Origin of the sequence: Aeromonas sp. HMWF016, assembly GCF_963878195.1 — a bacterium.
Classification (GTDB): domain Bacteria; phylum Pseudomonadota; class Gammaproteobacteria; order Enterobacterales; family Aeromonadaceae; genus Aeromonas; species Aeromonas lacus.
In genome coordinates this window covers 25,203-82,873 of the sequence record NZ_CAWNWX010000087.1, presented here as the reverse complement: position 1 = coordinate 82,873, position 57,671 = coordinate 25,203, and the positions used below count along the sequence as shown (strand labels likewise).

Annotated in this window: 52 protein-coding genes and 1 pseudogene (1 of these 53 only partly in view); 8 read left to right on the top strand and 45 right to left on the bottom strand. The window is 59.8% G+C overall.

Features of this window, described 5'->3' with window-relative positions:
* Together aphA and AACS24_RS14140 are read right to left on the bottom strand one after the other, a co-directional pair.
* Positions 1-102: the start of an acid phosphatase AphA gene (aphA, locus tag AACS24_RS14145; RefSeq protein ID WP_033112539.1), read on the bottom strand. The gene continues 618 nt to the left of window position 1, outside the view; 102 of the gene's 720 nt are visible here — the first part of the coding sequence; its start codon is at positions 100-102; the stop codon falls past the left edge of the window.
* Between the two features lie 106 nt (positions 103-208).
* The gene (locus tag AACS24_RS14140) at positions 209-883 is read right to left on the bottom strand and encodes an ATP-binding protein (RefSeq protein WP_108571080.1); all 675 of its coding nucleotides are present in this window, start codon (positions 881-883) and stop codon (positions 209-211) included.
* 177 nt (positions 884-1,060) lie between these two features.
* Between AACS24_RS14140 and AACS24_RS14135 the strand changes: the two genes are divergently transcribed.
* The 3 genes from AACS24_RS14135 (at position 1,061) to AACS24_RS14125 (ending at position 3,601) form a co-directional block, all read left to right on the top strand.
* On the top strand, positions 1,061-2,377 hold the full coding sequence (locus tag AACS24_RS14135; protein WP_108571079.1) for an MFS transporter: 1,317 nt from the start codon (positions 1,061-1,063) through the stop codon (positions 2,375-2,377).
* A gap of 138 nt (positions 2,378-2,515) precedes the next feature.
* Positions 2,516-3,238: a MarC family NAAT transporter gene (locus AACS24_RS14130; protein WP_033112542.1), complete on the top strand. Its 723-nt coding sequence runs from the start codon at positions 2,516-2,518 to the stop codon at positions 3,236-3,238.
* Between the two features lie 159 nt (positions 3,239-3,397).
* Positions 3,398-3,601 (top strand): hypothetical protein, encoded by a 204-nt coding sequence (locus AACS24_RS14125; RefSeq protein WP_033112613.1) that lies wholly within the window; start codon positions 3,398-3,400, stop codon positions 3,599-3,601.
* 123 nt (positions 3,602-3,724) lie between these two features.
* Here AACS24_RS14125 and tldD read toward each other — a convergent pair whose 3' ends face one another.
* The 27 genes from tldD to AACS24_RS13990 all read right to left on the bottom strand — a co-directional run bounded on the left by tldD (position 3,725) and on the right by AACS24_RS13990 (position 33,045).
* Positions 3,725-5,173: a metalloprotease TldD gene (tldD, locus tag AACS24_RS14120; protein ID WP_181364185.1), complete on the bottom strand. Its 1,449-nt coding sequence runs from the start codon at positions 5,171-5,173 to the stop codon at positions 3,725-3,727.
* Between the two features lie 70 nt (positions 5,174-5,243).
* Entirely contained in the window at positions 5,244-6,077 is an 834-nt protein-coding gene (locus tag AACS24_RS14115; RefSeq protein ID WP_108571077.1) for a carbon-nitrogen hydrolase family protein, read from the bottom strand.
* Between the two features lie 19 nt (positions 6,078-6,096).
* On the bottom strand, positions 6,097-6,684 hold the full coding sequence (locus AACS24_RS14110; RefSeq protein ID WP_108571076.1) for a nucleotidyltransferase domain-containing protein: 588 nt from the start codon (positions 6,682-6,684) through the stop codon (positions 6,097-6,099).
* Entirely contained in the window at positions 6,681-7,013 is a 333-nt protein-coding gene (locus AACS24_RS14105; RefSeq protein ID WP_108571075.1) for a Dabb family protein, read from the bottom strand. Before AACS24_RS14105 ends, AACS24_RS14110 begins: the two co-directional genes overlap by 4 nt.
* A 25-nt stretch (positions 7,014-7,038) precedes the next feature.
* A complete protein-coding gene (locus AACS24_RS14100; RefSeq protein ID WP_181364184.1) occupies positions 7,039-10,935 on the bottom strand; it encodes a YhdP family protein in 3,897 nt (1,298 codons plus the stop codon).
* On the bottom strand, positions 10,936-12,405 hold the full coding sequence (gene rng, locus AACS24_RS14095) for a ribonuclease G (RefSeq protein WP_005340056.1): 1,470 nt from the start codon (positions 12,403-12,405) through the stop codon (positions 10,936-10,938).
* 93 nt (positions 12,406-12,498) lie between these two features.
* On the bottom strand, positions 12,499-13,086 hold the full coding sequence (locus AACS24_RS14090) for a Maf family protein (RefSeq protein ID WP_108571074.1): 588 nt from the start codon (positions 13,084-13,086) through the stop codon (positions 12,499-12,501).
* Between the two features lie 2 nt (positions 13,087-13,088).
* Positions 13,089-13,574 (bottom strand): rod shape-determining protein MreD, encoded by a 486-nt coding sequence (gene mreD, locus AACS24_RS14085; protein WP_033112548.1) that lies wholly within the window; start codon positions 13,572-13,574, stop codon positions 13,089-13,091.
* Positions 13,574-14,470 carry a rod shape-determining protein MreC gene (gene mreC / locus AACS24_RS14080; protein WP_033112549.1) on the bottom strand — a complete coding sequence of 299 codons (897 nt, stop codon included), beginning with the start codon at positions 14,468-14,470 and terminating at the stop codon, positions 13,574-13,576. Before mreC ends, mreD begins: the two co-directional genes overlap by 1 nt.
* Before the next feature lie 42 nt (positions 14,471-14,512).
* Positions 14,513-15,553: a rod shape-determining protein gene (locus AACS24_RS14075; RefSeq protein ID WP_005340051.1), complete on the bottom strand. Its 1,041-nt coding sequence runs from the start codon at positions 15,551-15,553 to the stop codon at positions 14,513-14,515.
* A 204-nt stretch (positions 15,554-15,757) separates the two neighbouring features.
* Positions 15,758-19,444 (bottom strand): DUF6701 domain-containing protein, encoded by a 3,687-nt coding sequence (locus tag AACS24_RS14070; protein ID WP_108571073.1) that lies wholly within the window; start codon positions 19,442-19,444, stop codon positions 15,758-15,760.
* Entirely contained in the window at positions 19,444-19,869 is a 426-nt protein-coding gene (locus tag AACS24_RS14065) for an MSHA biogenesis protein MshP (protein WP_108571072.1), read from the bottom strand. The genes AACS24_RS14070 and AACS24_RS14065 overlap by 1 nt, the downstream gene beginning before the upstream one ends.
* A 37-nt stretch (positions 19,870-19,906) precedes the next feature.
* The gene (locus AACS24_RS14060) at positions 19,907-20,776 is read right to left on the bottom strand and encodes a PilW family protein (RefSeq protein ID WP_108571071.1); all 870 of its coding nucleotides are present in this window, start codon (positions 20,774-20,776) and stop codon (positions 19,907-19,909) included.
* Complete coding sequence (locus tag AACS24_RS14055; protein WP_108571070.1) at positions 20,776-21,399, bottom strand: prepilin-type N-terminal cleavage/methylation domain-containing protein; 624 nt, start codon at positions 21,397-21,399, stop codon at positions 20,776-20,778. Before AACS24_RS14055 ends, AACS24_RS14060 begins: the two co-directional genes overlap by 1 nt.
* Positions 21,386-21,877 (bottom strand): prepilin-type N-terminal cleavage/methylation domain-containing protein, encoded by a 492-nt coding sequence (locus AACS24_RS14050; RefSeq protein WP_108571069.1) that lies wholly within the window; start codon positions 21,875-21,877, stop codon positions 21,386-21,388. The genes AACS24_RS14055 and AACS24_RS14050 overlap by 14 nt, the downstream gene beginning before the upstream one ends.
* A gap of 54 nt (positions 21,878-21,931) precedes the next feature.
* Positions 21,932-22,369 (bottom strand): prepilin-type N-terminal cleavage/methylation domain-containing protein, encoded by a 438-nt coding sequence (locus AACS24_RS14045; RefSeq protein WP_041209627.1) that lies wholly within the window; start codon positions 22,367-22,369, stop codon positions 21,932-21,934.
* A gap of 14 nt (positions 22,370-22,383) precedes the next feature.
* Positions 22,384-23,055, bottom strand: a complete 672-nt coding sequence (gene mshB, locus AACS24_RS14040) for an MSHA fimbrial major subunit MshB (RefSeq protein ID WP_108571068.1) — start codon at positions 23,053-23,055, stop codon at positions 22,384-22,386.
* A gap of 79 nt (positions 23,056-23,134) precedes the next feature.
* Entirely contained in the window at positions 23,135-23,596 is a 462-nt protein-coding gene (locus tag AACS24_RS14035) for a hypothetical protein (protein WP_108571067.1), read from the bottom strand.
* Positions 23,597-23,799: 203 nt separating this feature from the next.
* Positions 23,800-25,020 (bottom strand): type II secretion system F family protein, encoded by a 1,221-nt coding sequence (locus AACS24_RS14030; RefSeq protein WP_108571066.1) that lies wholly within the window; start codon positions 25,018-25,020, stop codon positions 23,800-23,802.
* 3 nt (positions 25,021-25,023) lie between these two features.
* On the bottom strand, positions 25,024-26,733 hold the full coding sequence (gene mshE / locus AACS24_RS14025) for an MSHA fimbrial ATPase MshE (protein ID WP_108571065.1): 1,710 nt from the start codon (positions 26,731-26,733) through the stop codon (positions 25,024-25,026).
* A 74-nt stretch (positions 26,734-26,807) separates the two neighbouring features.
* Entirely contained in the window at positions 26,808-27,899 is a 1,092-nt protein-coding gene (locus AACS24_RS14020; RefSeq protein ID WP_181364183.1) for a tetratricopeptide repeat protein, read from the bottom strand.
* Complete coding sequence (locus AACS24_RS14015) at positions 27,896-28,786, bottom strand: ExeA family protein (protein WP_041209622.1); 891 nt, start codon at positions 28,784-28,786, stop codon at positions 27,896-27,898. The genes AACS24_RS14020 and AACS24_RS14015 overlap by 4 nt, the downstream gene beginning before the upstream one ends.
* Positions 28,787-28,878: 92 nt before the next feature.
* Positions 28,879-30,549, bottom strand: a complete 1,671-nt coding sequence (mshL, locus tag AACS24_RS14010) for a pilus (MSHA type) biogenesis protein MshL (protein WP_108571064.1) — start codon at positions 30,547-30,549, stop codon at positions 28,879-28,881.
* Positions 30,550-30,613: 64 nt separating this feature from the next.
* Positions 30,614-30,943, bottom strand: a complete 330-nt coding sequence (locus tag AACS24_RS14005; RefSeq protein ID WP_108571063.1) for a SctD/MshK family protein — start codon at positions 30,941-30,943, stop codon at positions 30,614-30,616.
* Complete coding sequence (locus AACS24_RS14000) at positions 30,936-31,589, bottom strand: MSHA biogenesis protein MshJ (RefSeq protein ID WP_108571062.1); 654 nt, start codon at positions 31,587-31,589, stop codon at positions 30,936-30,938. The genes AACS24_RS14005 and AACS24_RS14000 overlap by 8 nt, the downstream gene beginning before the upstream one ends.
* Positions 31,589-32,182, bottom strand: coding sequence for a PilN domain-containing protein (locus tag AACS24_RS13995; protein ID WP_108571061.1), 594 nt, complete (start codon positions 32,180-32,182; stop codon positions 31,589-31,591). Before AACS24_RS13995 ends, AACS24_RS14000 begins: the two co-directional genes overlap by 1 nt.
* On the bottom strand, positions 32,182-33,045 hold the full coding sequence (locus tag AACS24_RS13990) for a hypothetical protein (protein WP_033112565.1): 864 nt from the start codon (positions 33,043-33,045) through the stop codon (positions 32,182-32,184). Before AACS24_RS13990 ends, AACS24_RS13995 begins: the two co-directional genes overlap by 1 nt.
* An 86-nt stretch (positions 33,046-33,131) precedes the next feature.
* Here AACS24_RS13990 and AACS24_RS13985 point away from each other — a divergent pair, with 86 nt between their 5' ends.
* Positions 33,132-34,058, top strand: coding sequence for a 1-aminocyclopropane-1-carboxylate deaminase/D-cysteine desulfhydrase (locus AACS24_RS13985; RefSeq protein WP_108571060.1), 927 nt, complete (start codon positions 33,132-33,134; stop codon positions 34,056-34,058).
* A 4-nt stretch (positions 34,059-34,062) separates the two neighbouring features.
* Here AACS24_RS13985 and AACS24_RS13980 read toward each other — a convergent pair whose 3' ends face one another.
* Positions 34,063-35,991: an EAL domain-containing protein gene (locus AACS24_RS13980; RefSeq protein ID WP_181364182.1), complete on the bottom strand. Its 1,929-nt coding sequence runs from the start codon at positions 35,989-35,991 to the stop codon at positions 34,063-34,065.
* Positions 35,992-36,494: 503 nt separating this feature from the next.
* On the opposite strand from AACS24_RS13980, the gene AACS24_RS13975 reads away from it, so the two are divergent.
* On the top strand, positions 36,495-38,021 hold the full coding sequence (locus AACS24_RS13975) for an EAL domain-containing protein (protein WP_108571057.1): 1,527 nt from the start codon (positions 36,495-36,497) through the stop codon (positions 38,019-38,021).
* Between the two features lie 43 nt (positions 38,022-38,064).
* Here AACS24_RS13975 and AACS24_RS13970 read toward each other — a convergent pair whose 3' ends face one another.
* On the bottom strand, positions 38,065-38,766 hold the full coding sequence (locus tag AACS24_RS13970) for a M15 family metallopeptidase (RefSeq protein ID WP_108571056.1): 702 nt from the start codon (positions 38,764-38,766) through the stop codon (positions 38,065-38,067).
* A 248-nt stretch (positions 38,767-39,014) separates the two neighbouring features.
* On the opposite strand from AACS24_RS13970, the gene AACS24_RS13965 reads away from it, so the two are divergent.
* Positions 39,015-40,112 (top strand): calcium:proton antiporter, encoded by a 1,098-nt coding sequence (locus tag AACS24_RS13965; protein WP_033112570.1) that lies wholly within the window; start codon positions 39,015-39,017, stop codon positions 40,110-40,112.
* A 127-nt stretch (positions 40,113-40,239) separates the two neighbouring features.
* Here the strand turns inward: AACS24_RS13965 and hutH are convergent, their stop codons facing one another.
* The 10 genes from hutH to ftsY all read right to left on the bottom strand — a co-directional run bounded on the left by hutH (position 40,240) and on the right by ftsY (position 52,120).
* Positions 40,240-41,772 carry a histidine ammonia-lyase gene (gene hutH, locus AACS24_RS13960; protein ID WP_108571055.1) on the bottom strand — a complete coding sequence of 511 codons (1,533 nt, stop codon included), beginning with the start codon at positions 41,770-41,772 and terminating at the stop codon, positions 40,240-40,242.
* Between the two features lie 4 nt (positions 41,773-41,776).
* Positions 41,777-43,486, bottom strand: a complete 1,710-nt coding sequence (hutU, locus tag AACS24_RS13955) for a urocanate hydratase (protein WP_108571054.1) — start codon at positions 43,484-43,486, stop codon at positions 41,777-41,779.
* Between the two features lie 53 nt (positions 43,487-43,539).
* Positions 43,540-44,484, bottom strand: a complete 945-nt coding sequence (hutG, locus tag AACS24_RS13950) for a formimidoylglutamase (RefSeq protein ID WP_108571053.1) — start codon at positions 44,482-44,484, stop codon at positions 43,540-43,542.
* Positions 44,477-45,712, bottom strand: a complete 1,236-nt coding sequence (gene hutI / locus AACS24_RS13945) for an imidazolonepropionase (RefSeq protein WP_108571052.1) — start codon at positions 45,710-45,712, stop codon at positions 44,477-44,479. The genes hutG and hutI overlap by 8 nt, the downstream gene beginning before the upstream one ends.
* Positions 45,713-45,866: 154 nt before the next feature.
* Complete coding sequence (hutC, locus tag AACS24_RS13940; RefSeq protein ID WP_108571051.1) at positions 45,867-46,571, bottom strand: histidine utilization repressor; 705 nt, start codon at positions 46,569-46,571, stop codon at positions 45,867-45,869.
* 11 nt (positions 46,572-46,582) lie between these two features.
* Positions 46,583-47,242 (bottom strand): carbonate dehydratase, encoded by a 660-nt coding sequence (gene can, locus AACS24_RS13935; protein WP_033112576.1) that lies wholly within the window; start codon positions 47,240-47,242, stop codon positions 46,583-46,585.
* A 125-nt stretch (positions 47,243-47,367) separates the two neighbouring features.
* A complete protein-coding gene (rpoH, locus tag AACS24_RS13930; protein ID WP_041209606.1) occupies positions 47,368-48,222 on the bottom strand; it encodes an RNA polymerase sigma factor RpoH in 855 nt (284 codons plus the stop codon).
* Between the two features lie 452 nt (positions 48,223-48,674).
* Complete coding sequence (gene ftsX, locus AACS24_RS13925; RefSeq protein WP_108571050.1) at positions 48,675-49,628, bottom strand: permease-like cell division protein FtsX; 954 nt, start codon at positions 49,626-49,628, stop codon at positions 48,675-48,677.
* Positions 49,628-50,296 carry a cell division ATP-binding protein FtsE gene (ftsE, locus tag AACS24_RS13920; protein WP_033112579.1) on the bottom strand — a complete coding sequence of 223 codons (669 nt, stop codon included), beginning with the start codon at positions 50,294-50,296 and terminating at the stop codon, positions 49,628-49,630. Before ftsE ends, ftsX begins: the two co-directional genes overlap by 1 nt.
* Before the next feature lie 51 nt (positions 50,297-50,347).
* The gene (gene ftsY / locus AACS24_RS13915) at positions 50,348-52,120 is read right to left on the bottom strand and encodes a signal recognition particle-docking protein FtsY (RefSeq protein WP_108571049.1); all 1,773 of its coding nucleotides are present in this window, start codon (positions 52,118-52,120) and stop codon (positions 50,348-50,350) included.
* A 111-nt stretch (positions 52,121-52,231) separates the two neighbouring features.
* On the opposite strand from ftsY, the gene rsmD reads away from it, so the two are divergent.
* A complete protein-coding gene (gene rsmD, locus AACS24_RS13910; protein ID WP_108571048.1) occupies positions 52,232-52,861 on the top strand; it encodes a 16S rRNA (guanine(966)-N(2))-methyltransferase RsmD in 630 nt (209 codons plus the stop codon).
* Positions 52,845-53,156 (top strand): DUF1145 domain-containing protein, encoded by a 312-nt coding sequence (locus tag AACS24_RS13905; protein WP_108571047.1) that lies wholly within the window; start codon positions 52,845-52,847, stop codon positions 53,154-53,156. The genes rsmD and AACS24_RS13905 overlap by 17 nt, the downstream gene beginning before the upstream one ends.
* Before the next feature lie 865 nt (positions 53,157-54,021).
* Here the strand turns inward: AACS24_RS13905 and AACS24_RS13900 are convergent.
* The 4 genes and pseudogenes from AACS24_RS13900 to AACS24_RS21955 form a co-directional block, all read right to left on the bottom strand.
* Complete coding sequence (locus tag AACS24_RS13900; protein WP_181364181.1) at positions 54,022-55,008, bottom strand: helix-turn-helix transcriptional regulator; 987 nt, start codon at positions 55,006-55,008, stop codon at positions 54,022-54,024.
* Between the two features lie 294 nt (positions 55,009-55,302).
* Complete coding sequence (locus AACS24_RS13895) at positions 55,303-55,689, bottom strand: SirB2 family protein (RefSeq protein WP_108571045.1); 387 nt, start codon at positions 55,687-55,689, stop codon at positions 55,303-55,305.
* Complete coding sequence (locus AACS24_RS13890; protein ID WP_108571044.1) at positions 55,686-57,542, bottom strand: monovalent cation:proton antiporter-2 (CPA2) family protein; 1,857 nt, start codon at positions 57,540-57,542, stop codon at positions 55,686-55,688. Before AACS24_RS13890 ends, AACS24_RS13895 begins: the two co-directional genes overlap by 4 nt.
* Before the next feature lie 64 nt (positions 57,543-57,606).
* Positions 57,607-57,671: pseudogene (locus AACS24_RS21955) on the bottom strand (NAD(P)H-dependent oxidoreductase); the annotation flags it as partial.

Below are 57,671 nucleotides of genomic sequence, written 5' to 3'. Positions count from 1 at the left end.
GGGGATTGGCTGAACGGTAGCGGCTTGACCCGCGACTGCAGGCAGAGAGAGGGCGGCAGCCAGCAAGGAGGCAAGCAGCGCCGGACGAGAGACGTGTTTCATAAGGCAGGTTGTCATCTTGAATCAAAAGAGGGGGCCAATAGTGCCCCCATCCCGCCTCTCAAATCTGTGAATGCTCCTGCAAAAGGGAGCATTTGGCGCCCGATAATTAATCTGCGATTGGCAGCAGATCGGTAAAGACAAAGCCATCGCGCACCACTGTCTCGCCAACCCGGATCCCGAGCGGGCGCGAAAACATGGGGCCGTCGTAGGCCAGGGTGTGAAACTCGCCGTTCTCGCCACAAGGGTCAACACCCTCGGGCAGAGCGGCCAGCAGTGCCTCGTCAAACTCATGGCCTCCCAGCGCACCATCCAGCTTTTTCGGATCCAGGGTGCTGATCCTCGCCTTCAACCCCGCCGCCATCATCTGTTGCGCCAGCTCCCGGGTGTTGCTGCCCCAGAGCGGGAAGAGCGGCTCGATGCCGGTACCGGCCAGCTGTTTCTCCCGGTAGGCTCGCACATCCTCAAGGAAGAGATCGCCAAACGCCATATGGCGGATCCCCTGCGCGACCACATCGGCGATGAAGCCGGTCATGATGCGGGCATAATCTTCGTTGCTGCAGGGCCAGGGCAGATCGATAGTGATGAGGGGCAGACCGACACAGGCGGCCTGCTCGGTCAACAGCTGCTTGCGCACCCCGTGCATCGCCACCCGTTCGAACTCCTGATTGAGGGTGGTGAACAGCCCTACTACCTCGATGGCTGGATCTTGCCGCAGCTGATGCAGTGCCCACGCACAATCCTTGCCGCTGCTCCATGAGAGCAGTACCCGTTTCTTTTCCATCAATCCTCCGTCGCGGGGCGCTCCGGGTTTCCCAAAGGCTGCCCCAAAAAGATGCAAGACAGTGTTGCGAATTGCGCGATTTACATGCAAGAGGCGAGCAGCATACTCTCAATCACCTGTATATGCCCCTTGCCCGGGCTGAACAATAACTAAAAAAACGATGTGAAACATAAGGATATGACGACAGTGACACAACAGTACGATCACGCCCGCCCCCTCAACCGGCAGGACTACAAAACTCTGGGACTGGCGGCCCTCGGCGGTGCGCTGGAGTTTTACGACTTCATCATCTTCGTCTTCTTCGCCGTGGTCATCGGTGAACTCTTCTTCCCGGCCGACATTCCGGAGTGGCTGCGCCAGTTCCAGACCTTCGGCATCTTCGCCGCCGGCTATCTGGCTCGTCCGCTCGGCGGCATCATCATGGCCCACTTTGGCGACCTCATCGGTCGCAAGCGGATGTTCACCCTCAGCATCATCATGATGGCGCTGCCCACCCTGCTGATCGGTCTGCTGCCAACCTATGCGGTGCTCGGTATCGCCGCACCGCTGCTGTTGCTGCTGTTGCGGATCCTGCAGGGCGCCGCCATCGGTGGTGAAGTGCCGGGTGCCTGGGTCTTCGTGGCGGAACACGTGCCCGCCCGCCGGGTCGGTGTCGCCTGCGGCACGCTCACGGCGGGATTGACGGCCGGCATCCTGCTCGGCTCTCTGGTAGCCACAGCCATCAACCGCGGCATGAGCCCGAGCGATGTGACCGACTGGGGCTGGCGACTGGCCTTCATCCTCGGTGGTGTGTTCGGCATCGTCGCCATGTATCTGCGCCGCTGGCTGCACGAAACCCCGGTCTTTGCCGAAATGCAGGCCAATAAAGCACTGGCCGACGAGCTTCCCCTCAAGACGGTACTGCGCAGCCACAAGAGCAGCGTAGTGGTCTCCATGCTGCTCACCTGGCTGCTCTCCGCCGGGATCGTGGTGGTGATCCTGATGACCCCCACCTACCTGCAGAAGGTCTATGGCATCACTCCGGCCGAGGCGCTGACTGCCAACTCGCTGGCCATCGTCGCCCTCACCCTTGGCTGCATTCTCTATGGCCGGGTGATCGACCTGCTGGGCAGCGGCCCCACCTTCATGCTGGGCTCCCTGCTGCTGGCAGGCTCCAGCTACGCCTTCTATCACGGGATCGCCTCCGGCATGGCCCAGCTGGTGCCGCTCTATATGCTGGCAGGCTTCGCGGTCGGGATTGTCGGCGCGGTTCCCTACGTGATGGTCAATGCCTTCCCGCCAGTGGTGCGCTTCTCCGGTCTGTCGTTCTCCTACAACGTGGCCTACGCCATCTTTGGCGGGCTGACCCCCATGCTGGTTACCCTCTGGATGGCCAGCGATGTGCTGGCCCCCTCCCACTACGTGGTAAGCCTGTCGGCATTGGGTTTTGTCATCGGCTGCTGGCTCTGGCAGCAGCAACGCAACCGGCCACAGCAAGCGCCGCAAGCGGCCTGACCCGAACAACAAGCCCCGGCAGATGCCGGGGCTTTTTTGTACTGCTTATGTTCAGTTTGGCCAACATAAGATAGCCTCCCCTTGGGGCCAGCGACCCGCTCGCCCCCATGACTTTCAACTCTCTATCCGAGGCTCAAGATGTTCTTTCAGGTCGTATTTCTCGCCTTGCTGGCGCTGCTGCCCATGGTCAACCCGCCCACCACGGCCACCCTGCTGCTGGGGTTGAGCAAGGGGATGTCGCGCGAGCATGTGCGCCGTCAGGTCAACCTGGCCGCTATCTATCTGTTCTGCACCCTCTGCATCACCTTCTTTATCGGATCCTCGATCCTGGATCTGTTCGGGATCTCCATCCCGGGCTTGCGCCTGGCCGGTGGCCTCATCATCGGCTTTATCGGCTTTCGCATGCTATTCCCCGCCCCCAGCCAGCAAAGCGGGGTCGATATCAACCAGAGCATCGCCTTCGTACCGCTCACCATGCCCAGCATGTGCGGACCGGGCACCATGGCGCTGGTGATAAGCGGAGCTGCCCAGATTGCCGAGCTGCCTGACGAGTACAACCGCCTCACTATCTACGGCGCCATGGTCACTGCGTTTGCCCTGATGAGCCTGATCAGCTGGGGGGTATTGAAGCTGGCGGACCCGGTTTGCAAGATCCTTGGCGCCACCGGCATCGACGCCATGACCCGCATCATGGGTTTCCTGCTGGTCTGCATGGGTATGCAGTTCTGCATCAACGGCATCAAGGAAGTTGCGCAGGATCCGGTATTCCACGGCGGCCAGGCCGTGCAAACCGCACCGGCGCTACCGCAGGCTTCCGGCACGTTTGATCAGTTGCCGCAAAAGCCCACCAGCTCTGATTGAAAACGGTATCAAAAAGTCCCTGACGATCTGCACTGATCTTGTTCCTGATCATGTTATTGACACATGAATGAGTTAGTTTGTTTTTCATACAGACTATGTTCAGACGGATGCTGATAGGTTTGTTGATGAATACCCACTCAACTTCAGGAGAGTATGCAGATGGACAAGATGCTGACCGAAATAGGGAGCCATAGCCTGTTTCATGAGTACCTGAACGTGGTTGGGGTCACAAGCCCATCCCTCGCCAAGATCGAGCAACGTTGGGAATACAAGGAGCAGGAGCAGCTGGTGGCCAAGATCCAGATCGACAAGCAGGGCAACGCCCGCTACTTCATCGACGCCCGCGCCATATCCGTCAACTGATACCGAATAGCCCACCAGCCCCGGTCCACTGACCGGGGCTTTTTGTTGCCTGTGCTCCCCTGAATAGCAAAACCCCGGCAAGAGCCGGGGTTTGATTTCACTGTGACCAGTTTGCCGCAAGACTTACTGGGTGCCACCCACGGTGAGCTGGTCCAGTTTGAGGGTAGGCTGGCCGACACCGACCGGCACGCTCTGCCCCTCCTTGCCGCAGATACCGACCCCGCGATCCAGCGCAAGATCGCTCCCCACCATGGAGACCTGGCTCATCGCCTCCGGGCCGTTACCGATCAGGGTCGCGCCCTTGATGGGGGCGGTGATCTTGCCATCCTCGATGAGGTAGGCCTCGGAGGCGGAGAAGACGAACTTGCCGGAGGTGATATCCACCTGACCACCGCCGAAGTTGGGGGCGTAAATGCCCTTCTTCACCGAGGCGATGATCTCGGCCGGATCATACTGACCCGCCAGCATGTAGGTGTTGGTCATGCGCGGCATCGGCATGGCGGCGTAGGATTCGCGGCGACCGTTGCCGGTGAGCGGCACGCCCATCAGACGGGCATTCTGCTTGTCCTGCAGATACCCCTTGAGGATGCCGTTCTCGATCAACACGTTGTAGCCACCCGGCGTCCCCTCATCATCGATGGAGACGGAGCCGCGCCGACCCGGCAGGGTGCCATCGTCGACGATGGTGCAGTGTTTGGAGGCCACCTGCTCGCCGATGCGGCCGGCAAAGGCGGATGAGCCCTTGCGGTTGAAGTCCCCCTCCAGACCGTGACCCACCGCCTCGTGTAGCAGCACGCCGGGCCAGCCGGCGCCGAGCACCACCGGCATGGTCCCGGCCGGTGCATCGACGGCGTCGAGGTTGACCAGCGCCTGACGCACCGCTTCGCGCACATAGCCAAAGGCCCGGCTCTCCAGCCCGTCCAGTTCGAGGAACCAGTCGTAACCAAAGCGGCCACCGCCACCGGCACTGCCACGCTCGCGACGATCGCCCTTCTCGGCAATGACGGTCACCGACAAGCGCACCAGCGGGCGAATATCGGCAGCCAGGGTGCCATCGGTAGCGGCCACCAGCACCTCTTCATAGACGCCGCTGATGGAGGCCATCACCTGATTGATGGCGGGATCCAGACTTCTGGCAAACTTGTCCATCTGCTCCAGCAGAGCGATTTTCTGATGCTTGTCGAGGGTCTGCAGCGGATCCATGGCCGGATAGAGCAGGTTTGCTTCGGTGCGAGCCCATGCTTTTACCTTGCCGTGAGCACCGGCAGCGGCGATGCCGCGAGCGGCAGTCACCGACTGTTGCAGCGCCAGCAGGCTCAGCTCGTCCGAGTAGGCGAAACCGGTCTTCTCGCCGCTGACGGCGCGCACCCCGACCCCCTGATCGATGTTGTAGCTGCCATCCTTGACGATGCCATCTTCCAGCATCCAGGACTCGTGCCAGCTGCGCTGGAAGTAGAGATCGCCGAACTCCACCTGATGGCTCATCAGGCTGCCGAGCAGCTGCTGCAGGCGCCCTTCATCGAGGTCGTTCGGGGCCAACAGGGAGGCACTAACCTGGCTCAATAGACTCAATCTTCTTCTCCACTCTCGTAACGAGATGTTTTAAATCGTCTTGCCGACGGGTTGGCAACAAGCCACACCATCACAACAAACGGGCATGGGTCAGCACTGGCATGGTGCGTTTCAATTCATCGATAAGCCCAGGCTCCATCTTCGCCAGCACGGTGCCGCACCCGGACTCTTTGCTCGCCAGCACCCGACCCCAGGGGTCGATCACCATGCTGTGGCCCCAGGTCTGGCGCCCTGTCTCGTGAGTACCACCCTGATTGGCGGCCACCACATAGCACTGGTTTTCGATGGCGCGGGCTCGCAGCAGCGGCTCCCAGTGTGCCTCGCCGGTCACGGCGGTAAAGGCGGCAGGCACCAGCAGCACGCGGGCACCAGCTCGGGCCAACTGGCGGTAGAGCTCGGGAAAGCGCAGATCATAACAGATCGAGAGGCCAAGGGGACCAAAGGGAGAGTCCACCAGCACTGGCGACTCGCCGGGGCTGAAGGTCTCCGACTCCCGGTAACGACCATGATTGTCCGCCACATCCACGTCGAACAGGTGGATCTTGTGGTAGTGGCCCTTGCGCTCGCCGCTTGGGTCAAACACCAGCGAGCTGGTGTGGATATGGTCGGAACCGGCGATGGTGGTCGGCATAGCCCCGGCCACCAGCCAGATGCCATAATCGCGGGCCCATTCAGCCAGTTGCTGCTGGATGGGCGCGGCTTCGCTCAGCTCGGGACTGGGGTCGGGGCCAATCGCCTCGGCGCCATCCAGATAGCCCTGCCGCTCGCCAAACAGGGCAAAGTTCTCAGGCAACAGCACCAGCAGTGGCCGCTCTTTGGGCAAGGCCGCCAGCTCGACGGCGATCTGCTCCCGGTTATCCTGCCAGTTGCGGCCCGATACCAGCTGTATTGCGGCTAACCACATGACTCTCTCCTTGTCCGCGTTAATCGCGATCCACAATATTCGGGTCTTTATCCATCTCGGCCAACAGCTTGCGAAGATGATGTCTGACCAGACCACGCTGGCCCCGTTCCGCCCATTTGAGGCAATCGAACAACTCCCACACCAGCCCATCCCCTTCGGCCATATAGGCAGGAAAGTCCCAATGGCTTGGGGCAGGGCCAGAAACCTCAAGCGCACCAAGGGTGGAAGTTTTATCGAACAATGGCAAATAAGGTTTGGCAAGAGGGAACTCAGCCCCCCGATCAAGGATATGGATCTCTATGCTGGACATGTCGAGGAAGATGAACCGCCAGTATGAACAGACCTCTTCATGTCTTCCTTGCCAGCAGTGAAAGACTGCCCGTTCAGCCACAATGGAACGTACAAGCGCCTCCCCCTGTTTATGAAATCCCGGCTCGGCCAGCAACAAGACATCGACATCGGACACCCGGTCTGCTTTGCCCTTTGCAAGCGACCCGACCACTACCCCGGCATCAATCGCAGGATGGGCTTTGCCATGTTCCACGACGGCCTGCAACAACGCGAATTGAAGCGGTGGAATCTTGCCCCAGCGCTCATCCTCCATCATGACGGAACCCCGACAGCAACCGCATCCCCGGGTTGCAGGGTGTAATCCAGCACTATGATGCGCTCCAGCACCGGGCGGAAGATGGCCTTGAGGGAATCATGATCAGGGTGGGGCAGATAGCGCTGGCGGGCCGCTTCGTCGGCGAAGGTCATCAGCACACTATGAGTAAACCCCTCGGCCCGCCCCTCCGGGCTGTCATCACGGCCCCACTCGACGGCGGTCACGCCGCTGACCTGATGGGGAATGGCCAGAAAGGCGGCTCGCACAGCCTCGATCTGGTCAGGCAAAGTGCCTTGTTTGAAGGCGATCAGCAGGATATGTCGGATCATGGCTCACTCCTTGTGATGGTGCAGGTCAGGGCGGGTTCGGGCTACCCGGTTGCGGATTCAGAAGAAATGGAGTGCTCTCGGCCGCCGGCAGCTTGGGCGCCACGGCATCGACCGCCTCTTTCTGCTGCTGGTTGAGCTTGATACGAGCGCGATCCCGGCCAGCTTCGATCAGCTTGGGATCATCGAGCGGGCCCGAGATGCGAAAATCGATGCGGGTCACCACGTCCACCACCGGCTCCAGCAGCTTGGAGAGGGCCAGCACATAAAGGCCGGTCACCGGCGTGATGGAGAAAGCGGCCACGACCGGCAGGGTGCCCCCCAGATTGGGGGAGAAGCTCAGCTCGTAATCGAGCCGCCAGCGCACCAGATCGGCAATCCCCTCGCCGCGCAGATTGCCGGCGGCCCCTTTCATGAAGAAGTCCTGGTTATCTACTACCCCCTGCTTGATCTTGGCAGAGGCAGACATGGATTCGAAGTAGAAGCCCTTGTCGAACACATCGCGAAAATCGAGGCGCAACTTGCGCAGCAGGGAGTCGAGGCTGAGCAGGGAGAGCAGCCGTGCCCCCTTGTCGTTAACCTCGCGCAGGGTGCCGCCTTCCAACTGATAGTTGGCACTGCCCCCCAGCGTTGGCAGGTTCGGGCGGTAGGGCACATCCAGCCAGTTAAGGTCAAAGGCGAGGGAGCCGGGCGCATCACCGATGGGCGAGGTGTAGCCGAGCCGCTTGAGCAGCAGCTCGCTGTTCTTGCTGGTCAGCTTGCCACGGGCCCGGGTCTCCATCCGGTTGCCATCAGCCAGCCAGTCGACGCTGCCGGTGAGCTGGCTGCCCGCCAGCCGGATATCCAGATCCTTGAGGGTCACCTTGTTGGCGCCCGGCAGCAGCTCGCCTTTCACTTCGCCAAGCGGCAACTCGCCAAAACGGCAATCGACGCAGCTCACCTTCAACCAGGGGATGGACGCCATGATGGCGTTATCCTGTTTGGCATCGGGATCCGGGCTCAACTCTTCGCTCTTGCCGGACCAGTAGATACGGGCAAACTTGGCGTCGACCGGGCGGTTGGCCACCACAGGAATGCGGATCACCCCCATCACATCGGGACTGTCGAGCATCACCTCGGTCGCCTGATTGACCGGCCCCACCGTGAAGTGGGTCGCCTTGATGGTGGCGCTGCCGATATTCGCCCGCGCCAGCCGGCCATCCACCCACCACTCCTGCGGCAGGAAAGAGGGGCCAACCACGGCAGTACCGGTCGGCACATTGCCGGAGGGCAGCCACTGCTTGAGTCGGGCCAGCCAGCCGCCGACATCGGCCTCCTGCTGGTTGATGGCGAGCAGCATGGGAACATCGCGCAGTACCCGCGCGCCCGGCTGACCCACATCGACCCGCACCCGGCTCAGATAGGGCACACCTTCGCCGTAAACCAATCTGGTTTGCATATCGACATCCGCCCCCAGCACGGCGCGAATATCGGCACTGCCATCCCGGCCACGAGCGATCACGGTGAGCGGCAGGCGACTGCCACTGCTCTTGGCCAGTGGCGAAGGGAGATCGAGCGCTATCCCCTGCAGAGTGGAGTCGAGACCCAGCTGGAAGCTGAACGGCTTGTCATCGGGCAACGTCAGACCCAGCTTGCCGCCCCAGTTGCTGCGGCCGTTGAGGATGCCATATGAGGAGATGGCAGCGGGCTGGCGGCGGCTATCCCACTGGCCTTTGAAATCGAGGTCGACCTGATAGCGGTCAGGGTGCTGGCGCCCCTGATAGTTGAGGGTGAGCGGCTGATTCCACAGAGTCGCCTTGAGGTTGCTGAAGCGGGTCTGCTCGTTGTCATATTCGAGCCGCCCCTGCACCTTCTCCAGCGGCAGGTCCAGACTGGCGACCCGCACCCTGTTGTTGTTGAAGGTGGCATCGCCGCTCGCCTTCACCTCGCTCTCGCCGTCGAGGGGGATATCGAGCTTGAGCGCCCCCTTGAGCGGGCCACGCACCTCGATCTCCTCCAGCGCCTGCCCCACCGAACTGCCCAACGGGGAGTCCTGCAGATAGTCGCTGATGGCCTTGCCCTCCCCCTGCACCTGCGCATCCACATAGAGATGGCCGCCAGGAGCAAGATCCGGGATCCAGGCATGCACCGAATCGGAGCTCGCCTTGCCCAGTTTGGTCGAGCGGCTGCGCATATCGAGGCTGGCATTCTGGAATAGCAGATCGATCTGCAGGTCGGTAAGTGGTTGCCAACCGGGGAAGAATTCGTAGGTCGCCTGCTCCAGCGGCACCGCCACCTGGAAGATGCCCTCACCCTTCTCGTAGGGGAAATCCCTGAACTCGCCATACCAGAGCAGGTCGGCCCCTTTGGCTTTGCCCCCCTTGATGGCACCACTGAGGTAATCAACCAGCTCCTTGTCCATCACCTGCAGCGGGAAGTAGCGATAGGCATGACCCGCATTCTTTACATCGATGCGGCCGGTCAGCGCGAGGAAAGGGTGCTCGAACAGATCGAGGCGAAAGCGGCTGGCCAGGGTCAGATCCGGGTTATCCAGCGCGATATCCTGCCCGTAGATCACCCAGCCCTGTGTTTCACGCCACCAGTCGAGACGGGCCGAGAAGCTGTCGACCGGGATCGGCTCCTTGAAGTGGCGGGCCGGATCCAGCGTGTCCTTGGCCAGCGCCAGTCTGGCACTGCCTCCCGTTGGGGTCAGCCAGAACTCGCCGTTGAGATCCTGCATCCCGGGTACATCCTGCCACGCCTTGAGACGCACCTTGCTGAAGCGACCGCTGAGGGAGAGATCCTGCCAGTCTGCCTTGGCCAGCAGCGTCAGATCCTGCACCGAGCCCTGCGGATTGGTCTGGCGCAGGGTCTCGCAGAGCGTCGGGTAGAGGGCCGAGACCAGCTGACTCATCTGGGTGATCTTGTCGAACTCAATGCTGGGCAGATAGCCCTGCACCCGATCCCCGATCCGCTCCAGCTGCAGGCGGCTCTGCAACCAGGGTTTGCCATCCAGCTTGAAGGTGACGTTATGGCTCGCCAGTTGCCAGTCGGTGCCGTCGCGGCGCAGCTGGATCTTGCCGCCATCGAGGCCGAAACGGTGCATATCCCCTTTCTTGGGATCCTTCCAAATCAGGTAGTTGGATCCGAATGCCAGCAGGGTATTGCCCAGCTGACCGTTGGCGAAATCGCTCCAGAGCTGAAAGTCGAGCAGACCGGTGATGGCCGGCTCGCCAGCGTGGATCCGCGCAAGCATGGGGCTGATATCGAGGCGGTTGGCGCCAAGATAGAGCTGCCCCTTGAGGCGATCAAGACGCGCTTCAGGCGCTTCAACATCGAGGATCAGGTCGAGGGTACTCTCACCCACCCCGTTGATGAGATAGGCCTTGCCTACCCCCTGATGGCGTTTGCCGCGGTTCTGCCAGCGCAGATGGGCAATGTCGAGTGCCCGCATGTCGCCCAGCGCCGTGGTGACGCTGAGGCGGGTATCGTGCACATCGAAGGTGGAGAGCTGGGTCAGCAGAAAGCGCAGCAGGGCACCCTGCTGGGGGTCACCAGCGGGGCTGTCGTCAGCCGGCTGACTGAAATCGAGGGTGATGTCACCATCGCTCAGGATCAGCTCGCCAAAGACCGGTTTGAGCTGGTTGAGCGTGCGCCAGAAGTCGAGATGAACCCAGGCCTTGCCGAGCTTGATGGTATAGCGCTTGGAGTCGGGGGCGACGGCGAGCTGTTGCAGCTCGAGGGCCGGGCCGGACTGTGTCCAGCTCAGTCCAATCTGATCGACGCTGACCTTGATTTGCGAATCGCCGAGCAGAGAGTTGATAAGGCTCTCCCGGTACTGATTCAGCAAAGGGCCTCCGACCCGTACCAGCGTGACCAACATGGCCAGCAGTACGAACAGAACCCCCAGGGCCAACCAGCCCCGACTCAGCCAGCGATAGACCAATTACATCATCACCACGTCGAACTGCTCCTGACCGCAGAGGGGTTCGCTCACCACCCGCACCTGCTTGCCGATGAATACTTCCAGCTCCGCCAGACTGTGGGACTCCTCGCCATGGAGGTAATCGGCCACCGCAGGCGCGGCGTAGACGGTGAACTGATCCGCATCGTAGGCGCGATTGACCCGGATGATCTCCCGCAGGATCTCGAAGCAGACCGACTCCACCGTCTTGACCCGGCCGCGCCCCTTGCATTCGGGGCACTCGGAGCAGAGCACATGCTCCAGACTCTCGCGGGTACGCTTGCGGGTCATCTCCACCAGACCGAGCTGGGAGAAGCCGTTGACGTTGGTCTTGGCACGATCCTTTGACAGCGCCTGCTCCAGACTGTGCAGTACCCGGCGGCGGTGATCCTCGGACTGCATATCGATGAAGTCGATGATGATGATGCCGCCAAGATTGCGCAGGCGCAGGTGACGGGCGATGGCCGCCGTCGCCTCGACGTTGGTGTTGAAGATGGTCTCTTCCAGATTGCGATGGCCGACAAAGGCGCCGGTGTTGATATCCACCGTGGTCATGGCTTCGGTCTGGTCGATGATGAGGTAGCCGCCGGATTTCAGCTCCACCTTGCGCTCCAGCGCCCGCTGGATCTCGTTCTCCACGTCGTAAAGATCGAAGATGGGCGACTCGCCGGGGTAGTACTCCAGCTTGCTGGCCAGCTCCGGCACGTACTCTTCGGTGAAGCGCTTGAGCTGATCGAAGCTCTGACGGGAGTCAACGCGGATCTTGTCGAGCTCGGCACCAACAAAGTCGCGCACCACCCGAAATGCCAGACTGGGATCCTCGTAGAGGATCTTGCAGGGAGGATACTTCTGCTTGCGCTCGAGGATCTTGCGCCACAGCCGTTTCAGGAAGGCGGCATCCTGCTCCAGCTCCTGCTCCCCCACCCCTTCGGCAGCGGTGCGGATGATGTAGCCGCCCAGTTCATCCACATAACCGGCCACGGTGCGCTTGAGACGCTCGCGCTCTGCTTCGGACTCGATACGCTGGGAGACGCCGACATGGGCACTGCCCGGCATAAAGACCAGATAGCGGGATGGCAGGGTGATGTCGGTGGTGAGACGGGCCCCCTTGGTACCCAGCGGATCTTTCACCACCTGCACCATGATGTCCTGCCCCTGACGCACCAGCTCGGCGATGTTGCCGACCTGGAACTGCTCCTTCTCCTTCACCGCCACACACTCGGTGTGGGGGACGATATCGGAGGCATGCAAAAAGGCCGCCTTGTCCATGCCGATATCGACGAAGGCCGCCTGCATGCCCGGGAGTACCCGGCTGATCTTGCCTTTGTAGATGTTGCCGACAATGCCGCGCTTGGCCTGACGCTCTACGTGCACTTCCTGCAGCAGACCATTTTCGACCAGGGCGACCCGGGTTTCGGAGGGGGTAACGTTAACCAGCAGTTCTACCGACATAAGTAACCTTGCCTGTTCCAGTTTTGAATTCTTATACAGCCAATCCGGTACAACGCGCGCAAGGACGAACGCAGCAGCACAGCTGACGGGAAATTACCTGGGCTGTTCCAGATGATGCTTGATCAGCAGATCCGTTTCCAGCAGGGGCAGGCCAACCACGGCGCTGTAGCTCCCCTCGATACGGCTGACGAACTTGCCAGCAATACCCTGAATGCCGTAGGCTCCGGCCTTGTCACAGGGCTCACCGGTCTGCCAGTAGGCCTCGATTTCGGCCTCGTCCAGCTTGCGAAATGCCACGTTGGTGGTGACCAGTCGCACGTCACAACGATCCTTGCTGGCCAGCGCCACCGCCGTCATCACCTGATGCACCTTGCCGGAGAGCGCCTCCAGCATGTCTTTGGCATCGAGCAGATCGGAAGGTTTCTCCAGCACTCTGTCGCCCAGCACCACTATGGTGTCGGCGCCCAGCACCGGCAATGCGTCAGGTGCGATAGCCACACCGGCCATCGCCTTGTCGCGGGCGAGGCGGCAGACGTAATCCTGCGCCTTTTCGCCCTCTTCCCGCTGCTCGGGCACATCGAGTTTCAACACCTCGAAACGGTAGCCAAGCTGGGTCAGCAGTTCGCGACGGCGGGGGGAACCCGACGCAAGATAGAGTTGCAGTTCGTTGTTTTTGCTCATATTTACCTGATATTGAAGCGGCGCCGCACTTTGCGCAACACCAGAAACACCCAGGGCCATATTAGCATCGTCGTCAACGTCGACCAAAAGTAGGCGAAGTTGAGGCTGGCACGGCTAAACAGGTGCTCGGCCCAGAAGACCGTCAGTTTGCCCACCAGCGAGAGGCAGCCGATGATCAGCGCCTGCTGCCAGAGGGAGAAGTTGCGGATCTTCTGGAACTGGAAGGCCGCCAGATAGGTGGTGATGGCCATCGCCATGGCGCGCACGCCGAGGGTGCTGCCAAGCAGCACATCCAGCAGCAGACCGGCCACCCAGGCGGTGCCAACGTTGGTCCGGTGCGGCAGCGCCAGCGCCCAGTAGATGAGCACCATGGCCAGCCAGTCCGGACGGAATGGATCAAATTCAAAGGGAAGCGGCAGGATCGACAGGCTTAAAGCCAGCAGGATCGAGATCCAGATCCAGATCCTGCCACTGGCGGGTTGCAGCATCAGCGAGTGGCTCCTGCGGCGGACGCAGCGGCAGCGGGGGCCGGGCGTTCGCCATCCTTGTCATTTACCTCGGGCTTCTTGTCGGTCCACAGCAGCAGCAGATAGCGCAACCGATCCAGCTCGACCAGCGGTTTGGCCTCGATCTGGGCGAAGGGCTTGCCCTCCACATACTCGGAGCGGGTCACAGTCGCCACCGGATAGCCTTCCGGGAAGCGGCCGCCAAGACCGGAGGTGACCAGCAGATCACCCACCTGAATATCGGTGTTGCGCGGCAGGTTGCGCAGTTCCAGCTTGTCGAGCTCGCCACTGCCGGAAGCGATGGCGCGCAAATCGTTGCGCAGCACCCGCACCGGAATGCCGTGGCTGGAATCGGTGATCAGCAGCACGCGACTGGTGGTGGAGCCCACATGGAGCACCTGACCAATCACACCCTGATCGTTGATCACTGCCTGACCGTTGTAGACGCCATCCAGCGCCCCCTTGTTGATCAGCACCTGATGGCTGAAGGGGTCGGAGTCCACCGATAGCAGCTCGGCCACCATCTTGCGGGACTCTTTGTGTACCGGCGAACCGAGCAGCTCACGCAGCCGCTGGTTCTCGTGCTCCAGCTGATCCATTTTGAGCAGGCGGGCACGCAGGGTGAACAGTTGTTGCTCCTGCTGCTTGGTCTGCTCGATGAGATCGGCGCGGGTCTGCACCTGGGTCGACATGGTGTCGAGCAAGGTGCCGGGCGCATTGGCCATGTACTGCAACGGACTGACTAACGAACTGAGGTAGACGCGGACGTGGCTGAACACACCGAAGCGAGAATCCGCGACGATGGCAGCAATGGAGATGATGACGGCGAGAAACAACCGTAACTGAAGCGAAGGGCCTCTACCAAAAATGGGTTTCATGGGTCGTCAAAAAAGAGCCGGCACGCTGGCCGGCTTTGGGTCTTATTCGTAGTGGAACAGATCGCCACCGTGCATATCGATCAGCTCCAGCGCCTTGCCGCCGCCACGGGCCACACAGGTGAGGGGATCTTCGGCAACGACGACGGGGATACCGGTCTCTTCCATCAGCAGACGGTCGATATCTTTCAGCAGCGCACCACCACCGGTCAGCACCATGCCGCGCTCGGAGATGTCGGAAGCCAGTTCCGGCGGAGACTGTTCCAGCGCCACCATCACGGCAGCCACGATACCGGACAGCGGCTCTTGCAGCGCTTCCAGGATCTCGTTGGAGTTGAGGGTAAAGCTGCGCGGCACACCTTCAGCCAGGTTGCGACCACGGACTTCGATCTCGCGCACCTCTTCGCCCGGGTAGGCGGAGCCGATCTCGTGCTTGATGCGCTCGGCAGTAGCTTCACCGATCAGGCTGCCGTAGTTGCGACGAACGTAGCTGATGATCGCTTCATCAAACTTGTCGCCACCTATACGGACAGACTGGGAGTAAACCACACCGTTCAGGGAGATGATGGCCACTTCGGTAGTACCACCACCGATATCAACCACCATGGAACCGGTCGCTTCGGATACCGGCAGACCGGCACCGATGGCAGCAGCCATAGGCTCGTCGATCAGGTAAACCTCGCGGGCACCGGCACCCAGAGCGGATTCCTTGATGGCGCGACGCTCAACCTGAGTGGAGCCACACGGTACACACACCAGCACTCGCGGGCTGGGGCGGAAATAGTTGTTGTCGTGAACCTGCTTGATGAAGTGCTGCAGCATCTTCTCGGTCACGTAAAAATCGGCAATCACGCCGTCTTTCATCGGGCGGATCGCGGAGATGTTGCCCGGGGTACGGCCCAGCATCTGCTTGGCGGCATGACCGACAGCAGCGACCGATTTGGCGTTCCCGCGCTCTTGGCGAATGGCGACAACTGAGGGTTCGTTAAGGACGATCCCTTGATCTTTTACATAGATCAGGGTGTTGGCAGTTCCCAAATCGATCGACAGATCGTTGGAAAAGACGCCTCTGAGCTTTTTGAACATGGCTACGGGAAATCCTAAGAATTTGGAGGTGCAGAAAACCGGCTAACTTTACCAATGCCCACCCCAATGGGCAAGCGCTCAAACTGTCGCCAATCAATCAAACGCGACAAAAGTGCGAGTCATTACTCACTTGCTCAGGCTTGCCAGCCCTCATAAACAGGGTGTTGGGGGGAGAAGATACGCCTCACCCCCTGTTGTGACACCTCAGCGCAATATTTCGCGCCGATAGATAATTCTGTCATTACCGCGGGTCGAACCAAAGATGGCCTCACCTTGCAGGGTCAGCGGATCGGAGAGCCAGAGCGGTGACGACGGTTGTTTCGCCAGATCGACCTTGTAGGGGATCCGCACCGAAATATCGGGTTTGGCAAACTGGAACAGGATCTCGCCATCCTTGGCCATGGCAGACATGGCGCCCGGGGCCGAACTGCCCAACCCCAGCTTGATGGTACGCCCGGTTCCCAGATTGAGATTGCTGGTTGCCGCATCAAACGAGTGGCTTGGATTGAGGAACGCAATCCCCTGACTGGCAAGGGAGAGCTGGGTGCACTGATCCAGCTTGTTTAACACCCAGTTGCCCGCTTCGTAATATTGCATCTGCAGCGGAATGGCCAACGGTGCCGAGGCAAGACCCGCTCCTGTCCCCGCCATCAGCCGGCCAAAATAGGTCTGCATTGGCACGCTGTCGATCAATCTTGCGTTGCAAGCCGCCCCGCTACAATTGCCGACCACCGCATCGTTGAAGTCAGGCGTGGCGATCAGGGTATTGCCACCGTCGTTGTCGTTCATATAGAGGCCAAACAGCAGCGACTTGTAGGGGCCATCTGGCTGGGTATCAGAGAGACGGGCAAAGGCAGTGGCGCCGTTAAACGCAGCTTTACCGTTGACCCATGATGGCACCGCGAGGCTGGTCAGTCGGGTCGCCAGAGAGTTGCCGTCCTTGTTATTGGCGACGGAAATATAGGCACTGCCCTTGGCGAAAGCGCCAGTATAGTTCTGAGTCTGTCCCCCGGACTGGTTGCGAGCCCGCACATCAAGCGTCACCCCAAAAGGTTGCCCCATATAGGAGAAAGCGTTGCAGGCCGGCACGATGTCGCCACTGACCAGATTGAAGTCGCTCGGCACAAAACGCCCCAACGGCGCGCTCTGAGCTGAAGGGATGGTATAACCGAAGTAACCATTGGCCGGCGGGGTTGCTGTCATTCTGAACACCCCCACCTCGTTTACCGTCTGGTTGACGGTATTGATACTGTTGGTTGCCGCAGCATGGTTATAGGTAGCGGTTCCTACCGTAGCATTGGTACCCGGTGTTGGAGCAACCAGGCTAGTGCCAAGGGCGATACCGTTCAGCGCAAAGTTGGGAGTGGCCAGATTCCCCGTACAGATATCGTTGTCACTGCCTGACTCCCAGGCCATGGCCTGGATCTGGATCGGGAAAGTAGCCCCAGTTTTTCGGAAAACTGGGCAGTTGGCGTAATTGCCGGAACAACTACCACTGGCACTGGTGATACAGAGCCCCACCGGCCGAGCCACAAACTGATCCGATCCTGTCATGATCAGACCTGCCTCATTGCCACTACCGTCATAGCGGGCATCCAGCTGCACCTGACCGGCATCGGGATACGCGACCGTTATGGAAGATTGCCCCTGAGCATCAAAAGCGAGAGAGAGGGGGGTTGCAGCGCCCTGACTGGCACCAATCGCACTGCTGTTGACGCTGATCTGGCTGTTATAGGGGTTACTGACAGGGGTGATATAGCTGCTCCAGAACTTGACGCTCTTGGTCTGACTGGCAAACCCCGGCACACACAGCTTGGTCACATCGCTCTTTTTGACCGCCTTGATGGTCACTATCTGCGGCTGATTGGAATAGGTGTCAGGCACATCAAAGAAGAAGCCACTATCGGCAAAACTCAGGGTACAGGCCGCAGAACTGAGTGTACCGCTACCCGCTTTACAGAGTGTGGTACTGAAAGGCTTGGTCGTTGGCGAGGAGCCGGATACCCCTATGGTCACTGAACTGGCCGTATTGTTGCGCAACTGCACCGTTGTCGTGCCGCCGGTAAAAGTAACCGTATTGCCACCAATCCAACCATTGCTGGCAGAAGTGGGAGTAAGACTCAGAGTCGCGGTCACCGGGTCTGTGATTAGCGTGGTACAAGCTGGATTGGCGCACGCCTTGATCGTCACAGTTTCAGGATTGCAGGTCAGTGCCTGACCGGAGTGATAGAGCTCAAAGTGGTCAATCTGAACACCGACGGGATTGGAACGCAAGGCACAGATCTGCACATTGTCGAGTTCATGTACGTTGGTTGAACCGCCTGTGGAACCGGTGAGAGAGAGCAAGAAATCGCTTGGAACCTGAGACTGGCCGCTCAGGCTCTGGGCATTGAACCAGTCGATCAGTGTGACGTTGCCGCTACCGGTATTCCGTTCTACTTTGACCAACGACTGCCCGGTAATGCGAGAATCGATTGTAAGCTGGTACTTGTGATTGGAACCGCCATTGCCATCGACCGTCGGGCTCAGACAGTTACTGAACGTGTTGGTTGTCCCATTGTTACAGGCGCCCCTGAGATAGTTGTAACCACTGGTTCCGGAACCAGATCCCCTAATAGCTACCGACTGTCGCCGTTGCCCGACGTTAGTCGTACCGCCTTCGCCTGAGTAATTACCGAACTCGTCGAAACCAATCCCCAGCCAACCACCGGCAAACCCGGGGATACCAGGCTTGAAACCATAGCCAAGCGGGCCACCGAATGCTCCTGGCTGCGGAGTAACGGTAGCATCAGAGAGCACCACCGCCATCCCATCTGCCCCGGTTCCACCGTAGGCATAATGGTTAAAGGAGATGGTCACCAGATTGCTCGCTGCCGGAAATAGTCGCTGATAAGTCGTCGAGGTAGCCTGATCGCCTACCGCCTGGGTCAGGCGCAAACGGCCGCTGACAATTGAGGGAGTGAAGGTGCCACTGCTGGTCTTCACCACCCAGTCGCTGCTCAGGGTACCGGACGAGAAGTTATCGCTAAAACAGGTCAATGACGGGGTAAATGCCTGATCATTAATGGCACTGCTACTGGCCATGGTCAGGGAGCGGCTGGTGGCACGTCCATTGATGACCGAGGTGTTGTTCATCACCAGAGAGGCATCTGAATAGACATAGCCATTGAGCAGAGTATCGCTGTTGAGAGTGATGTCCTGATAACCGAAAAGCAGCAAGGACCCCATGCTGGAGCGATTCAAAACGGCTCCATTGAGCTGCACAGACTGATTGACGAAGATCCGTACATCCCCCTGTATCTCGATCTCGGCCCCCTGATTGAGGATCAACTGATCGACCCAGTAATCCCCGCTTGGCAGCACCAGCTTGGCGCCGCTACCCGCTTCCAGTTTCTGGATCCGATAATCGCTACGGGCAGAGGAGAAGGTAACGGTACAACTGTTATAGAGAGATAGACTGGAAAACTGGTACTGGCTCGCACTACCCAGGTTGATACTTTGCCCGGCAGTGCAAAAAGAGATGCCACCATTGCTGCCATTACCGGTTAGAAAGGAATTGGCGCCATTTGTAGAAAGGCCTTGAATAGTATTAGTTGCAATAGTGCATATTCTTCTGCTGCCATTGGCATTATCACAGCTATCAGTGGGCATGCCGGAACCTTGATTGGAATAGCAGAAATTGAGAGCGCTACCTCCAGTTCCGGTTATTTTGGTGCTGTTATTCATGGTTAAAGTGGAATAATTATTTCCCCACCAGCCACACCAACCATTACCAGCCCCACCATGTCCTTGCACAACAGCAGGAAAATAGGTGGATGTGTTGATAGTCTGAAACGCCCCGGCCGCACTACTGAATAGCCAGAAGGCTAGAATCAACCAAACCTTGCGCATCAGGGTGTACCTCCATTAAAAGCTTCCACCATCACGGTTCTGCTCACCATAAAATCAGAGCTATCCGAGGTGAGGTCACTTGTTCCGCATGTACCAACACTCTCCAGTCTATAGCCGTTGGTCACGGTTCCGTTGTAGGTCACCGGCACACTGCCGCAACGAACCACAGCCTGACAACCTGCAAGCCCGGGATTGGCGGTAAAGTTGACTGAAGTGGTTGCCGGGCACAACGCGGGAGGAGCCGGCTGGGCGAGAGTGCGATTTGGAAACAACCGATAGAGCGCCATTTCCAGCCCGCTCTGGGCAGCCAGCAGGGCACGCACGCTACGTACCTCCACGGTATTTTTTTCGCTGCTATCGACCAGAAAACGCCCCATGGCCGCAGCCAGCAGTGCCATGACCACAATGACAAAGAGCGCAATCATCAGGGCGCTCCCCCGCATACCTCTGGGTGAGCGCGCATCAAGGGACATTGAGCACCTCGATCTTGTGATTGAACGTGACCGACTCCCCCTTGCGCTCGAATACGAAGCGCATGCCAAACTCCCCTTCCGCGTTGAAGGCTGAGGTTTCCCGATAGAAATTGCCGGAAGCAAGAGAATCGGCCATCAACACGCCGGTGGCAGGCAAAGATACACTGATGGCAGCACTTGCCCGGGTGATCGTGTTGCCCTCAACGCAATAGCGAACCTGCTGATTTGCAAAGTAAACCCGGCTCCCCGGCGAGAGGCCGGCAAGACTCTCGGCACTGGTGTAGCGGATAGATTGTGCACCGGAGACTGGAATCTGCACCGCTGTGACGTTTGCCACGCAGCGCCCGTAATCACAACCACTGCTCAGGGAACCCGCACTGGAATTGGGTAACGGAAAGACCACCATCAGATCACCGACTTTGACCGCCGTCGCATCAGTGCTCAGGGGATCCGTCGCGGCGGCAGGAGTTGCCATCACCAGCTCCAGCGTGGAGCTGCTGCCCGATACCGTCTTGTTCAGGGCAAGGTAGCGACTTGATGTGCTGATGGGCCAGAAGCGCAAGCAGACACCGGAATCAACCCAGAGGCCGCCCGCAGTCTCGATCCGCTCAGAACCGGGCACCGCATTGCGCAGCTCGCGGTTTAGCCGCTCCATGGCGAAGCGAGCGTCGCTCATCAACTGCTCACGGCTGCTGGCATCGCCATAGATCTGGGTGCCGATACCGATAAACTGGCTGGTGAAGGTTGCCATGATCCCGAGCAGCAGAATCACCATCACCAGCTCGACCAGAGTAAAACCTCTGGCTGAGCATAAAGCGGTCAGGGCCGAGCTACGGCCCCGTTGAATGATCCTGCCCATCAGTAATTCCCCCGATAGAAGGAGAAATCGAGCACGCTCTGATTGGGCAGGCGAATCTGCAGATCGATGCGCTTGCCTACCGGGCAGGGGGCCGTACAGTTCTTGAAGGTACCATCGCTGAAATCAACGGCACTGACAGCGATTTTGACCTGATAGTTGCGATACTCATCGCTGCCGATACCTGACGCAGTCTGGGTAAACCAGCTGGCATCCCGCCAGTTTCCCGCAGTATCGAAGTCATCCACATCGTTGTAGGCGTAGGGGGTAGGCTCACCATCGGGGCCATATTGACTGGGCTGCCAACCAGCAATCGTCGGAGCAGGAGGTTGCTGGGTACATGTCACGCCAACAGGGCAGCTGCAATCCCCATAAAATTGGCCATTGAAGGTCTCACCACAACGGTAACGACCACCGTTATGATCTGATTTTTCATCAAACGACTTTTGCAGGATCTCGCCAGTCAGGCGCTGGGCCAATTGGGCGGCACGCACCTGCTGCACCGGATCAACCGCCTGTGGCGCCTGATTGATGAGTAAACCGAGAATGCCGGTCAGAGCCACCGCCAGCAGCACTATGCCGACGATCAGCTCGATCAGGGTAAAACCGCGTTCAGGGGCTCTCATGGATATAGCCCTCTGACTCGATCCTGAGTGTTCCCGCCTCACGACCATCGCCTACCTGCAGAGTACATCCCCCACCGCAAACCCCGATTGGTCGTCCCATCTGATCGAAACGGAGCACAAAGCTGCTGTTGTTATTGAGGGAGATAGTCATACCGGCAGAAGGCGTGACCGGGCGGCCACGGGTGCGTTGATTGCCACTCCAGCTGGCAATAGCGCCAGGGGCAGGACAAACCCCGCCGACAACAGCCTGGGTAATATGAGCAAAACTGGATGCATCGACCACCAGCTGGGTGCAGCGGTTGGCAGGCTCATGCATATTGACGGTTTGCACCAAGCGCAGCCGGGTCAACAGCTCATCACGCAAACTTTGAGTTTCAAAGCTGCCTTTGCCCAGCCATTTGGGCACGGCAAAGGCGGCCAGAATCCCGAGCAACAGGATTACCAGTACCAGTTCAATCAGGGTAAAGCCCTTTTGCATCGACTCACTCTCGATAGAAAAAGCGGGGCTTTAGCCCCGCTCTCATGGCAATGGTTAGCAACCGGACTTGGCTGTCGATGCTGCGCCACTGGCGTTCGCTTCGGTATAGACCACAGTACAGGTTGAACCTGAGGTCTGATACACATAGGTAGAGCCACTAACACTACCAACCCAAAGAGGATCGATAGTTGCAGCTTTGCCAATACCAGCAGAAGTCGCCGTCGGATATCCATATTTGATGGTAACGGTGGTGTTGTCAGCCAAAGTCACTGTCTTGGTACCAGTAGTATCTTTTTCATTGCCGTCCAACACAGCTCGGCTATAGACCAGTTGAGCAGAGCTTGCTACCGCACCTTTTACACCATCAGCAGCTGCTTTTTTGGCATCATCCTGCAGATTCAGGAACTTGGGCGCAGCAGTCACTGCCAGAATACCCAGAATGATGATCACGATAACCAGTTCGATCAGGGTAAAACCCGCCTGTTTTTTCATTGCACTTTCCTCTGTCAATTAATGTTGGTGGTCACCTGACCGGAGGCCGGACGGTAACTGAAACTCATAAATGCATCAGTACTGCCTTGCGGATCCTGATACTTGCCATCGCTGCCCTTACTTAAACTATTGACCAAATAGTAACGGCAGACCGAATCAAGTCCATTACTACTCACGGTGGCATAGTATTTCAGGTCATTACCACTACCGCGCACTTCACTGAAGCTGGCCGTAGCCTTGGGCGGGTTTTGCAGCAACCCCTCCCAAATTTTCAGACACCGCGCGGCCGTCAGATTGGCGGGATCCACATCGGGAGTGCCGCCAGCAGCGGTATCCATCGGATAACCCGGAGATAACTCGCCATTGCTGATCTGGGTATCGGACGGTGTTGTGAGATAGAAACGGGAACCGTCATAGAGCACTGTGTTGAGGCTATCCTGTTTGGCTCGCCCCTCAGCCTCCCACTGGGCCCGCACCAGAGATACCCCGGTAGCAAAACCGCCGGAGACCCCCTCGACACTGGCCTTCTTCGCCTCGTCAGTCACATCGAGAAAACGGGGCAACGCCGTTACCGCCAGGATCCCCAAGATCACGATGACGATCACCAGCTCAATCAGAGAGAAACCTGCCGTCCGTTTCATCATCCCTCTCATTGGCACTCTCAGTGCCGTTGATTTCATTGTCATGCACCCTCCCCAATAGAGCCTGTATTATTTCATGCAGACTCAAAAAAATCATGCCGTTAGGCTCTATCATCGCCCTTGTTCAAGGTGATTTAATCACGCGCCCGTCAGAAAATTGATAAAAGAGCCAATAACCATCCCACCCGATGTCGCAACCACTGCCATCGGCGCGGGCCAGAAACTGCAGAGGAGGCAGCTCCTCCTGCTGTTCTCCCATCAGCGCCTGCCACAGCTGCCGGCAATCAGCGGAAGGGGATCGCAGTGGCGACAGACCAAGCGGCCAGCCTCGCTCATCGAAATGCCAGCCCTGCTCACCCACATAGAGCGTCTGGGGCCGCCGCTCATCGAGCCAGAGGCCGTGCAAACGTTGTGCCCGTTCGGCAAATTGCACACCCAGCAGGGTGAGAGTAAGCTGCTGTGCCTCCTCCCGGTTGTGCTGATAAGCGCGCGCCAACGTAGCCACAATAATCATCAGCAGGATCACCACCGCAATCCGCCGATAGCCGCCGAGCCAGCGGTCATCCTGCACTGCCTGTCTGCTCATCCAGCCCTCGACTCCCCCGCAGCTACGCCAGCAAATTACTTGCCTCGCACAGCGCACATCATGTTCCACCACTTCGGCGTGAAGATACCGAGCTACTTGCTTCTTACGGCTCTCATCATGTCCCACCACTCCGGCGTGAAAATACCGGGTTACTTGCCTCTTACGGCCCTCATCATGTCCCACTCTGGCGTGAAGATACTGGGTTACTTTCCTCTTACGGCTCTCATCATGTCCCACATCGGCGTGAAGATACCCAGCGCTAGGATCAGCACCATGACCGCCACAATCCCGATCAGGATCGGCTCGATCCGCGCGGTGAGGCTCTTGAGGTCATAGTCGACCTCTCGCTCGTAATATTCGGCCGCTTCATGGAGCAGGTCATCGACCTGACCGGTCTCTTCACCCACCGCAATCATCTGCATTACCAGCGGGGTAAACAGGCCGCTGCTGCTGGCGGTGCGCAGCAGGCTTTCGCCCCGCTCGATCCCGGCCCGCATGTCACGGATCCGGCCAGCCATATAAGAGTTATCCACCGCATCGGCAACCAGCGTCAGTGCCGAATTGAGCGGCACCCCGGCTTTAAGCATCATGGAAAAACTGCGGGCAAAACGGGCCAGCAGGGAGCGCTCGATGATGGTACCTACGATAGGCAACCTGAGTTGCCAGCGATGCCAGGTCAGCTTGCCCTTGGGAGTGGCCACCCAGCGCCGCCAGCTGACGACAATAGCAATCAGGGTGGCGAGCATCAGCCACCAGTAGTGCACAAAGAAGTGGGAGGTTGCGAGCAGGATCCGGGTCGCCAGCGGCAACTCCGCCCCGAATTTGGCAAACATGCCGGCAAAGACCGGTATCACCATGATATTGAGGATCACCATAGCAATACCGATGGCGATCAACACGAAGCTGGGATAACGCATCGCCGTCTTGATCCGCTTGCGGGTCTCCAGCTCCAGCTCGAAATAGGTGGCAAGCTGCAGGAAGGCCTCTTCCAGCTGACCGGTGTTCTCACCAACGTGAATAATGGCGATGAAGAGGCTGCTGAACACTCTGGGGTGAGCCTGCATCGAGCTCGACAAGGGTCGGCCGTTGCCAAGATCCTCTCCCAGCGCATGGAGCGCACGTTTGAGCGGCTTGCTGTGGGTGCTATCCTCCAGCCCGGCGATGGCGCGCAGGATCGGGATCCCGGCCCGGGTCAGGGCATACATCTGGCGGCAGAAGATCACCAGCTCATCGAGTTTGACACCACCTTCCAGCAGCAGCGACCAGTTAAGCTCGGCCCCCTTGGCCTTGCCCGGTTTGAGCTCGGTAGGCATCACGCCACGGCGCATCAATTGCTCGGCCGCCGCCATTTCGTTGGCCGCCTCAACCACACCGCTGGTAGCGTTGCCCTGGCTGTCGCGCCCCTTGTAGGCAAAGTTAGCCATCGCTTACCCCAAATCCTCGGCCAACCGGAGCACCTCATCCACCGAGGTGATCCCCTCACGGGCATAATCGAGGGCCGTGAGGGCCAGCGGCCGATAGTGCTCATGCTGACGGGCCGCCTTGGCAAAACCCTCAGCATCGTTGCGTCGCAGTGCATCCATCATCGGCTGATCCAGCTCCAGTAACTCGTACACCCCGATCCGGCCCGAATAGCCGGTGAAGTTGCAGCTCTGGCAACCCCGCCCCTTGTGATAGGTATGCTGACCGGGCGCTTCTCCCGAGAGCACGGTTAGCCAGGTCGTCTGTCCTTCGTCCGGCATCTTCTCCTCGACGCAGTGCTCACACACCCGCCGCACCAGCCGCTGGGCGACAACCGCCCGCAGGGCGCTGGCAACCAGATAGCCGGGAGCCCCCATATCGATCAGGCGCAGGGCACTGGTCACTGCATCGTTGGTGTGCAAGGTGGTCAGCACCAGGTGACCCGTGATGGCGCCGCGCAGGCCGATCTCCACCGTCTCGTTGTCGCGCATCTCGCCCACCAGCAGGATGTCCGGGTCCTGACGCAAGGTAGACCGCAGCACGTGGGAGAAGGTGAGGCCAATCTTGGGGTTGACCTGCACCTGGCTGATGCGAGGCAAACGGTACTCCACCGGGTCTTCAACCGTGATGATCTTCTGGCTCGCCTGATTGAGCTCAGAGAGGGCGCCATAGAGAGTCGTAGTCTTGCCGCTGCCGGTCGGTCCCGTTACCAGGATCATACCGTGCGGCCGTTTGAGCTGACGGCGGAAACGGGTCAGGATATCGGGCGGCATCCCGGTTTCGGTCAGCGAGAGGATCCCGGAGGATTGATCCAGCAGACGCATCACCACCGACTCGCCATACTGCACCGGCATGGTGGACATCCGCACGTCCACATCACGGCCGCGCACCTTCATATTGAAACGGCCATCCTGTGGCAAGCGCTTCTCGGAGATATCGAGCCCCGCCACCAGCTTGAGACGCAGCACCAGCGCCTGGGCGATGCGCACCTCGTTAAGGATATTCTCGTGGAGGATGCCGTCGATCCGCTGGCGAATGCGCAGCACCTTCTCGTCTGGCTCGATATGGATATCCGAGGCGCCAACCTGAACCGCGTCCTCGAACAGGGAGCGCAGCAGCTTGGCCACCGTCGCCTCCCCCTCATCGGCAGCACCCAGATTGCCGGAACCCAGCTCGAAGCCAGAGTCCTGATACTCCTCCTGCAGCTGCTCGGCAAAGCTCTCAATCTCGCGGGTGCGGCGGTAGAGACGGTCGAAATACTCCAGCAGCTGCCCTTCACGAGCCACCGCAAGCACCATGATGCGCGGGCTGAGCAGAGCGGCGATGGCATCCAGTGCGCTCAAATCGGCTGGATCCGACATGGCCACCGTCACCCGATCGTCAGTGAGATTGACCGCCAGCGCCCGGTAACGGCGCGCCTGCACCTCGGGCAACAGCGGCACGGCGGCAGCATCTATGGTGAGGTTGTTGAGATCGAAGAAGGGCACATCCAGCTGGCGGGCGAGGAATTGCAGCAGCTGCACCTCGCTGATAAAACCGAGGTCGATGAGGGTGGTGCCCAGCTTGCGGCCGGTCTGACGCTGCTGCTGCAGCGCGAGCTGCAGCTGATCATCGGAGATGATCTGCTCTTGTACCAGCAGGTCGCCGAGGCGCATTTTCAGTCTGGGTTGTGCCATTGCTACTCCGATTCCTGTTACTTCACACCCGTTACCGTGTCCGATTACGCTTCGCTAATCGAACCTACTATTTATCAATGAGTTAGTTGGCCAATCCGTTGTTCCAGCCAGTTGGTGGATGCTTCACCCAGGTTGCCGTGCAGCTGGGCATTGCGATAGGCATCGAGGGCACGCTGGCTGTGGCCCTGACCATCCTCTGCCACACCGAGCCCAAGCCACCAGCGTCCCTGATCGGGCTGCTGACGCAGCAGCTTCACATAGAGATTAGCCGCCTCGACATTCTGTCCCAGCTCCTGCGCCAGTCCGGCCCAGGTGGCGTAATAGTCCAGATTGCTGGCGAGATCGGGCTGATAACCAGCCAACCAGCCCAGCGCCTGCTGCTGCAACCCCTCGCTGATGGCAAGACGGGCCAGTAGCAGGCGAAAATCAGCCTGTTGCGGATCGAGCCGGATCCCCTCCTCCAGCAGCTGGCGAGCCTCGGTCAGCCGCCCTTCTCCGTAGAGCAAGCCGGCCAGCTGTTCACGGGCCCCCTGGTTATAGGGATCGTGGGCCAGCACGTCGTAGTAGTTGTCCTGCGCATCGCGCATATTGCCCTTGGCCATGGCGGTAGTCGCCTTGCGCTCCGAGAGCGCTGCCAGCTCTTTGGGTGACAGCTCGACCGTTTCAATCTTGAGCACGCTCGGCTTGCGCGGTGCGGCGGCAGCCTGCTGCTCTGCGGCCAGCTCGGCATACAGCTCGGGCTGCAGCTCCTCATCGGTCGGCGTCCGCTCGTCAATCTCGCTGGAGGCATCGAAGGGAGCACCTTCCCCCTGAGCCAGCGATGCCTCGTCTTCTGCTTCTTCCTCTGCTGGTTCCGCCTGACGGGGCAGAGGCAGGGTAGCGGCCACTTCGGCCGATGCGGCTGAAGCGACCGGCTCGGCAACCCGAGCAACAGCATCGGGAGTAGCCTGCTCACTGACTACATTGGCCTGCGGCGCAACCGCACGGGTTTGCTGCCAGTAGATCCAGGTTCGCCACCCCAGAATCCCGAGCGCCAGCCCGCAGAGCAGGGTGAGCAGCAGCATCCACCACCCCTGCTGGCGCGCCGGAGCGACGTAGACAGCCGCCCCTTCGACGCCTTGCTGACGCTGCTCCAGATCTTTCAGCATCTGGTTGATCACGCTCATGACCAGACTCCATAAGCCAGGGCACATCCCAGAAGCAACAACAGCGGCCACCAGCGTCGTGGCGCAAAGCGGCTGGCGTCGTCGGTATCACGAATGGCGAGCCCTACCAGCCGACCATCAACCTGACGAGCACCCTGACCATAGGCCAGCATCAGGCACTTGTGCGCCAGAATGTTGATAAGCCTTGGCACCCCGCGCGAGGCGCGCCACAGCAGGCGCAAGGCGCGGCCGGCGAACAACGGCGCGCCGCGATAACCGGAGACCTGCAATCTGTGCTCCAGATAGGCACGAGTCTCGTCAAAACTGAGTGGTCGCAGGCGATAGGAGAAGCCAATGCGCTGGCGCAGCTGACGCAGATTGGTTTTGGCCAGCCGCACATCCAGTTCGGGCTGACCAAACAGCACTATCTGCAACAGCTTGCTCGACTCGGTTTCCAGATTGCCAAACAGCCGAATGGCCTCCAGCGTCTCATCCGGCAGGGCTTGCGCCTCGTCGATCAAGACCACCACCCGACTCCCCTGCTGATGCAGGCTGATCAGATGGCGATGGATGCGATCGGTGAGATCCAGCTCGCTTTGGTCCCGCACCGATAACCCCAGCTCCAGCGCCAGCGCTGTACGCAGCTCGGCCGGACTAAGGTGGGGATTGGGCAGCCACGCGAGGCGTACCGGGCACTCTTCCGAGCCCAGCTCGCTCAGCAATTTGCGGCAGAGCAGCGTCTTGCCGGTACCCACTTCGCCGGTCACCTTGATAAAGCCTTCCCCCTGAGCCAACGCCCAGTTGAGCACCTGCAGCGCCTCTTCATGAGGCGGCAGACCGTAGTAGAAACCGGTGTTGGGGGTAAGGCTGAACGGCGCCTCCTGCAGGCCGAAATGGGTCAGGTACATCAGTCGTTACCTACTGCCGCGGGCAAGAAGCCTCTGCTGGCAAATCGCCGCAGACCATCCGGAATAAGACTGACCACTCGCTGAGTCATGAGTTAGCCCTTGGAGGGATACCACTTGTCGAGCAGGTCGGCAGATCGCTGCAGCTCGTTCTGCCAGGTATCCTTATCGACGACGGTCGGCTTGAGCATAATCACCAGTTCTACCTTCCTGTTGCTTTTACTGCGGTTGGTAAAGGCTTCGCCCACCCAGGGGATATCACCCAGCAACGGCACCTTGCTGACAGTCTCCTTCTTGTCAGTCTTCATCAGACCACCGATCACGATGATGTCACCATTATTGGCCTGCACCACGGTATCGGACTCACGAATAGAGCTCTTGGCGAGTGGTAATTCCAGGATGTCACTGTCAGTCACCTTGATGGTCTTGGTTTGCTCTTCGGTATCAATGACTGAGGGGTGAATATGCAGTAGCACTTTGCCCTCTTCATCGATCTGTGGCGTGACATCGAGAGAGATACCCGAGAAGAAAGGAGTCAGCTCAACATTGGGCGTAGTTCGGTCACCACTTGCCGTACTCACCGTTGTAGTCGAAGCATTGGTGACAAAATATTCGTCGGTACCGACTTTAATCACCGCCTTCTGGTTATTGGTAGCAGTCACACGCGGACTGGAGAGGGTATTCACATCGCCCTGCGTTTTCAGCAACTTGACGGTAACATCGAAATTGCCATCGGAGATTTTGAAACTGGCCCCGCCGCCCAGAGCGGTAAAAATCTGGTTGGTTGTACTGGGCAACTGAGTCTCGGCCAGAGATCCGCCAGTGGTCATCCCCTTGCCATCGGCAGTTGCAGAGAGCTTGTCCCAGTTCACTCCCTGCTCGTAACCCTCACCAAGAGTCACTTCAAGGATGCGAGCCTCCAGCACCACCTGACGCTTGAGGTGATCTTCCGACTGGCTAAGGAACTCGCGCACCGCCTTGAGCTCTTTCGGATAGGCCCGCACCGTCACCAGACCCGCCTGTGGGCTGGTGATCACGGCTCGTCCATCCCCATTGCCAATCAGAGTCTGCAGTGCATCGCGCAGATCGGTCCAGTAGTCGCTATTGCTGTCGGTCTCGATCCGGGTGCCATTGCCACTGCTGTTCGAGTTGCTCGAGTTGTTTGTCGTGCTATTGGTCGTGCTGTTGCTGGATGAGCTGTCGAAATTGCTGTTGCTACCGTTGTTGTTGTCATTGGCGGTCACCCCGCCAGTACTGACCGAGGTGCGGGAGAGGCCGCGACGGGAGAGCATCAGATAGTTGACCGGGATGGTCTCGGTGCGCAGGCCGGCAGGGTAGATATGGAAAACACTCCCTTTGCGCTGCACGTCGAAGCCGTACATGTCGCCGACCACCGCCAACACCTCGGGCAGGGTGACATCTTTCAGTTCGACCGAGACCAGCCCGGAGACCCCGGGATGCACCGCCACGCTATAGCGGGAGCCCTTGAACAGGGAACCGAAAAACTCCACCGCTTCCACATCATGGGCAGCAATACGCAACCGCTTCTCCGGCATGGCAACCGGCATCTGCGGCCGGTTCAGTTGCAGCAGCTCGCTCTGCACCGACTTGGGCAGTGTGGTCAGGGGGGCATTTTGCTGCTTCTGCTGCTCATTCATCGCCTGCTTGAGCGCGTCCTTGGCCTGAGTTGGCTCGGGGTGCTTGTAGGTAGTGCAGCCTGCGGCCATCATGGCCAAGGTGATCAGACAGAAACGGTGTATTTTCATGTAATTAGTGCACCCTGCAATGAAACTCGATAAATCCGGCTTACCTGCCAATGGCTAGTGCGGCTCAAACCCTGATCTTGCTGGCAAACAGTGCCACCGAGTGGCGTTTTCCCGCCTTTTCCAACACCACCGCATCGGCATTGATGGCCACCAGCTTGTAGCCGTCCACCTGCTGCCCGACCCGATAACTCTTGCCATTGAGCATCGCCAGTGCCGGGCCATTGCCCAGCATGATGCTCTGCAGCTTCGGCAAGCCGGCGCTGTTCTGGCCGGCTGCACTCGCCCCAACCGCCATGTCGGCCAAGGGCGCGGTGGGATCCTGCAACACCTCGACCTGACCGGCTTGCGCCAGCAACGCAAAGAGGCAAGCTCCCAATGCAAACCATCTAGCCACGAATAAACTCCTTGCTGGTACTCAAGGTGTAGATCTCCATCTCCACCACGGCCCCCGGATAGGCTTTCACCTGATAATCGAACTGTTTCCAGTAAAAGTGGCGGGGTAACGCCTCCAGAGCCTTGAGATATTGATACACATCGAAATAACCGCCTTCCAGCTGGAGACGGATACCGTGTTTGTAAAGATTGACCTTCTGCCCCTGCTCTCCGGCCATCAGTGGCGTCGGCTCCAGTGAACTGAGTGCCAGCATATGGAGATTGGCAGAGCGGGAGAGCAGCGCCTCCAGCACCTGCGGCATCTCGTGCGCCGGGATCAGATCGACGGTCTGGGCTTTGAGCGCCTGATCCACCCCGGCCAGATCGCTCTCAACCCTTGCCAGCTGCTCGCGAACTCCCTGATTGGGATCCCGCTGCAGACGGGCCTGCTTGCCCAGATTTTCCAACCCGAGGATCTCGAGATCGCGTTCGGCGGCGCTCAGGGCCATGCGATCCTGTTGCAACCGGGTATCGGCGCCATCCAGCCAGCCATAGACGCTGGCTGCCACCAGCAACACCAGCCCGGTCAGCAGGATCAGCACCCGTTCCCGCTGGCTCAGGGCGGCAATTCGCCGGGCCCACTCCTGCCATTGTGCTTTCAGGTTCATCAGGGCTTCTCCCGCGCAATGCCACTCAACTGGAACGCAAGACGCCCCTCCTTGTCACGACTCAGGGTCAACTCGCTAAACTCCTTGCCCATCAGGTTCGGTGCCTGCTTGAAGCGATTGACCCAGGCCGGCACATCCTGACTGCGACCAGCAAAGCCGGAGAGATTGATCCGCCCTTCGTGGATCTCGATCCGTTGCAGGGAGAGATTACTGCTGCGAATGCGGGAGAGATCGGCCAGCACTCCGGCATAGCCCTGCGATTTTTGCAGGGATAAAGAGCCCAGCTGACGCAGCAGCTCCTGTCTGGCCCCCAGATCGTCCTGCTTGTTGAGCAACTGCTGCTGCAGAGCCGGATCGGCCAGATGGCGCGCCAGATCGGCATCGAGTCGCTGCGCCTCGCTACGCTTGAGCTCCAGCTCGGCGTTGACCTGTGCCAGCGCTCTGCTGACACTGCGCTGCTGCCAGCCGTAACCGGCGCCGACCAGCAAGACGACAAGCAGGGTGATGCCCCATGCCAGCACCATCTGGTTGAGGCTGGCCCACTGCCGTTTGGGATGAAACTCTGCGCCATAGAGGTTTATCTGACGTTTCATCAGGCATCCTCCCCGATGGCGGCGGCATAGGCCGACAGATACTCGACCCCGGCCAGCACCGCCTTGTTGGCCATGGCGGAGACAGCGAGGCCGAAGGTATGCTCCATGTGGCGAACCAGCGTACCGATAAAGGGCGAGGCGACGGCAAGCTGCATCTGGCCAATCTCCGGCAGTTTGAGCTGGCCAACCAGATAATCGAACGAGCGCTGGATCTCCAGCGCCAGCGAGTCGAGCAACATGCTGTCAGGCTCCTGTTCACCGGTCAGAGAGGCAAAACCGCGCAACTGGCGGGAGAAACAGAGCCCTCCCTGATGGAACACCAGCAGTTGCAGATCCTGTCCCTTCGGCTGCCAGAGCAGCATGCGTACCGTCGCATCCGCCTCATAAAGGGAGGTCAGCGCCAGTTCGTCACTGATGATGGATTGCAGAGTGGCAATGCCGTTGATCGCCTCCGCCAGCTGTTGCACCCTGCTCTTGGGCAGGCAGATGACATTGATCCGCGGGCGACCGGCGGGTGGAGTGGGCAGATCCACATAATCCATCGCCAGTTGCAGCACCGGCTCGCTGACATAATCCTTGATGGCCCAAGGGAGCGCCCCCGCCATTTCGGCATCGGGGACGGCGGGCTTGTCGATCTGGATCTGCTGATAGAGCGGAGCTGCCAGGGCAACACGAACACGGGATTTGGCAAGGCCGTGGCGAGTGAAAAGTTCGTTGACGGCAAGCGGCCACTCTTGCGCACTGTTGATGGCACGCGTAGCAAACACAGGGGGATTGCCCACAGCTGCCAGCATGATCCTGTCATTGGCCAGCAAGAGCCCCACCTGGCGGCTTGGCATCGACCGTCTGAACAGTTGTTTCATGTAAGCCCGCCCGTCATTAGTGATTAAATGAGTGAAACATTAACATAAACAGCAGATTAGCCTCCAGACAAAAGAGGGACTCACCATTGCAAGCCAACCCTTCGCCGTCGGCGTTTGAAATCAGTGCCATTGGCCCGTCACCACTGCAAGCGATTCACCATCCCCTACTGGCCAACGATGGCGTAGAGCTCTGGTGCAAACGAGACGATCTGATCCACCCGCTCATCTCCGGCAACAAGTGGCGCAAACTCAAATACCATCTGCACCATGCCCGCGAACATGGCAAACGCCACCTGCTCTCGTTTGGTGGCGCTTACTCCAATCATATCCATGCCTTGGCCGCAGCCGGCCATCAATTTGGCCTTCGCACCACAGGTATCATACGGGGCGAAAGTGACTCAGTCAGCAACTCTACCCTGAGCGATGCCAGACGCTGGGGCATGGATCTCGTTTTTGTCGATCGGCAGAGCTACCGGCGGCGTCAGGAGCCGGAATGGCTGGCTCAATTTGAAGCCGCAGACACCCTCATCGTTCCCGAAGGCGGGAGCAGTCCTCTCGCCATCCCCGGCGTTGCCGAACTGGTGACGGAGCTCCCCTTCTCGCCGGATCTCTGGGTGCTCCCCTGCGCCAGCGGCGGCACCCTGGCAGGCCTGATTGCCGGAAAGCGGGAAAGCGAGCAGATCCTCGCCATCGCCGTGCTCAAGGGAGGCAACTTTATCGCCGACGAGGTGCGGCGCCTCTACCCCGCCGCCGCCACAACCCCTGGCTGGCAGATCGCACTGGATCATCACGACGGAGGTTACGCCAAATTCAGCCCGGCGCTCTGGCAGTGGGTACAGGCCTTCAGCGCCGAAACCGGTCTACCGCTGGAACCCATCTACAGTGGCAAGGCAATGTATGGGCTGTTTCGCGAGCTGGCAGCGGGCCGTGTTGCCCCGGGCAGCAGGATCGTCTTTATCCACACGGGTGGCATGCAGGGGCTGGCCGGGCTCAGGGAGCAGGGCCGCCTCTGAAACATCAGGCTTCGGCCGGTTCCATCACCAGTCGCTCGGGCAGTGCAAACCAGGGGCCCTGCCCCGCATGTACCCCGAGGTGGCGCAGCATCTTCCACTCGTCACCACTCTCGACCCCCACGGCCAGTACCCGGGTCGGGGTATTGGCGCAGCCACCCACCAGACTGCGCACCGCCATCTGGTTAACCTGGCGAGCATGGATCTCCCGCACCAGGCTGGGGTGGAGCTTGAGGAAGTTGATCTCGAACTCCTTGATGTACTGGGTGCTCACCACATCCTGGCCGGCATGATCGATGGCCAGCATGCACCCAAGCATCCGCAGGGAGCGCAGCGGTCGCTTGAGGGCTTCGAAATGGCGGGTAACCTGCGCCTCGGAGAGCTGCAGGATCAGCCGCTCGTTGGTACTGCGCGGCAGTTGGAACAGAGCGAAGAAGAGCCAGCGCTGGAAGTCGCGATGGAGCAGACTCTGGGCGCTGAGAGCCAGGCTGACCGGGCAGCTCTGGTCGGAACGCTGGCGTAGCAACGCCAGGGTCTGTTCCGCCACCAGCCGATCCAGCTGGAGCAGCAACCCCACCTTCTCGGCCATCGGCATGAAGATCCCGGCCGGCAGTGGCCGCCCCTGCTCATCCTCAAGATAGGTGAGCAGCTCCTGCTGCAGCACCACCTGCCCGCGATCCTGCTGGATCGGCTGGATATAGAATTCGATAGCCTGCTCTTCGAGGCGGCGGCTGAGCAGAGTACGCCAGCGCACCGTCCCCTTGCTGCTCTGCTCCTCATCCAGCTGCTTTTCGTAGAGGAACCAGCCGTTGTGCCCTTGCAGACGGGCGCTCTTGAGAGCCAGCTCCGCCTCCTCCTGCACCTTGAGCAGGGAGTCTTGCGACTGATAGCAGACGGCACCGAGATAAACCGCAGTCTCCGGATTGACCTCCTGCGGCCAGTGGAGGCGTTGCAGGCTCTTGAGCAGCTGACTGGCACTGTCCACCATTTCGCTTTCGGACATATTGGGCAGCAGCACTGCAAAAACTTGCCCGGCATAGCGGGCCTGCAGGGCGCCACTGTGCTTGCGCACGAAGGCCCCGATAGTCGCGCTTGCCTCCAGCATCAGGTCATGACCCAGCAGATCGAACTGCTCGGCCTCCAGATCCTCCAGACAGGCGAGATCGATCAGCAGCACGCCGCCGCTCATCACGCTCGCCTCCATGATGGCGCTCTCGAGCCGGTTGTCGAAAAAGAGACGGTTGCCAATGCCGGTCATCTTGTCGACGAAGGCATTGCTGCGGATGAAGTTGTCGAAACGGCTGCGCTCCTTGCGGGCATCCGCCAGCTCGGCCAGCAGATGGTCGAGCGCCTGACTGGCGGCAACCGGCCACTCTTCGGCGGGGTCGTGATTCAGTTTGGAGAGTTTGTCATCGAGGATCAGCTGGGCGCGTTCGGCCAGCAGCTCGGCACCGCGCAGTTGCTGGCGCAGCCAGCGAATGGAGTACCAGAGGCCGAACACCACGATAAAGACGCCGAAGGAGATGCCGGACATCGCCTTGATGGAGTACTCCGCCTCCTTGAAGGGGCGCTCCAGCTTCAGATTGGCCTGCATGCCAGCCTGATGGATAAGCGTCTTGCTGTATGGCAGCAACAACTGATCATCGACCGAACGCTGCACATCGCGAAACCAGTAGACACGCTGATCGTTCTGGCGCACCTCCAGTTCGACGACGTGGGAAGCGCGCAGCAGGGTGGGCAACCAGTGGCTCATCTCGTTCATGTCATGGGACACATCGAGCTGCTTGTCGATCACCTCGACCAGCGCATCGACCTTCTTCTGCTGCAGCTCCATCCCCAGCTCGCGAAAGCTGAACACGCCGCCAATCAGCACGGTCGCCATGGCGGCAATCACGCACAGGGTGATAAACGAGACAAGCTGTGTAGTCAGTTTCATGCGCCTTTCCGTATGCCCAGCATCATCCATGTGACCTCATGGTAGCAGCGGCGATCAGCGCCCTGCTATGGATGGAGATCCCGCTTCTGCAATTTCAAAGGGGCGAGGATACCGAAAGCGGGGGAATATTACCAAGCGCGGAGCAAACGAAGAGAGAAGAGCGGAAAACGGCAGAAAGAAAAATGGTCCCTGAAAAGGGACCAAAAGGAACACTCATATCAAAACTAACACTCTGTGCTACTGACAAAAAACAGATACAGGAGTATTGAACACACGGTGAGTCAAACCGCGGGGCTACTCTAATGCAGTTCGGATAAGCTGGGCAATTGTCATTTATGACAGGTTAGCGATTGAATCTAGTCAAAAAAAACAATAAAAACCTTTAAAATCATAAAATTAAAGAATTCATCAACAAGTGTGACGAGTCAGACTCATATTGATTGTACTAATGATCTATGATGTTGTTCCCCACTCGTGTCTGATAGACAGGCAGGTATCCCTTGTTGCGTATCCCCCCGTTCTGGATCTCGTTGCTGCTGCTGGTTATTCCCATTATTGCCAGCCAACCCTTAAGCAGATGGCTCGACAAGCCAATGGCTTACTATCTGCTGCAACAGAAAATGGAAGAGATCAAAGCCTCCATGGCAGAACGCGGTAAACAGCTCGATACTGCGCTCAGCACTCAGCTAGCTCAATTTGACTTTGACTGTGGCGCCAAAGATATGGTGCTGCTACGCGATCCGCGCTTCTACAGCACCCATATCCGCTTGCAGGGGCTGGAACTAGCCTCAGGGGTCAACTGCTCAAGCCTGGGAGTGGGGATCCCGCTCATCAAGGAAGCCAAAAAAATGGGTGGCCTACCCGGGAAATTTGGTCTGACCGCCACAATGGATAAGTTCAACACCGAACAGGAGCTGGTGGCCTACTACAAATCAGGCGAGAACATCGCTTATTGGGTGCTGGATAACAGCTGGAGCCACGATCTGCTGCAACACCCCTGTACTAACTGCTTCTATTTGGAGTTCAGCCAGCGGGACCCCGCTGCGATGACCACTCATTTCCCCCGTGGCAACAAGGCAATTAAAGCCGAAGAGAGCAGCCATAGCCTGAGCTTCTTCGATCAGGAAAGCATGACTAAACAGACTCTCTGGGCGGGTAAGGCACTCAATGACTACGCCCGGCAGCAAGTCAGATTCTATGGTCTCTGGATTGGGGCCGCGCTGGGACTCCTGCTGACGGTGAGCTACTGGTTGCTACGTAACTACCGGCGCTCCCTCAAAGGGCTGCTACAGGCTGGACTGATACGCCGGGAATTTATCCCCTTTTATCAACCCGTGGTGAACAGCCGTACCCGCGAGGTGGTCGGTTTCGAGGCGCTGCTGCGTTGGCGGCGCGGCGGTGAACTGGTGCCTCCCGGCGCCTTTATCGACTATGTCGAAGAGCAGGGGCTGATCCTGCCGATAACCGTACAATTGCTGGAGCGGGTACTCACAGACCTCTCCTCTCTTGCTGCAACTCAGTGGGTCAGCGTCAATCTGGTGGCGGCCCATATCGAGCAGCCTCTGCTGCGAAACCTGTTGCAACAACATCAGTGGCCCTCCCCCGCCCAGCTCACCTTTGAGCTGACCGAGCGCAAACCGTTGACCGATATCAAGAGTGCTACCAGCGAGATCACCGCCCTGCAAGAGCGGGGTTATCACGTCAAACTGGATGACTTTGGTACTGGCTATGGCGGCTTCGCCTATCTGCAGAGCCTCGGGATCCGCCAGATCAAGATCGACAAGATGTTCGTCGACACCATTGGTACCGACGACCTCAAACGCAGCGTGCTGGATGCCATCATCGCCTTTGGCCGAGAGTCGGGGATGGAGATGATTGCCGAGGGGGTCGAGACCCAGGAACAGGTCGACTACCTGTATCGGCAGGGAGTCTATCTGATCCAGGGCTATGTCTTTGGCAAGCCCATGCCGCTGCAGGAGCTGCTGCTCTGGCAACAGGCCTTCCGTCGACCCCACTCTGAAACTGCCTGACGACAGAGAGAAGTCTCTTTCCCGGAGCTTGCTCCGGGGTTACTCACTCCGCGGCAGGATAGCGGTACTCACCGCCGCGAAAACGGGCCCAGAGGCAGTCGCCAAGATCAAAATGCCACCACTCGCCGGGATAGTTGCTGAACCCTTCCCGCCGCATCAGCCAGAACAGCAGACGGCGGTTGTCACGGATCTGCAGCCGCTGCGCCTCGCTCATTCCCGCACAGGGGCGTTCGAAATAGTCGCTCTCGGCCCGCTCGCTGATATCGTCAAAACCGGTACCAAAGTCGAGCGGCTCACCACTCGCCAGATCGTGCAGCAGCAGATCGATGGCTCCGCCCGACAGATGGGGCGGCACCGGATAGTGACCGGGATCTGAGGGATGGGCACAAAAACGGCGAGTCTCCTGCTCAAGCTGCGCACCATCCCATTCGGGATTAGCCGCGGCGATCTCGCCCTTAATCCGTTCGAAGATGGCCAGAGACGTGGCGCGACTGCGAAATCCGTCGAGCAGGGTAAGACCCAGCCCAGCAGGCAGTCCCGCAGCGACCCGCGCCAGCGCTTTGGCAACCGGCTCTCGCACCCGGATCTGCGGCTCACCGCCCGCCAGACCAAGGCGGTAATAGACGGGATCGATGCGGATCCTGGCGCTGGCGGCCACGATCACCAGTGGATCACTGGCCGAGAGCGCCGCGTGCTCAGCAGCGCTGGCCGGTTCATAGTCGTGAGAGATGGGTGGCAACGGCATCAAATGGACTCCTGGTCAGAGGGAAGCCATTTCAGCAGAGCCTTGCCAGCGGGGCAAGCCCGCCATCGGCACCAGCACAGCCCGAGATCTGTTCCGATCCAAGCACCCGATTTACATCTGTTAACAAAATGGGCTGCCCCTCGAGGCCAAGAGCTTTTATCATAAGGGGCTGGTTAGGGTGCAACCGCCCGTTGCACATTCCATTCATCTCCCGGCCCACCGGTCGCCCCAGAAGAGAACCATTGCCTATGAAGACATTTATCCGGCAAGAGATTGCCCTGCCCGTCGGCCTGCTGACCCTGCTCTTTTTCAAGACGCTCGGCAGCGACCTGCTGACAGAGACAACTCCGCTCGGGATCTATCTTCCTGTGTCGGCGGGGCTGCTTGCCATCGTCACCTGGGCCATCTTCTCGGTGGTGCGCCACTCGGATGCCCTCGCCATCAAGCTGGGCGAACCCTTTGGCACCCTGATCCTCACCCTCTCGGTCATTTCGCTGGAGGTAGTGATGATCTCCTCCGTCATGTTGACCGGCGAGCCCAATCCGGTGATGGCCCGCGACACCATGTTCGCCGTGGTGATGCTGGTCACCAACGGTCTGGTCGGCTTCACCCTGCTGTTTGGCGGCTGGCGCTACCACACCCAGAGCTTCAATCTGGACGGGGTCAAATCCTATCTGGTGGCCATCATCCCGCTCGCCCTGCTCTGTCTGGTGCTACCCAACTTCACCGAGGGAGGCGCAATCGGCAGTATGTCGCGCGCCATGTCGTGGATGCTGATCATCATCTCGATCCTGCTCTACGGCGTATTTCTGCTGATCCAGACCCGCAGCCACAGCCACTTCTTTGTCGACAGCGACCATGAGGATTACGAGGAGCACCACGGCCCGCTGCAGAGCAACGTCTATCACACCCTGCTGCTGCTCGCCTATCTGGTAGTGGTGATCCTGCTCGCCAAGACCCTGGCCATCCCCATCAACTACGGGGTCAAGGTGCTGTCAGCGCCGCAGGCGCTTGGCGGCTTTATCGTGGCCTGTATCGTGCTGGCCCCCGAGGCGGTTGGCGCCATCAAGGCCGCCATCAACAACCAGCTGCAGCGGGCCATGAACCTCTACTTCGGCTCGGTGCTGGCCACCATAGCCCTCACCGTCCCGGCCGTGCTCTTTATCGGCTCCATGCTGGGTCAGGAGGTGCGCCTCGGCCTCTCCGCCGCCGACATGGTGCTGCTCATCACTACGCTCATGGTGTGCAAGGTGACTTTCAGCAGCGGCCGTACCAATGTGCTGCACGGCGCCACCCATCTGGTGTTGTTCGTGGTCTATCTGTTCCTGATGTTCGAACACCAGTGACCCGCCATCACCAAGATAATAAAAGACCGCCCGATTGGGCGGTCTTTTATTATCTGCTTCCGGATCTCACGGACGCCAGTGAAGCGGCTTCCCCCTTATCCCACCAAGGGATAAGGGGGACCAAGGCTTACAGGCTGGGCAGTACCCTGGCCGGGATCAGATCGTTATAGCTGGCACGGCCCAGCAGCGCGGCGGCCGCCTCGATGTCCGGCGCGAAGTACCTGTCCTTGTCGTAGAAGGGGACATGAGCGCGCAGCCGCCCCTTGGCCACTTCCACCCCTTCGCTGGCCCGCAGCGGGGCACGGAAATCGAGCCCCTGCGCCGCCGCCAGCAGTTCGACTGCCAGAATGCCACGGGTGTTCTCGGCCATGTCCGCAAGCCGACGGCCGGCGAAGGTCGCCATGGAGACGTGATCCTCCTGATTGGCGGAGGTGGGCAGGCTGTCTACCGAGGCCGGATGGGCCAGGGTCTTGTTCTCGGAGGCGAGCGCCGCCGAGGTGACCTGAGCGATCATGAAGCCGGAGTTGACCCCGCCATTGTTAACCAGAAACGCCGGCAGGCCGGACATCCGCGAGTCGATCAGCAGCGCCATCCGCCGTTCTGAAAGGGAACCGATCTCGGCGATGGCCAGCGCCAGATTATCAGCCGCAAAAGCCACCGGCTCGGCGTGGAAGTTGCCGCCAGAGATGATCTCCTCGTCATCGGCAAACACCAGCGGGTTGTCGGAGACCGAGTTGGCTTCGCACACCAACACCTCGGCCGCCTGACGGATCTGGGTCAGGCAGGCCCCCATCACCTGCGGCTGGCAGCGCAATGAGTAGGGATCCTGCACCTTCTCGCAATTGTGATGGGACATGCCGATCTCGCTGAGATCCCCCAGCAGATGGCGATAGCAGGTAGCCGCATCAATCTGGCCACGCTGACCACGTACCGCGTGAATGCGGGCATCGAACGGACGGCGGCTGCCAAGAGCCGCCTCCACGCTCATGGCACCGATGGTGATGGCACCCGCGAACAGATCCTCGGCGTGGAACAACCCTTCCAGCGCGAAGGCGGTGCTCGCCTGGGTGCCGTTGAGCAGCGCCAGCCCCTCTTTCGGTGCCAGCGCGATGGGCTCAAGCCCGGCGATCCGCAGCGCTTCGCTCGCATCGATCTCGCGCCCGTCGTGACGAGCCTTGCCTTCGCCGATCAGCAGGCAGCTCATATGGGCCAGCGGCGCCAGATCGCCGGAAGCGCCGACGGAGCCCTTCTTCGGCACCAGCGGATAAACCTCGGCGTTGACCAGCTTCATCAGCGCCTCCAGCACCTCCAGCCGGATGCCGGAGAAACCGCGCGCCAGCGAGTTGAGCTTGAGCACCATCATCAACCGCACGGTGGCGTCATCCATATAGGTGCCGATGCCCGCAGCGTGGGAGAGCACGATGGATCGCTGCAGCTCGTCGAGCTGATCCACCGGGATCCGGGTGTTGGCCAGCAGGCCAAAGCCGGTATTGATGCCATAGACCACGCGTCCCTGCTCGATCACCCGGAAGACAGTGGCGGCAGAGGCGTGGATCGCCGGCAACGCCGCCGGATCCAGTGCAATATGTACCGGCTCGCGGCTGACGCGGCGCAGGGTGGCAAGATCCAGCTCGCCCGGGGTAATAGTCAATTCAAACATGGTGTTACACCTTTCCTTTGACACCGTTGGCGCCGTCAATCATCGGCAGATCCAGTTTCGCCTCGCGGGCGCAGTTGATGGCAATCTCGTAGCCGGCGTCGGCGTGACGCATCACCCCGGTAGCCGGGTCGTTGCGCAGCACGCGACCGACCCGCTGGGCGGCGTCATCGGTGCCGTCACAGACGATCACCACGCCGGAGTGCTGGGAGAAGCCCATTCCGACCCCGCCGCCGTGGTGCAGGGAGACCCAGGTCGCGCCGCCGGCCGTGTTGAGCAGGGCGTTGAGCAGCGGCCAGTCGGAGACGGCATCGGAGCCATCCATCATCGACTCGGTCTCGCGGTTCGGGCTCGCCACCGAGCCGGAATCCAGATGGTCGCGGCCAATGACGATGGGGGCTTTCAGCTCGCCGTTTTTCACCATCTCGTTGAAAGCCAGACCGAGGCGTACCCGATCCTTGACCCCGACCCAGCAGATCCGCGCCGGCAGCCCCTGAAACGCGATACGTTCGCGGGCCATGTCGAGCCAGTTGTGCAGGTGAGGATCATCTGGGATCAGCTCTTTCACCTTCCGATCGGTCTTGTAGATATCTTCCGGATCGCCGGAAAGGGCCACCCATCGGAACGGCCCAATCCCCTCGCAAAACAGCGGGCGGATATAGGCGGGGACGAAGCCGGGGAAGTCGAAGGCGTTCGCAACCCCCTCCTCAAGCGCCATCTGACGGATGTTGTTGCCGTAATCCAGAGTCGCCGCGCCGCGCTCTTGCAGGGTCAGCATCGCCTCCACCTGACGGGCCATGGAGCGACGAGCGGCCAGATTCACCTCCTGCGGGGCACTCTGCTGCAGCTCGCGCCACTTGGCCACGCTCCAACCCTGCGGCAGGTAGCCGTGCACCGGGTCGTGGGCGGAGGTCTGGTCGGTCACCACATCAGGGGTGATGCCACGGGCCACCAGCTCGGCGAACACGTCGGCGGCGTTGCCAAGCAGACCGACGGAGATGGCGCTGCCGCTGCGTTTGGCCTCTTCGATCATGGCCAGCGCCTCATCCAGGCTGTGAGCCTTCTTGTCCACATAACGGGTGCGCAGACGAAAATCGATGCGGGTCTCGTCGCACTCGACGGCGATCATCGAGAAGCCGGCCATGGTGGCGGCCAGCGGCTGGGCGCCGCCCATGCCGCCGAGACCACCGGTCAGGATCCAGCGCCCCTTGGGTTCACCGTTAAAGTGCTGATTGGCCACCGCAAAGAAGGTCTCGTAGGTGCCCTGCACGATCCCCTGGGTGCCGATATAGATCCACGAACCCGCAGTCATCTGGCCGTACATCATCAGGCCCTTCTTATCGAGCTCATTGAAGTGCTCCCAGTTGGCCCAGTGCGGCACCAGATTGGAGTTGGCGATCAGAACCCGCGGCGCATCCTTGTGGGTCTGGAACACCCCGACCGGCTTGCCGGATTGCACCAGCAGGGTCTGATCCTCCTCCAGCCGGGTCAGCACCTCGACAATCTTGTCGAAGCAGGCCCAGTTGCGGGCGGCGCGGCCGATGCCGCCATAGACCACCAGCGACTGGGGATGCTCGGCCACCTCGGGATCCAGGTTGTTCATCAACATCCGCAGCGGTGCTTCGGTGAGCCAGCTCTTGGCGGTCAGTTCGGTGCCGCGCGGGGCACGGATCACACGGTTAGGATCATGACGGGGATCCTGCTGTTGCACAGACATACACACTCCTTGTTGTATCAATAGGGTGCCTTCGGCGACGTGCGGCCAAAGGGTTAACGGGTCAACAGATGAACCAGCCGCGCGGCCACGCGGGCACTGCGGTTGTCCTGATCCAGCGTCGGGTTGTACTCGGCCAGATCGGCAAGCCTCAGCTTGCCGCTGGCCCGGATATGGGCGATCAGCGGTTCGATCACCGCCAGCTCCACACCGCGGGCGGCGGGGGCACTCACTCCCGGCATCAGGTTGCCGGGCAGCACATCGAGGTCGATAGTGAGGTAGAGGTGATCACAATCGGCGATAAAGGTGTCGAGCCCGCTTAGCAAGGCTGGCAGCCCGGCCCGGGTCATCGCCTCGTCCAGCACATGCCACACTCCCAGCGCCTTGGCGCGGGCAAACAAGGCTTGGGTATTGGCGGTCTCGGCCACCCCGAGACAGGCGTAGTGAAACGGCGTGCCCTGAGCGGCGCACTGCTCGGCAATCTGGAAGAAGGGGGTGCCGGAGCTGGCCAGCTCCTGCTTCATCCGCAGGTCGAAGTGGGCGTCGAGGTTGATGATGCCGACCTTGCCACTGCCGCCCAAATGACTGTTAAGGCCGCTCCAGCTGCCGAAGGCCACCTCATGACCGCCCCCCAGTACCAGCGGGAAGTGGCCCAAATCGAGCGCTGCAGCGACCCGCTCGGCCAGATGGCCGTGGGCGGCGTCGAGATCGCCATCGAGGCAGCTCACATCCCCGCCATCGTAGACGGGACGGTTCAGGTGCCAAGCGGTGTTGGCCAGCAGCTTGCGTATCACCAACGGCGCCCCGGCAGCGCCAATGCGCCCCTTGTTGCGGCGCACCCCTTCATCGCAGGCAAAGCCGAGCAGCACCACCCCGGCAGCCTCTTGTGCCCCGGCGGCCCAAGGCTGCACCTTGTCGTGCCAGCGCAGGGCCAATTCGCCATCTTCCGGATCCTGCCGCCCCTGCCAGAGCGACATATCGACCGGGTTGAACTTATCCATGGAGGCTCTCCTCGCCGTTGAAGATGCGGCCTGCCAGCTGATCGACGCCGACCATGTAGCTCAACTCGGCCGGATGGTTGCTGTGCCAGATCAGGAAATCGGCCGCCATCCCCACCCTGAGCTGGCCAAGGTTCTCCTGCTCGCCAAGCGCTTTGGCGGCGTGGCGGGTCACCCCGACCATCGCCTCCACCGGAGTCAGACCAAACAGGGTACAGGCCATGTTCATCGCCATCCGCAGCGAGACGATGGGGGCCGTGCCCGGGTTGATGTCGGAGGAGACCGCCATCGCCACCCCCGCCTTGCGCAGCGCGGCGACCGGCGGCAGTTTGGTCTCTTTGAGAAAATAGAAGGCGGTGGGCAGCAGGGTAGCGACTACGCCGCGCTGGGCCAGTGCCAGGATCCCCTGCGGATCCAGATACTCCAGATGATCCACCGAAAGGGCGCCGAAGTTGGCGGCGAGGGTGCAGCCACCGAGGTTGGAGAGCTGATCCATATGCCCTTTCACCGGCAGGCCGTATTGATCCGCCGCCAGATAGACCTGCTCGGTCTGGGCCAGCGAGAAGCCGATATGCTCGCAGAAGACATCCACCGCATCGGCCAAGCCCGCCTCGGCGGCGGCCGGGATAATCTCCTGACAGATGGTCTCGACCCAGGAGTCGGGATCGTCGCGATACTCCGGCGGCACCGCATGGGCCGCCAGCAAAGTGGTCTTGACCCGGACCGGCAGCACCTCTCCCAGCCTGCGGGCCACCCGCAGCATCTTGAGTTCATCATCCAATGTCAGGCCATAGCCGGACTTGATCTCCACTGTGGTGACCCCTTCGCGGATCAGGGATTTCACTCTCGGCAGCGCCAGCTCGAACAGCTGCTCTTCGCTGGCGGCGCGGGTGGCGCGCACCGTGCTGATGATGCCGCCGCCCCGACGGGCGATCTCGGCATAGGGCACCCCCTGCTGACGAAGCTCGAACTCCTCGGCGCGACTGCCGGCAAAGACCAGATGGGTGTGGCAATCGATAAGGCCGGGAGTGACCAGCTTGCCCTGCATATCCTGCCAATGGGCGGGATAAGGCCCCTTCAACTCGGCCATCGGCACCATTGCATGGATCTTGCCATCCTTTACGCCGATGGCATGGAGCGGCAGCAGACCGTAATCGGCCAGTCCGGCATTCAGGGTGGCGGGCGTCACGTTGAGCCAGACCCGCTCGCAGTTCAACAGTTCCTTGTTCATAGCGACCTCAAATGTATATACATATCCTTATAATCGATCCATCAGGCGAAAGAAAGAGCATGATTCACAACCTGATAACAGCATCACGCTTAGAGTTTAAGCACAAAAAAGCCCACCAGAGGTGGGCTTGAGAAGAATCGATTTGTATAGACAATCAAGATAGCTGCGCCTTTGAGCTCAGCTTGTAGCGGGAACCGGGGGAGAGCAATCTGGCGTAGGAGACCAGATGTCCTTCCGACCAGGTGCGCCTGTGCAACAATAGGCAGGGTGTATCCACGCGAATTTGCAACAATCCCGCCTCACCGGCACTCGGCAACACGGCTTCCACTACGTGCTCCATCTCAGAGAGGGGGCAGACATCCATCAGATAGCGGTTGGGAGTCTGCTTCGTGAAATCCTGCTCGCCATAACCCGGCAGCCGCTCGGCATCAACGAAGCGCTCCTCCAGCTGCAGCGGTTCACCATCGGCCTGATGGACGATGAGACTGTGGAAGATGGGGGCGCCAACCCGTAGGCCCAGCTGCACCGCCACCTTCTCGTCGGCGGCCAGCCGCTGCAACCGGATCACCCGGGCGCTGTATTCGCTGCCCCGCTCGGCAATCTCGTCGGCAATGTTGCGAATGGCCAGCAGCGGCGATTCGGTACGCCGATCCGCCACGAAGCTGCCGGATCCGGCGGTACGCACCAGCCACCCGTCGGCCACCAGTTCGCGCAGCGCCCGATTGACCGTCATCCGGCTCACGGTGAACTGCTCGCACAAGGCCGCTTCGGTCGGGATCCTGTCCCCCGCCTGATAGTGGCGTTCGCGGATCCGATCCAGAATATGCTGCTTGATCTGCAGGTAGAGGGCTGGCGCCAACGGGGTGCTCCTTAGCGCCGACGGTGGGGCGGTCGCATGTCCGGCCAGGCGCGGTAGACGTCGGGGATCTGATCCGGCCCGCTGATGCAGAGATCGAGATCGTGCAGCAGACCGTCCTTGATGCCGTAGATCCAGCCGTGGACGGCCAGCTCCTGCCCCTTGCGCCAGGCGTTCTGGATGATGGTGGTGTGGCAGACGTTGGCAACCTGTTCGGCCACATTCAGCTCGCACAGATAGTCGAAGCGCTCGTGCTCATCCTCGATGGCCTCCAGCTCTTCACCATATTTGAAGTAGACATCCTTGATGTTGCGCAGCCAGTTGTCGATGAGCCCCAGCTCCTGATTCTGCATCGCCGCCTTGACCCCGCCGCAGCCATAGTGACCGCAGACGATGATGTGCTTCACCTTGAGCACCTCGACCGCATATTGCAGCACCGAGAGGCAGTTGAAGTCGGTGTGAACCACCAGATTGGCGACGTTGCGGTGGACAAACACATCCCCCGGCAGCAACCCCATCAGCTGGTTGGCGGGCACCCGGCTATCGGAGCAACCGATCCAGAGGTATTCGGGAGCCTGCTGGGCAGAGAGGGTGGCAAAGAAGGCGGGATCTTCCGCTTTGATCCGCTCAGCCCACTCACGGTTATTGGTAAACAGGTCCTTCAACAGTTTCACTTCTGCTCTCCATCATGTGGCTGTGGCGGCAACATAACATACCCAAGGGTTATCTGGGCAAGCCCCGATTACCGGCGGCAGAAACAAAAACAGGGCCATCAGGCCCTGTTTTCAACGCGGAGGCATCACGCCTCCATGGCATCTTTCAGCTTCTTGAGTGCGTTTTTCTCAAGCTGACGCACTCGCTCGGCAGAGACGCCGTAGGTATCGGCCAGCTCCTGCAGGGTGGTCTTGCTGTCATCGTCGAGCCAGCGGGCACGGATGATGTGCTGGCTGCGCTCGTCGAGAGAAGAGAGCGCGGAGCTCAGACGGCGGGTCGCATGATCGTCCCAGTTGTCGTTCTCGATGGTCGCGGCCAGATCGGAGGATTTGTCCTCCAGATAGTGAACCGGTGCGAAACCGCCCTCATCTTCATCATCGCCAACCAGATCGAACGCCTGATCGTAGTTGCTCATGCGCGCTTCCATCTCGGTCACGTCGCTCTCGGAAACCCCGAGATCGGCAGCCACGGCCTTCACCTCTTCGTGGTTCAGCCAGCCCAGACGCTTCTTGGATTTGCGCAGGTTGAAGAAGAGCTTGCGCTGGGCCTTGGTGGTTGCCACCTTGACCATGCGCCAGTTGCGCAATACGTATTCGTGAATTTCGGCCTTGATCCAGTGCACGGCGAAGGAGACCAGACGCACGCCGACGCTCGGGTCGAAGCGCTTGACCGCCTTCATCAGACCGATGTTGCCTTCCTGTACCAGATCGGCCTGCGGCAGACCGTAACCGGCATAACTCTTGGCGACATGAACGACAAAGCGCAGGTGCGACATAACCAGCTGACGGGCAGCCTCGAGATCGCCATCCTGCTGCAAACGCTCAGCCAGCTCACGCTCTTCCTCTGCGCTCAGCACCGGAATAGAGTTTACTGCCTGGATATAGCCTTCCAGACTACCTTGCGGAATCAAAGCCATAGTGCGCTGCAATGAAGTTCCCATCTGTTACCTCTTACTTTTCAATCGAACCAGTCTAACACCCCAAGAGGGACTGTCTACTGACCGGGTCTCATTCTGCGGCTTACATCATAGATCACAAGCCCAGCTTTAGACTGGCTTATCTTATGCCTGCAGGATGAATCATGAATGAACAGTCAAAAAAAGGGGGTCACAATGAAGGACCCCCGAAAAGTAGCATGCTAAGTCCATTGTTGCGGAGCTCGCAACCTTCACATGCTTGCCAAGTCTGACGAGCAAGGCATAGGGGCCACACTCGTATAAATTCGTTCAGCTATTTGACTGCTTATAGAGCAGAAGGTTCACAGGATCCAGCAAAGATCCTGAAGATCGCCGTTATTCAGAATACTCCGAGAAGAGTGGCCAAGCCAGAAACGGCCACTCTTTTACTTGATCCGCTTCGCAAAATCCAGCAATTCACAATGTTGATAAATTAATCAGGAAGGCTCGATGTCGCGAATGTGGCGGTGAACCGAGAACCAGGAGGCGATCAGCCCCAGCAGAGCGCCCAGCAGGATCAGGTTCACCCCGTCCACCAGACCCATGCCAACCAGCTGGAAATTACTGTTATACAAGCCCGCCAGCTCTTTCACCACCCCCTCGCTCCAGATCACCATCACCTCGGTCAGCCACCAGGCCAGCATGCCGCCGATGACTCCGAACCAGATGCCGGTATAGAGGAAAGGACGGTGAATAAAGGCATCGGTCGCCCCCACCAGTTTCAGCACCTCGATCTCGGAGCGCTGGTTGAGGATGTTGAGGCGCAGGGTATTGCCGACAATCAGTAGCACGGCGGAGAGCAGCAGCACAGCAATACCGGTAATGGTGTGGCGCAGCAGGTTCATGATCCCCTGCAGACGGGTCAGCCACTGCAGATCCAGTTTGCCCTGTTCCACTCCATCCTCGTTGTTGAGCTTGCCGAGCAGCTCGGCGGCCCCTTCAGGATTCTGCCACCGCGGATCCGGAATGACGCTCAGCACAGGCGGCAGCGGGTTGCTGTCCAGATAATCGAGCGCATCGCCGAAGCCGGAGATCTCGCGAAACTCCCGCAGCGCATCGTCGCGGCTCATATAGGTGACCGAATCCACCTCGGGGTAGAGCAGGATCCTGTGCTGCAGGTCGAGAATGCTCTGCTCCGGCAGATCCTTGCGCAGATAGAGGGAGATCTGGGAGCTGGTCTGCCAGCTCCCCTCCACCACCTCGGCATTTTTCAGCAACACGTGGAAGCAGGAGGGCAGCGCCAGACTGACGCCGAGCACCGCCAGCGTCATCAGGGAAGCGAGCGGGTTGCGCCACAACTCACCCAGACTGGCAAGCGCCTGCCGCACGTGATCAACCCCGTACATCATGAGACGGCGCAACGGCGGTTGCTTGTGACGAACGATAGCCATCAGAGCTCCTCCCCAGCCGAATACATCCGCCCCGCCTTGAGGGTCAGGGTGCGATAGCGCATGCGGGCGATCAGCCCCAGATCGTGAGTGGCGATCAGCACGGAGACGCCGAAGCGGTTGAACTCCTCGAACAGCCGCATGATATCCATGGAGAGCTGGGGGTCCAGGTTACCGGTCGGTTCGTCAGCGAGCAGCAGCGGCGGCTTGTTGACGATGGCGCGGGCAATGCCGACCCGCTGCTGTTCACCACCGGAGAGCATGCGCGGCTGGTAGCGCTCCTTGCCGAGCAGCCCCACCTTGTCGAGCGCCGCGGCAACCCGCTTGTTGATGTCCGCGTGGCTGTAGCCATCGATCACCAGCGGCAATGCCACGTTGTCGAACACGGTGCGGTCCATCAGCAGCCGGTGATCCTGAAAGATCATACCGATCTGGCGGCGCACATAGGGGATCTGGCTGCGCTGGATATGGCTGACATCGTCGCCATGAAAGAAAACGCGACCATCGGTCGGTCGCTCCATCACGCTGATCAGTTTGAGGAGGGTACTCTTGCCCGCCCCCGAGTGTCCGGTCAGGAAGGCCATCTCCCCCTTGCGCAGGTGAAAGCTGACCTTTTGCAGCGCCTGATGGCCGCCGCTGTATACCTTGCTGACCTTGTCAAAACGAATCATAACGGTTCCCTGACATTGACAAACCCCGACCGAAGTCGGGGCATGGGATGTTTACTCATCGCGACTAAACAGGGCCTCGATAAAGTCGTTGGCGACAAAGGGACGCAGATCGTCGATCCCCTCGCCCACCCCGATATAGCGGATCGGGATCTGGAACTTGTCGGCCACCGCGAAGATGACACCGCCCTTGGCAGTACCATCCAGCTTGGTGAGGGTGATACCGGTCAGGCCTACTGCCTCGCTGAACAGCTTGGCCTGGCTCAGGGCATTCTGGCCGGTGCCGGCATCCAGAGTCAGCATGATCTCGTGGGGCGCCTCTTCATCCAGCTTCTTCATCACCCGCACCACCTTCTTTAGCTCCTCCATCAGGTTGCTCTTGTTCTGCAGGCGGCCGGCAGTATCGGCGATCAGCACGTCAGCCCCACGGGAGCGGGCAGCCTCGATGGCGTCATAAATAACGGAAGCGGAGTCGGCGCCGGTGTGCTGGGCAATCACCGGAATATTGTTGCGCTGACCCCACACCTGCAGCTGTTCGACCGCAGCGGCACGGAAGGTGTCACCAGCGGCCAGCATCACGCTCTTGCCCTCGGCCTGGAACTGCTTGGCCAGCTTGCCGATGGTGGTGGTCTTGCCGACGCCGTTTACGCCGACCATCAGGATCACGTAAGGCTTCTTGCTGGTGTCGATCACCAGCGGCTGCTCCACCTTGGCCAGCATCTCGCCCATGTCCTGCTTGAGCAGGCCGTAGAGCGCCTCGGCATCCTTGAGTTGCTTGCGGTCCGCGTGCTGCACCAGCCCCTCGATGATGCGGGTGGTGGTGTCGACGCCAAGATCGGCGGTCAGCAGCTGGGTCTCCAGCTCTTCGAACAGCTCATCGTCGATCTTCTTGCCACGGAACAGGCCGAAGAAACCGGAACCGATATTCTCCTTGGTGCGCACCAGACTGCGCTTGAGGCGGGCGAAGAAGCCCTCCCGCTGCGGCTTATCCTGAGTGTCGTCGTCCACCTTGGCGGCCAGCGGCAAAGCCGCCAGGGCGGCGGCCTCAGCCTCCATCGCGGCGACCAGACGCAGATCTTCCGCTCGCTGGGCCTCTTTGGCGATACGGGCTTCTTCCTCTGCCTGAGCTTCGGCAGCAATGAGAGCCTCTTCCGCAGCCCGAGCTTCAGCAGCAATACGCGCTTCTTCCGCGGCACGAGCTTCAGCAGCGATACGAGCCTCTTCCGCGGCACGAGCTTCAGCCGCAATACGTGCTTCTTCCGCAGCGCGAGCTTCAGCGGCAATACGAGCCTCTTCCGCAGCCCGATCTTCGGCAGCAATACGGGCCTCTTGCGCTGCGCGGGCTTCGGCAGCAATGCGAGCCTCTTCCGCAGCGTGAGCTTCAGCAGCAATACGCGCCTCTTCCGCAGCACAGGCTTCAGCAGCAATACGAGCCTCTTCTGCGGCTTTAACCTCGGCAGCAACACGGGCAGCTTCGGCAGCTTGCGCCTCTGCGGCGGCACGCTCCTCTTCCGCCATCAGGGATTCGTTGACGATCACCGGCTCCAGATCGGAGGCGCACTCCTCCACCACCAGCGGACCATGATCATCCAGCTCGGTTGGCGGGCAGCAATCGTCGTGCAAAACGGGATTCTGTGCGCTGGCGGGCACTTCGGGAGCAACGGCCGGCGTACTATCGGAAACAATCACATCGGAAACGGGAGCGGGGGTAGCAGTGACCTCAGGCTCAGCGGTAATCGGGGTGGCTTGGGGTGTCTGTGGTTGGACAGCCTCAGCCTCTTCTTTCTTGCGGCCGAAACCCAGCCAGGAAAACAAACCTTTTGCCATCTAAAAAATACTCACTTCGTTGGCTGACTGCTAAGATAGCCGTCCCTTGGCGGGTCGGCATAAAAATGAACCGCCTTATACTACCACTTTATTTTCTGACGATGAAACGCGATGCCCAGAGTGAAATCCAGCCGTAGCAACCCGAGCAAAAGCCCTGCCCCGCAAGGAAAATCAGGCTTTGTAAGAATCATCAGCGGCCAGTGGCGAGGCCGCAAATTGCCGGTCAAGGATGTGGAAGGGCTCAGACCCACCACGGATCGCGTCAAAGAGACCATCTTCAACTGGCTGGCTCCCCATATCCGCGGCACCCGCTGCCTCGACCTGTTTGCCGGCAGCGGCGGCCTTGGTCTGGAGGCGCTATCGCGCTATGCCGAGCAGGTAACCCTGATCGAGATGGACAGAGGGGCTGCAGAGCAGATCAAAAAGAATCTGGCCACTCTCGGCAGCACACAGGGTCAGGCCTTCCAGACCGATGCAGTGAGCTGGCTGCAAGGCCCGGCGACACCGTTTGACCTGGTATTTCTCGATCCGCCATTTCGTCGGGACCTGCTGCCACAAGTTTGCGAACTGTTGGAACAGCGCGGCTGGCTGGCCCCCGATGCCCTCATCTATCTGGAGCGGGAGAAGGAGATGGCCGATCTGGCGCTGCCCGTCAACTGGCAGTTACTCAAGGACAAACAAGCAGGCCAGGTCTGCTATCAACTCTATGTAAGGGAGGTAAACAATGAAGCGGGTATTTAATCTGCTGGCGATGGGACTGGTGCTGTTCTTCTGGTTTGGCGTTCTGATGAGCCTGATCGCCCCCCTGCCCGGCAAACTGAACGGCTTTTTGCCGGTCTGCGGCGTGATTGTCGCCCTGTTCCACTGGCTACAGGCCAGCATGATCAAGGCTGCCTGCAAACGCTACTTCGAAGTGACCAAGGCCGAGTTTGTCGGCGTGCTGGTCTTCGGCGTATTCGGCATGGTGGATATTCGCCATCGCCTGCAGGAGATTGTCAACGCAGCCCAGCGACCAAAGAATCAGGATCAGGCATAAAAGAAAAGGGGACGGCTTTCGCCGTCCCCTATAGTCGTGTCGTCCTGTCCGTAGAACTGCAATGCTCCCTGCAATCCCTGACGTTATCCTAATCCCTTGGAATATCCCCTTTCCAATCCGTTGGCGTGTCCTCAGCCTTCCTGGCTTGGCAATTCATCCCGAACTGCTTCACTGTCTCCGTCCTGGAGGTGTCCATTACCACGTCCTGTGGGGTTCCCTGCGTCTTCCTGACCGATAACCATCCGGATTATCTCGCTTCATCCTGAAGAATCCTGCCCGCATCCAGCGAGTTCCAGCTCATCCTGAAGAACGATGTCCTGTTCGTCCTGCTCTCGTCCTGAGAGTATCCCTGCCGCATCCCGCGGTGTTCCCTCATTCATCCGTGACGACAGTCATCCAGACCATCGAACTCATCCTGAGGTGTCCTTGCTCGCATCCTGCGAACTATTCCATCTTTATGCGCTGCTCTGCGTCCTGCAGAACCAGCTCCGTCCTTGTGAGACCCATAGTAAAGCGTTGCCGGATCAGAACAAGGGGGATTTCTGGAGAAAGATCCCGCCAACCGCTTGCCAGACAAAGTGGACTGCAAATATAACCCATTTAAATCAATATCTTATTTAGTTTCAATGGAAAGTGGACTCCACCCTGACTAGCTTCGCGCACGGGTTAAAGCTCCAGCCTCCTACAGCAGCTATGGCAGATCTCTTACACGGCAATCCTGCACCGGAATGGCCAGAGAAAACGGTTCAATTTCGCCGTAAAAGCTTAAAAATAAGTTGAATAAATATGCTCAAAAAAACCGCAAAAAAAAGCCGACACTGGGGCCGGCTATTTACGATTTTCACTGTGGTGCCAAACGTACCGTTCAGCTCACCCGGTTGCTCGGGTTGAGATAGGCTCTGCGCAGCGACTCGGGTGCCAGCACCTCCAGCTCGCCACCGATATTGTTCAACCAGCTGCGAAACTCCGGGGTGTCCTGCACTTCGGTCTCCACCACCACGCTGCGCTTGTCGTAGCGGGTCATCCGCGGATTGTTGCCCGGGATCTGGTTATCCACCAGCGACTGGCTGTTGGCATCGATCCGGCCGACAAAGCGGATTGGGCCGCTCACATCCTGATAGCCCTGATCACGGATCAGCTTCTGGATATTGAAATCCTTCGGCTGGGTCGCGCTGAAGTTGGTCAGCTCCACGTTCTTGATATGGTCGAACGGAATGCCGTAAACCTTGGGATCCAGCTCGGACAGGGTGCAGAGCAGGATCGGACCGTCCGGCTGATTGAGAATGCCGAGCGGATTGATACGGTCGTAGCAGAGCCACACGGTACGCTCTTTGATCACGCGCTGGATCTCGGCGCTGAACTTGCGGCCACGCCACAAGGCATCGCGGATCAGGGTGCTGCGGCGGATCTCCGGGTTGCCGGCAAACGGGCGCGGCGACTGGTGCACGCTCTCCAGCCAGCGTTCGGCCAGTTCACTCTGGCTGTCGCGGATCACCTGGCTGGCCTTGTCGACCAGCGGGTTCAATTCGGTCAGCACACTCGCGGGCAACAGCTGGCTGGCCTGGTCGCTCCAGGTTTTCAGCGCAACGGCCAGCGAGAGCGGCATGATGTTGGCAAAGTCATTGAGGCCGTGGCGCTCGAAGCACCAGCCATGGGGTTTGCTGCGCTCGTCCGAGGTGAGGTCGAACAGTCCCATGCCGGACATCTCTTCCAGGTCCCGTTGCACGGTACGCAGACTGACGTGGATACCTTCCTCTTCCAGTTTTACCTGAAGTTGGCTGGCGGTCAGCTTGTAAGGGCGGTGCGGGATGCAACGCGCCAAGGTCAGTTGTCGTAACAGCTTCTTACTCATGGTGCATGCCTTCACTGGTTTAGCGTTGACTGTATGCTAATGGCATCTTGCGACAGTCTATGTCGCAAGTTTTGCCGCGACAACTGTCGCCATTTTCATACAAAACGCACTATGCTATTGATTTATATATAAAAACAATCAGCAAGGAAGGCTAAAAATTGAAAAGATTTGCAGAAAAAACATCAAATTAAAGCTCTGTATCAAATGAATAAGGCAGCATAAAAAACCATTCAATCAATGATTAGCAGCCAGTCGTATAAAAAGAGGAGGAGAAAGCTCTCCTCCTCACCAGATTTACATCAGCCATGACCAGGGCGACTTGGTGACCGCGGCGCCAACCATATAGCCAAACACTGCCAGCGCAGCCAAGCCGGCCACCAGCTTCTGGCCACAGGCCGGACGCTTGAGCGCCATGACACCCAGACCGATATAGAGCACCAGTGCAATCAGCTTGGCCAGCAGCCAGGGTTGCTGACCCGGGCTCAGCTGCAATGCCACCGCCAGCAGAACACCGAGCAGCAGCAGGAAGGTGTCGTTGATATGGGGCAGGATCTTCAGCCACTTCTGCTGTAACCGCGCGCTGCCGGACAGTGCCAGACTCCAGCGGTAGGCAAACAGCAGCAGGCTGACCAGCGCCAGCGTCATGTGCAGGTGTTTGAGCATGGGATAATAGGCAATCATTTTGCTTCCTTGTCGTCGTCGGGTAGCCCGCTGTTCCAGTTGTGGGCATGAATACGCTCCTGCCCCTCCTCGTCGTCTTGCAGCAGATCGGAGAGGATCTCCCGGTATTGCAGACTCTTGTTGATATAGGTGTGTTCGTCGTCGAGATAGTTGACCTGCTCGCGCAGCAACCAGTTGTCGTGCTGTTTGAAGGTCTGGCCCGCTCGCCAGGCCTGGTTGGCGCGAAAACCGAGTTGAGTCAGGGCTTCCACCCCCAGATCCACGGCTGATCCCAGCGTTTCCCGATATACGCTGTCGACACCGTGGCGCAGGATCTCGTGGGCATGGGGACGATCCTGCGCCCGCGCCAGGATCTTCAGATGGGGGAAGTGCTTCTGCACCATCTCGATCACTGCCAGCGAAGTGGCGCTGTCGTTGATGGAGAGCACCAGCAACTTGGCCTTGTGAGCGCCGGCAGCATGCAGCAGATCAAGGCGACTGGCATCGCCATAGAACACCTGATAGCCATATTTGCGCAGCGTCTCTATCTGGCTGGCATCCTGCTCGAGGATGGTGGTGCCGATGCCATGCCCGTGCAGCAGACGTCCCACAATCTGACCGAAACGGCCGAAGCCCGCGATGATCACCGGATGCTCCACCAATTCGGGTTGTTCATGCTGCGGCACCTCACTCTGGTTACGGTAATCGAACCAGGGCTGGATCACCCGATCGTTGAGGATCAGCAGCAACGGCGTCAGCGCCATGGAGAGCGCCACCACTAGCGTCAACAGGGAGATGGTCTCGCTGGGTAGCACCCGGTTTTGCGCGGCAAACGAGAAGAGCACGAAGGCAAACTCCCCCCCCTGGGCGAGCGCCAGCCCGAAAGTCCAGCGCTGACTCGGAGAGATGCGCAAGACGAAGCCAAGCGCCATCAACACCAGCCATTTGAGCACCATCAGCCCCACCACCAGCGTCGGGATGAGGAAAGGGTGTTCGGCAAACAGGCCAAAGTTGATACCGGCCCCCACCGACATGAAGAAGAGGCCAAGCAGCAGCCCCTTGAACGGCTCTATGTCCGCCTCCAGCTCGTGACGGTATTCGCTGTCGGCCAATACCACGCCGGCCAAGAAGGAGCCGAGAGCGGGTGAAAGCCCGACTGATTCCATCAGCACGGCAATGGCGATCACCAGCAGCAGGGCTGCGGCGACGAAGATCTCCCGCATGTGTGACTGGGCAATGGCCCGGAACACCGGCCGCATCAGATAGTGGCCGCCCAGCACGATGCCGGAGATTGCCGCGACCACCAGCAGACCGTGTTGCCAACCCGCCAGCTCGGAGCCGCCATTGTTGCTCACCGGCGCCATGGCCAGCAGCGGCAGGATCGCCAGGATCGGAATGACGGCGATGTCCTGAAACAGCAGCACGGCAAAGGCGGAGCGACCGCTCTCGCTCTGCATCAGCTTGCGCTCCTGCAGGCTCTGCAACACGATGGCGGTGGATGAAAGCGCCAGAATGAGGCCGATGGCCAGCCCCTGTTGCAGCGGCAAACCGATCAGGTGTGCCACGCCGGTCAGCGCCGCCGTGGTAAGCAGCACCTGCAGGCCGCCGGTGCCGAGGATCGGCCCTTTCAGTTGCCACAAGAGGGCCGGGCGCAATTCAAGACCGACCAGAAACAGCATCAGCACCACGCCAAACTCGGCGAAGTGCATCACATCCTTCTGCTCCCCCACCAGCCCCAGCAGAAAGGGGCCAATGATGATCCCCGCCAGCAGATAGCCGAGCACCGAGCCCAGCCCCCAGCGTTTGGCTAGCGGCACCGCGATGACGGCAGCAGAGAGGTAGATAAAGGCATCAAACAGGATCCCGTGGCCCATTAGTCAGCCCTCCGTTTGAACATCTGATCCGGCTCATAAGCTCGGCCAACAAGCTGCCCGTGTTTCATGAGAGCACCTCCAGCAGATCGCGCAGATAGGGGCGGCTGGCCAGCTGCTCCGGCGTGAGTT

Bases quoted from the DNA above. Each gene is read 5' to 3' on its own strand.
- AACS24_RS14135 (WP_108571079.1), top strand. From the start codon at position 1,061: ATGACGACAGTGACACAACAGTACGATCACGCCCGCCCCCTCAACCGG.
- mshE (WP_108571065.1), bottom strand. From the start codon at position 26,733: ATGGCACAACCCAGACTGAAAATGCGCCTCGGCGACCTGCTGGTACAA.
- AACS24_RS13995 (WP_108571061.1), bottom strand. From the start codon at position 32,182: ATGAAACGTCAGATAAACCTCTATGGCGCAGAGTTTCATCCCAAACGG.
- hutI (WP_108571052.1), bottom strand. From the start codon at position 45,712: ATGAACAAGGAACTGTTGAACTGCGAGCGGGTCTGGCTCAACGTGACG.
- AACS24_RS14115 (WP_108571077.1), bottom strand. From the start codon at position 6,077: ATGTGGTTAGCCGCAATACAGCTGGTATCGGGCCGCAACTGGCAGGAT.
- AACS24_RS14070 (WP_108571073.1), bottom strand. From the start codon at position 19,444: ATGCGCAAGGTTTGGTTGATTCTAGCCTTCTGGCTATTCAGTAGTGCG.
- AACS24_RS14060 (WP_108571071.1), bottom strand. From the start codon at position 20,776: ATGGGCAGGATCATTCAACGGGGCCGTAGCTCGGCCCTGACCGCTTTA.
- ftsY (WP_108571049.1), bottom strand. From the start codon at position 52,120: ATGGCAAAAGGTTTGTTTTCCTGGCTGGGTTTCGGCCGCAAGAAAGAA.
- AACS24_RS14035 (WP_108571067.1), bottom strand. From the start codon at position 23,596: ATGAGCAGACAGGCAGTGCAGGATGACCGCTGGCTCGGCGGCTATCGG.
- AACS24_RS13980 (WP_181364182.1), bottom strand. From the start codon at position 35,991: ATGAAACTGACTACACAGCTTGTCTCGTTTATCACCCTGTGCGTGATT.
- AACS24_RS14140 (WP_108571080.1), bottom strand. From the start codon at position 883: ATGGAAAAGAAACGGGTACTGCTCTCATGGAGCAGCGGCAAGGATTGT.
- AACS24_RS14050 (WP_108571069.1), bottom strand. From the start codon at position 21,877: ATGCAAAAGGGCTTTACCCTGATTGAACTGGTACTGGTAATCCTGTTG.
- ftsX (WP_108571050.1), bottom strand. From the start codon at position 49,628: ATGGCTATCGTTCGTCACAAGCAACCGCCGTTGCGCCGTCTCATGATG.
- AACS24_RS14015 (WP_041209622.1), bottom strand. From the start codon at position 28,786: ATGTACCTGACCCATTTCGGCCTGCAGGAGGCGCCGTTCAGCCTTACC.
- AACS24_RS13965 (WP_033112570.1), top strand. From the start codon at position 39,015: ATGAAGACATTTATCCGGCAAGAGATTGCCCTGCCCGTCGGCCTGCTG.
- rng (WP_005340056.1), bottom strand. From the start codon at position 12,405: ATGTCGGTAGAACTGCTGGTTAACGTTACCCCCTCCGAAACCCGGGTC.
- ftsE (WP_033112579.1), bottom strand. From the start codon at position 50,296: ATGATTCGTTTTGACAAGGTCAGCAAGGTATACAGCGGCGGCCATCAG.
- AACS24_RS13970 (WP_108571056.1), bottom strand. From the start codon at position 38,766: ATGCCGTTGCCACCCATCTCTCACGACTATGAACCGGCCAGCGCTGCT.
- AACS24_RS13990 (WP_033112565.1), bottom strand. From the start codon at position 33,045: ATGAAACAACTGTTCAGACGGTCGATGCCAAGCCGCCAGGTGGGGCTC.
- AACS24_RS14130 (WP_033112542.1), top strand. From the start codon at position 2,516: ATGTTCTTTCAGGTCGTATTTCTCGCCTTGCTGGCGCTGCTGCCCATG.
- hutH (WP_108571055.1), bottom strand. From the start codon at position 41,772: ATGTTTGAATTGACTATTACCCCGGGCGAGCTGGATCTTGCCACCCTG.
- AACS24_RS13890 (WP_108571044.1), bottom strand. From the start codon at position 57,542: ATGGGCCACGGGATCCTGTTTGATGCCTTTATCTACCTCTCTGCTGCC.
- mshL (WP_108571064.1), bottom strand. From the start codon at position 30,549: ATGAAAATACACCGTTTCTGTCTGATCACCTTGGCCATGATGGCCGCA.
- AACS24_RS14090 (WP_108571074.1), bottom strand. From the start codon at position 13,086: ATGAGCAAAAACAACGAACTGCAACTCTATCTTGCGTCGGGTTCCCCC.
- AACS24_RS14065 (WP_108571072.1), bottom strand. From the start codon at position 19,869: ATGATTGCGCTCTTTGTCATTGTGGTCATGGCACTGCTGGCTGCGGCC.
- AACS24_RS14000 (WP_108571062.1), bottom strand. From the start codon at position 31,589: ATGAACCTGAAAGCACAATGGCAGGAGTGGGCCCGGCGAATTGCCGCC.
- rpoH (WP_041209606.1), bottom strand. From the start codon at position 48,222: ATGGGAACTTCATTGCAGCGCACTATGGCTTTGATTCCGCAAGGTAGT.
- AACS24_RS14075 (WP_005340051.1), bottom strand. From the start codon at position 15,553: ATGTTCAAAAAGCTCAGAGGCGTCTTTTCCAACGATCTGTCGATCGAT.
- AACS24_RS14020 (WP_181364183.1), bottom strand. From the start codon at position 27,899: ATGAGCGTGATCAACCAGATGCTGAAAGATCTGGAGCAGCGTCAGCAA.
- AACS24_RS14105 (WP_108571075.1), bottom strand. From the start codon at position 7,013: ATGATCCGACATATCCTGCTGATCGCCTTCAAACAAGGCACTTTGCCT.
- AACS24_RS13905 (WP_108571047.1), top strand. From the start codon at position 52,845: ATGAAGCGGGTATTTAATCTGCTGGCGATGGGACTGGTGCTGTTCTTC.
- hutG (WP_108571053.1), bottom strand. From the start codon at position 44,484: ATGGATAAGTTCAACCCGGTCGATATGTCGCTCTGGCAGGGGCGGCAG.
- mreD (WP_033112548.1), bottom strand. From the start codon at position 13,574: ATGCTGCAACCCGCCAGTGGCAGGATCTGGATCTGGATCTCGATCCTG.
- AACS24_RS14045 (WP_041209627.1), bottom strand. From the start codon at position 22,369: ATGAAAAAACAGGCGGGTTTTACCCTGATCGAACTGGTTATCGTGATC.
- mshB (WP_108571068.1), bottom strand. From the start codon at position 23,055: ATGACAATGAAATCAACGGCACTGAGAGTGCCAATGAGAGGGATGATG.
- AACS24_RS14030 (WP_108571066.1), bottom strand. From the start codon at position 25,020: ATGGCTAACTTTGCCTACAAGGGGCGCGACAGCCAGGGCAACGCTACC.
- AACS24_RS14125 (WP_033112613.1), top strand. From the start codon at position 3,398: ATGGACAAGATGCTGACCGAAATAGGGAGCCATAGCCTGTTTCATGAG.
- AACS24_RS14110 (WP_108571076.1), bottom strand. From the start codon at position 6,684: ATGATGGAGGATGAGCGCTGGGGCAAGATTCCACCGCTTCAATTCGCG.
- AACS24_RS13900 (WP_181364181.1), bottom strand. From the start codon at position 55,008: ATGAGTAAGAAGCTGTTACGACAACTGACCTTGGCGCGTTGCATCCCG.
- mreC (WP_033112549.1), bottom strand. From the start codon at position 14,470: ATGAAACCCATTTTTGGTAGAGGCCCTTCGCTTCAGTTACGGTTGTTT.
- hutU (WP_108571054.1), bottom strand. From the start codon at position 43,486: ATGTCTGTGCAACAGCAGGATCCCCGTCATGATCCTAACCGTGTGATC.
- AACS24_RS13895 (WP_108571045.1), bottom strand. From the start codon at position 55,689: ATGATTGCCTATTATCCCATGCTCAAACACCTGCACATGACGCTGGCG.
- rsmD (WP_108571048.1), top strand. From the start codon at position 52,232: ATGCCCAGAGTGAAATCCAGCCGTAGCAACCCGAGCAAAAGCCCTGCC.
- AACS24_RS14055 (WP_108571070.1), bottom strand. From the start codon at position 21,399: ATGAGAGCCCCTGAACGCGGTTTTACCCTGATCGAGCTGATCGTCGGC.